This window comes from Frigoribacterium sp. CFBP9029 (assembly GCF_034045305.1).
Classification (GTDB): Bacteria; Actinomycetota; Actinomycetes; order Actinomycetales; family Microbacteriaceae; genus Frigoribacterium.
In genome coordinates, this window is record NZ_JAXCWB010000002.1 from 171,576 (window position 1) to 228,898 (window position 57,323).

53 protein-coding genes and 1 tRNA gene (2 of these 54 cut by a window edge) are annotated in these 57,323 nt (G+C 68.0%); 36 read left to right on the forward strand and 18 right to left on the reverse strand.

Annotated features, from left to right (window positions below):
* The 4 genes from gltB to SOM11_RS03345 all read left to right on the forward strand — a co-directional run.
* Positions 1-1,510: the end of a glutamate synthase large subunit gene (gene gltB / locus SOM11_RS03330; protein WP_192060332.1), read on the forward strand. The gene continues 3,068 nt to the left of window position 1, outside the view; the window shows 1,510 of its 4,578 coding nt (coding positions 3,069-4,578); its start codon lies beyond the left edge, outside the window; it ends in the stop codon at positions 1,508-1,510.
* Positions 1,503-2,960, forward strand: a complete 1,458-nt coding sequence (locus SOM11_RS03335; RefSeq protein WP_243213405.1) for a glutamate synthase subunit beta — start codon at positions 1,503-1,505, stop codon at positions 2,958-2,960. Before gltB ends, SOM11_RS03335 begins: the two co-directional genes overlap by 8 nt.
* A gap of 75 nt (positions 2,961-3,035) precedes the next feature.
* Entirely contained in the window at positions 3,036-4,484 is a 1,449-nt protein-coding gene (pyk, locus tag SOM11_RS03340) for a pyruvate kinase (protein WP_192060334.1), read from the forward strand.
* An 83-nt stretch (positions 4,485-4,567) separates the two neighbouring features.
* The gene (locus SOM11_RS03345; RefSeq protein ID WP_192060335.1) at positions 4,568-5,125 is read left to right on the forward strand and encodes a hypothetical protein; all 558 of its coding nucleotides are present in this window, start codon (positions 4,568-4,570) and stop codon (positions 5,123-5,125) included.
* A 112-nt stretch (positions 5,126-5,237) separates the two neighbouring features.
* On the opposite strand, the gene SOM11_RS03350 is transcribed toward SOM11_RS03345, so the two are convergent.
* Together SOM11_RS03350 and SOM11_RS03355 are read right to left on the reverse strand one after the other, a co-directional pair.
* On the reverse strand, positions 5,238-5,441 hold the full coding sequence (locus SOM11_RS03350; RefSeq protein ID WP_055797427.1) for a cold-shock protein: 204 nt from the start codon (positions 5,439-5,441) through the stop codon (positions 5,238-5,240).
* Positions 5,442-5,686: 245 nt separating this feature from the next.
* Positions 5,687-5,769 (reverse strand) — tRNA-Leu (locus tag SOM11_RS03355).
* 39 nt (positions 5,770-5,808) lie between these two features.
* On the opposite strand from SOM11_RS03355, the gene SOM11_RS03360 reads away from it, so the two are divergent.
* Entirely contained in the window at positions 5,809-6,414 is a 606-nt protein-coding gene (locus SOM11_RS03360; protein ID WP_192060336.1) for an ANTAR domain-containing response regulator, read from the forward strand.
* 81 nt (positions 6,415-6,495) lie between these two features.
* Here the strand turns inward: SOM11_RS03360 and SOM11_RS03365 are convergent, their stop codons facing one another.
* Positions 6,496-6,984: a PaaI family thioesterase gene (locus tag SOM11_RS03365; protein ID WP_192060337.1), complete on the reverse strand. Its 489-nt coding sequence runs from the start codon at positions 6,982-6,984 to the stop codon at positions 6,496-6,498.
* 72 nt (positions 6,985-7,056) lie between these two features.
* Between SOM11_RS03365 and polA the strand changes: the two genes are divergently transcribed.
* The 20 genes from polA to SOM11_RS03465 all read left to right on the forward strand — a co-directional run bounded on the left by polA (position 7,057) and on the right by SOM11_RS03465 (position 31,378).
* Positions 7,057-9,723: a DNA polymerase I gene (gene polA, locus SOM11_RS03370; RefSeq protein WP_320477184.1), complete on the forward strand. Its 2,667-nt coding sequence runs from the start codon at positions 7,057-7,059 to the stop codon at positions 9,721-9,723.
* Positions 9,724-10,022: 299 nt separating this feature from the next.
* Complete coding sequence (locus SOM11_RS03375) at positions 10,023-10,784, forward strand: DeoR/GlpR family DNA-binding transcription regulator (protein ID WP_192060339.1); 762 nt, start codon at positions 10,023-10,025, stop codon at positions 10,782-10,784.
* Between the two features lie 89 nt (positions 10,785-10,873).
* On the forward strand, positions 10,874-12,073 hold the full coding sequence (locus SOM11_RS03380) for a PTS mannitol transporter subunit IICB (protein WP_192060340.1): 1,200 nt from the start codon (positions 10,874-10,876) through the stop codon (positions 12,071-12,073).
* Between the two features lie 61 nt (positions 12,074-12,134).
* Positions 12,135-12,443, forward strand: coding sequence for a PTS lactose transporter subunit IIB (locus SOM11_RS03385; RefSeq protein ID WP_192060341.1), 309 nt, complete (start codon positions 12,135-12,137; stop codon positions 12,441-12,443).
* 2 nt (positions 12,444-12,445) lie between these two features.
* Complete coding sequence (locus tag SOM11_RS03390) at positions 12,446-12,907, forward strand: PTS sugar transporter subunit IIA (RefSeq protein ID WP_320477185.1); 462 nt, start codon at positions 12,446-12,448, stop codon at positions 12,905-12,907.
* Positions 12,908-13,007: 100 nt separating this feature from the next.
* Entirely contained in the window at positions 13,008-13,277 is a 270-nt protein-coding gene (locus tag SOM11_RS03395) for an HPr family phosphocarrier protein (RefSeq protein WP_192060343.1), read from the forward strand.
* Between the two features lie 118 nt (positions 13,278-13,395).
* Complete coding sequence (locus SOM11_RS03400; RefSeq protein WP_192060344.1) at positions 13,396-15,090, forward strand: DUF885 domain-containing protein; 1,695 nt, start codon at positions 13,396-13,398, stop codon at positions 15,088-15,090.
* Positions 15,091-15,270: 180 nt separating this feature from the next.
* The gene (gene rpsA, locus SOM11_RS03405) at positions 15,271-16,719 is read left to right on the forward strand and encodes a 30S ribosomal protein S1 (protein WP_055797456.1); all 1,449 of its coding nucleotides are present in this window, start codon (positions 15,271-15,273) and stop codon (positions 16,717-16,719) included.
* Between the two features lie 141 nt (positions 16,720-16,860).
* The gene (gene coaE, locus SOM11_RS03410; RefSeq protein ID WP_192060345.1) at positions 16,861-17,511 is read left to right on the forward strand and encodes a dephospho-CoA kinase; all 651 of its coding nucleotides are present in this window, start codon (positions 16,861-16,863) and stop codon (positions 17,509-17,511) included.
* A gap of 10 nt (positions 17,512-17,521) precedes the next feature.
* Complete coding sequence (uvrB, locus tag SOM11_RS03415) at positions 17,522-19,588, forward strand: excinuclease ABC subunit UvrB (RefSeq protein WP_192060346.1); 2,067 nt, start codon at positions 17,522-17,524, stop codon at positions 19,586-19,588.
* Positions 19,578-20,480: an SDR family NAD(P)-dependent oxidoreductase gene (locus SOM11_RS03420; protein ID WP_320477186.1), complete on the forward strand. Its 903-nt coding sequence runs from the start codon at positions 19,578-19,580 to the stop codon at positions 20,478-20,480. The genes uvrB and SOM11_RS03420 overlap by 11 nt, the downstream gene beginning before the upstream one ends.
* A 39-nt stretch (positions 20,481-20,519) precedes the next feature.
* A complete protein-coding gene (gene uvrA / locus SOM11_RS03425) occupies positions 20,520-23,474 on the forward strand; it encodes an excinuclease ABC subunit UvrA (RefSeq protein WP_320477187.1) in 2,955 nt (984 codons plus the stop codon).
* Complete coding sequence (gene uvrC, locus SOM11_RS03430) at positions 23,471-25,423, forward strand: excinuclease ABC subunit UvrC (RefSeq protein ID WP_320477188.1); 1,953 nt, start codon at positions 23,471-23,473, stop codon at positions 25,421-25,423. The genes uvrA and uvrC overlap by 4 nt, the downstream gene beginning before the upstream one ends.
* Positions 25,424-25,466: 43 nt before the next feature.
* Positions 25,467-26,348, forward strand: coding sequence for an RNase adapter RapZ (gene rapZ, locus SOM11_RS03435; protein ID WP_243213423.1), 882 nt, complete (start codon positions 25,467-25,469; stop codon positions 26,346-26,348).
* A gap of 58 nt (positions 26,349-26,406) precedes the next feature.
* Entirely contained in the window at positions 26,407-27,387 is a 981-nt protein-coding gene (whiA, locus tag SOM11_RS03440; RefSeq protein WP_192060351.1) for a DNA-binding protein WhiA, read from the forward strand.
* Positions 27,388-27,574: 187 nt separating this feature from the next.
* A complete protein-coding gene (gene gap, locus SOM11_RS03445) occupies positions 27,575-28,579 on the forward strand; it encodes a type I glyceraldehyde-3-phosphate dehydrogenase (RefSeq protein WP_055797479.1) in 1,005 nt (334 codons plus the stop codon).
* Positions 28,580-28,661: 82 nt separating this feature from the next.
* Complete coding sequence (locus SOM11_RS03450; protein ID WP_320477189.1) at positions 28,662-29,873, forward strand: phosphoglycerate kinase; 1,212 nt, start codon at positions 28,662-28,664, stop codon at positions 29,871-29,873.
* Positions 29,867-30,655: a triose-phosphate isomerase gene (gene tpiA / locus SOM11_RS03455; protein WP_192060353.1), complete on the forward strand. Its 789-nt coding sequence runs from the start codon at positions 29,867-29,869 to the stop codon at positions 30,653-30,655. The genes SOM11_RS03450 and tpiA overlap by 7 nt, the downstream gene beginning before the upstream one ends.
* Before the next feature lie 115 nt (positions 30,656-30,770).
* Positions 30,771-31,022: a preprotein translocase subunit SecG gene (secG, locus tag SOM11_RS03460; protein WP_320477190.1), complete on the forward strand. Its 252-nt coding sequence runs from the start codon at positions 30,771-30,773 to the stop codon at positions 31,020-31,022.
* Positions 31,022-31,378: an RNA polymerase-binding protein RbpA gene (locus tag SOM11_RS03465; protein ID WP_055797491.1), complete on the forward strand. Its 357-nt coding sequence runs from the start codon at positions 31,022-31,024 to the stop codon at positions 31,376-31,378. Before secG ends, SOM11_RS03465 begins: the two co-directional genes overlap by 1 nt.
* Before the next feature lie 92 nt (positions 31,379-31,470).
* Here SOM11_RS03465 and pgl read toward each other — a convergent pair whose 3' ends face one another.
* From pgl to tkt, 6 genes are all read right to left on the reverse strand, one after another.
* Positions 31,471-32,241 carry a 6-phosphogluconolactonase gene (pgl, locus tag SOM11_RS03470; RefSeq protein ID WP_192060354.1) on the reverse strand — a complete coding sequence of 257 codons (771 nt, stop codon included), beginning with the start codon at positions 32,239-32,241 and terminating at the stop codon, positions 31,471-31,473.
* A gap of 14 nt (positions 32,242-32,255) precedes the next feature.
* Complete coding sequence (locus tag SOM11_RS03475) at positions 32,256-33,206, reverse strand: glucose-6-phosphate dehydrogenase assembly protein OpcA (protein WP_243213425.1); 951 nt, start codon at positions 33,204-33,206, stop codon at positions 32,256-32,258.
* Positions 33,203-34,738 (reverse strand): glucose-6-phosphate dehydrogenase, encoded by a 1,536-nt coding sequence (gene zwf, locus SOM11_RS03480; RefSeq protein WP_192060356.1) that lies wholly within the window; start codon positions 34,736-34,738, stop codon positions 33,203-33,205. The genes SOM11_RS03475 and zwf overlap by 4 nt, the downstream gene beginning before the upstream one ends.
* 97 nt (positions 34,739-34,835) lie before the next feature.
* On the reverse strand, positions 34,836-36,431 hold the full coding sequence (locus SOM11_RS03485; RefSeq protein WP_320477191.1) for a glucose-6-phosphate isomerase: 1,596 nt from the start codon (positions 36,429-36,431) through the stop codon (positions 34,836-34,838).
* Entirely contained in the window at positions 36,428-37,555 is a 1,128-nt protein-coding gene (gene tal / locus SOM11_RS03490; RefSeq protein WP_192060358.1) for a transaldolase, read from the reverse strand. The genes SOM11_RS03485 and tal overlap by 4 nt, the downstream gene beginning before the upstream one ends.
* A 29-nt stretch (positions 37,556-37,584) precedes the next feature.
* On the reverse strand, positions 37,585-39,678 hold the full coding sequence (gene tkt, locus SOM11_RS03495; protein WP_320477192.1) for a transketolase: 2,094 nt from the start codon (positions 39,676-39,678) through the stop codon (positions 37,585-37,587).
* 297 nt (positions 39,679-39,975) lie between these two features.
* On the opposite strand from tkt, the gene SOM11_RS03500 reads away from it, so the two are divergent.
* Entirely contained in the window at positions 39,976-40,899 is a 924-nt protein-coding gene (locus tag SOM11_RS03500; RefSeq protein ID WP_192060360.1) for a heme o synthase, read from the forward strand.
* A 17-nt stretch (positions 40,900-40,916) separates the two neighbouring features.
* Here the strand turns inward: SOM11_RS03500 and SOM11_RS03505 are convergent, their stop codons facing one another.
* Positions 40,917-41,855, reverse strand: coding sequence for a COX15/CtaA family protein (locus SOM11_RS03505; protein WP_414655446.1), 939 nt, complete (start codon positions 41,853-41,855; stop codon positions 40,917-40,919).
* Positions 41,856-42,230: 375 nt separating this feature from the next.
* On the opposite strand from SOM11_RS03505, the gene sufB reads away from it, so the two are divergent.
* The 5 genes from sufB to SOM11_RS03530 are packed head-to-tail and all read left to right on the forward strand — an operon-like array spanning position 42,231 to position 46,335.
* Complete coding sequence (gene sufB, locus SOM11_RS03510; RefSeq protein WP_192060362.1) at positions 42,231-43,649, forward strand: Fe-S cluster assembly protein SufB; 1,419 nt, start codon at positions 42,231-42,233, stop codon at positions 43,647-43,649.
* Positions 43,650-44,870, forward strand: coding sequence for a Fe-S cluster assembly protein SufD (sufD, locus tag SOM11_RS03515; RefSeq protein ID WP_320477194.1), 1,221 nt, complete (start codon positions 43,650-43,652; stop codon positions 44,868-44,870).
* On the forward strand, positions 44,867-45,205 hold the full coding sequence (locus SOM11_RS03520) for a non-heme iron oxygenase ferredoxin subunit (protein ID WP_192060364.1): 339 nt from the start codon (positions 44,867-44,869) through the stop codon (positions 45,203-45,205). Before sufD ends, SOM11_RS03520 begins: the two co-directional genes overlap by 4 nt.
* A 12-nt stretch (positions 45,206-45,217) precedes the next feature.
* Complete coding sequence (gene sufC, locus SOM11_RS03525; RefSeq protein ID WP_243213432.1) at positions 45,218-46,000, forward strand: Fe-S cluster assembly ATPase SufC; 783 nt, start codon at positions 45,218-45,220, stop codon at positions 45,998-46,000.
* Positions 46,001-46,002: 2 nt separating this feature from the next.
* Entirely contained in the window at positions 46,003-46,335 is a 333-nt protein-coding gene (locus SOM11_RS03530; RefSeq protein WP_192060366.1) for a metal-sulfur cluster assembly factor, read from the forward strand.
* A gap of 115 nt (positions 46,336-46,450) precedes the next feature.
* Here SOM11_RS03530 and SOM11_RS03535 read toward each other — a convergent pair whose 3' ends face one another.
* Complete coding sequence (locus tag SOM11_RS03535; RefSeq protein WP_320477195.1) at positions 46,451-47,056, reverse strand: biotin transporter BioY; 606 nt, start codon at positions 47,054-47,056, stop codon at positions 46,451-46,453.
* A 148-nt stretch (positions 47,057-47,204) separates the two neighbouring features.
* Here SOM11_RS03535 and SOM11_RS03540 point away from each other — a divergent pair, with 148 nt between their 5' ends.
* Positions 47,205-48,803 carry an ABC-F family ATP-binding cassette domain-containing protein gene (locus SOM11_RS03540; protein ID WP_192060368.1) on the forward strand — a complete coding sequence of 533 codons (1,599 nt, stop codon included), beginning with the start codon at positions 47,205-47,207 and terminating at the stop codon, positions 48,801-48,803.
* 31 nt (positions 48,804-48,834) lie between these two features.
* Here SOM11_RS03540 and SOM11_RS03545 read toward each other — a convergent pair whose 3' ends face one another.
* From SOM11_RS03545 to SOM11_RS03555, 3 genes are read right to left on the reverse strand one after another with little or no spacing between them, the layout of a single operon-like run.
* A complete protein-coding gene (locus SOM11_RS03545; RefSeq protein WP_320477196.1) occupies positions 48,835-49,701 on the reverse strand; it encodes an SURF1 family protein in 867 nt (288 codons plus the stop codon).
* Complete coding sequence (locus SOM11_RS03550) at positions 49,698-49,940, reverse strand: hypothetical protein (protein ID WP_243213438.1); 243 nt, start codon at positions 49,938-49,940, stop codon at positions 49,698-49,700. The genes SOM11_RS03545 and SOM11_RS03550 overlap by 4 nt, the downstream gene beginning before the upstream one ends.
* Complete coding sequence (locus tag SOM11_RS03555) at positions 49,940-50,308, reverse strand: DUF3099 domain-containing protein (RefSeq protein WP_308196137.1); 369 nt, start codon at positions 50,306-50,308, stop codon at positions 49,940-49,942. The genes SOM11_RS03550 and SOM11_RS03555 overlap by 1 nt, the downstream gene beginning before the upstream one ends.
* A 130-nt stretch (positions 50,309-50,438) precedes the next feature.
* Here SOM11_RS03555 and fabG point away from each other — a divergent pair, with 130 nt between their 5' ends.
* Entirely contained in the window at positions 50,439-51,149 is a 711-nt protein-coding gene (gene fabG / locus SOM11_RS03560; protein ID WP_192060371.1) for a 3-oxoacyl-ACP reductase FabG, read from the forward strand.
* Between the two features lie 58 nt (positions 51,150-51,207).
* Here fabG and serB read toward each other — a convergent pair whose 3' ends face one another.
* Positions 51,208-51,849 carry a phosphoserine phosphatase SerB gene (serB, locus tag SOM11_RS03565; RefSeq protein ID WP_192060372.1) on the reverse strand — a complete coding sequence of 214 codons (642 nt, stop codon included), beginning with the start codon at positions 51,847-51,849 and terminating at the stop codon, positions 51,208-51,210.
* Positions 51,850-51,886: 37 nt separating this feature from the next.
* Entirely contained in the window at positions 51,887-53,128 is a 1,242-nt protein-coding gene (locus SOM11_RS03570) for a glucose-1-phosphate adenylyltransferase (protein WP_243213442.1), read from the reverse strand.
* A 47-nt stretch (positions 53,129-53,175) separates the two neighbouring features.
* Between SOM11_RS03570 and glgA the strand changes: the two genes are divergently transcribed.
* The 3 genes from glgA to SOM11_RS03585 all read left to right on the forward strand — a co-directional run bounded on the left by glgA (position 53,176) and on the right by SOM11_RS03585 (position 55,537).
* Positions 53,176-54,360 carry a glycogen synthase gene (gene glgA / locus SOM11_RS03575; RefSeq protein WP_320477197.1) on the forward strand — a complete coding sequence of 395 codons (1,185 nt, stop codon included), beginning with the start codon at positions 53,176-53,178 and terminating at the stop codon, positions 54,358-54,360.
* A 9-nt stretch (positions 54,361-54,369) separates the two neighbouring features.
* A complete protein-coding gene (locus SOM11_RS03580) occupies positions 54,370-55,155 on the forward strand; it encodes an ABC transporter ATP-binding protein (RefSeq protein ID WP_243213446.1) in 786 nt (261 codons plus the stop codon).
* Between the two features lie 133 nt (positions 55,156-55,288).
* Positions 55,289-55,537, forward strand: coding sequence for a type B 50S ribosomal protein L31 (locus tag SOM11_RS03585; protein ID WP_192060376.1), 249 nt, complete (start codon positions 55,289-55,291; stop codon positions 55,535-55,537).
* A 135-nt stretch (positions 55,538-55,672) separates the two neighbouring features.
* On the opposite strand, the gene SOM11_RS03590 is transcribed toward SOM11_RS03585, so the two are convergent.
* Together SOM11_RS03590 and treS are read right to left on the reverse strand one after the other, a co-directional pair.
* A complete protein-coding gene (locus tag SOM11_RS03590) occupies positions 55,673-56,383 on the reverse strand; it encodes an exonuclease domain-containing protein (RefSeq protein ID WP_192060591.1) in 711 nt (236 codons plus the stop codon).
* A gap of 99 nt (positions 56,384-56,482) precedes the next feature.
* On the reverse strand, positions 56,483-57,323 hold the final stretch of the coding sequence (gene treS / locus SOM11_RS03595; protein ID WP_192060377.1) for a maltose alpha-D-glucosyltransferase. It continues 899 nt past the right edge of the window; 841 of the gene's 1,740 nt are visible here — the last part of the coding sequence; its start codon lies off the right edge, out of view — the gene reads right to left on this strand; it ends in the stop codon at positions 56,483-56,485.

Consider the following 57,323-nt stretch of genomic DNA (forward strand, 5'->3'; position numbering starts at 1 on the left):
GGTCCACGTGAAGCTCGTCAGCCAGTCGGGCATCGGCGCGGTCGCCGCGGGGGTCACCAAGGCCCTCGCCGACGTCGTCCTCGTCTCGGGGCACGACGGCGGCACGGGTGCGAGCCCGCTGAACTCGCTGAAGCACGCGGGCACCCCCTGGGAGATCGGCCTCGCCGAGACGCAGCAGACGCTCATGCTGAACGGCATGCGCGACCGCGTCGTCGTCCAGGTGGACGGCCAGATGAAGACGGGTCGCGACGTGATGATCGCGGCGCTGCTCGGCGGCGAGGAGTTCGGCTTCGCGACGGCCCCGCTGATCGTCGAGGGCTGCATCATGATGCGCGTCTGCCATCTCGACACCTGCCCGGTGGGCGTCGCGACGCAGAACCCCGAGCTCCGCGCCCGGTTCTCGGGCAAGCCCGAGTTCGTCGTCAACTTCTTCGAGTTCCTGGCCCAGGAGGTGCGCGAGTACCTGGCCGAGCTGGGATTCCGCTCCCTCGACGAGGCGATCGGCCGCACCGACGTGCTCGACGTCGACCGGGCCATCGACCACTGGAAGGCCTCCGGTCTCGACCTCGCGCCGGTGCTCGTCGGTCCGGCGTTCGCCGACGACGAGCCTCGACGCAACCACCGCCCGCAGGAGCACGAGCTCGAGAAGCACTTCGACGTCGGACTCATCGAGCAGAGCATGTCCGTGCTCGAGAACGGCGGGCGGGTCGAACTCCGACTCCCCATCCGCAACACCGAACGCGCGGTCGGCACGATGCTCGGTCACGAGGTCACCGTGCGGTACGGCGAGAACGGACTCCCCGAGGGCAGCATCGACGTCACCCTCACGGGCTCGGCGGGTCAGTCGCTGGGGGCGTTCCTCCCCGCGGGCATCACCCTCCGACTCGAGGGTGACAGCAACGACTACGTCGGGAAGGGTCTCTCCGGCGGCGACATCGTCGTCCGTCCCGACCGCTCGAGCACGTTCACGGCCGAGGCCAACGTGATCGCGGGCAACGTCATCGGCTACGGAGCCACCCGGGGGAGCATGTTCATCCGGGGCATCGTGGGCGAGCGCTTCCTGGTCCGCAACTCGGGTGCCAGCGCCGTCGTCGAGGGCGTCGGCGACCACGCGCTCGAGTACATGACGGGTGGTCTCGCGGTCATCCTCGGCGACACCGGCCGGAACCTCGGTGCGGGCATGTCCGGAGGCACGGCCTACGTGCACCGTCTGCGGACGGAGCGGGTCAACTCCGACGCGCTCGCCTCCGGCGAGCTGCAGCTCCACCCGCTCGGCAGCGCCGACGCCGAGATCCTGACCGATCTGCTCTCTCGGCACCTCGCCGAGACCGGGTCGCCCGTGGCCGAGAGACTCCTCGCCGACCTCGAGACGACCGTCTCGGAGTTCGTCAAGGTCCTCCCGCGGGACTACGCCGCCGTCCTCGCCACCCGGCAGACGGCCGTCGACGAGGGTCTCGACCCCGATGGCGACGAAGCTTGGAAGCGAATCCTGGAGGTGACCGGTGGCTGATCCCAAGGGATTCCTGAAGACGCAGAAGCGTGAGCTCCCGAAGCGGCGTCCCGTGTCGGTGCGGCTCATGGACTGGAAAGAGGTCTACGAGCAGCAGGAGTCGGGCGAGCTCCGCCGGCAGGCCGGCCGCTGCATGGACTGCGGCGTGCCCTTCTGCCATCAGGGCTGCCCGCTCGGCAACCTGATCCCCGAGTGGAACGACCTCATGTGGCGCGGCGAGGGCCGACAGGCCATCGAGCGCCTGCACGCGACCAACAACTTCCCCGAGTTCACCGGTCGCCTCTGCCCCGCCCCCTGCGAATCGTCGTGCGTGCTGGGCATCAACCAGCCGCCCGTGACCATCAAGCAGGTCGAGGTCTCGATCATCGACCAGGCGTTCCAGAACGGCTGGGTCACCCCCCACCCGCCCGAGCGTCTGACCGGCAAGACCGTCGCCGTCGTGGGGTCCGGCCCTGCCGGGCTCGCGGCTGCGCAGCAGCTGACCCGCGCCGGTCACACCGTCGCCGTCTACGAGCGCGACGACCGCATCGGCGGCCTGCTGCGCTACGGCATCCCGGACTTCAAGATGGAGAAGAAGCAGATCGAGCTCCGTCTCGCGCAGATGCAGGCCGAGGGCACCCGCTTCCGAGCGGGCGTCGAGATCGGTCGCGACATCGCCTGGGACGACCTCCGGGCGCGGTACGACGCCGTCGTGGTGGCCACCGGGGCCACGGTGCCCCGCGATCTGCCGATCCCGGGCCGTGATCTGTCGGGCATCCACTTCGCGATGGAGTACCTCGTCCAGCAGAACCGGGTCGGTGCAGGCGACACCGTCGTCGACCAGATCTCCGCTGAGGGCAAGCACGTCGTGGTCCTCGGCGGCGGCGACACCGGCGCGGACTGCATCGGCACGGCGCACCGTCAGGGCGCTCTCTCGGTCACGAACCTCGCCATCGGTCAACAGCCTCCGGAGGAGCGGCCCGAGACCCAGCCGTGGCCCATGTTCCCGACGGTGTTCGAGGTCTCGAGCGCCCACGAGGAGGGTGGCGAGCGGATGTTCCTCGCGTCGACGGTGGAGTTCCTCCGCAACGACGTCGGCGAGGTGCGGGCGATCCGCGTGGCCGAGACCGAGTACCTCGACGGCCGCCGGGTGCCCAAGGCCGGCACCGAGCGGGAGATCCCCGCCGACCTCGTCCTCCTGGCGCTCGGCTTCACGGGTCCCGAGCGGAACGAACTCGAAGAGCAGCTGCGACTGCCCTTCGACGGGCGCGGCGCTCTGGTCCGCGACAAGACCTACGAGACGAGCGAGGCCGGCGTGTTCGTCACCGGCGACGCGGGTCGGGGTCAGTCGCTGATCGTGTGGGCGATCGCCGAGGGGCGGGCGGCCGCATCGTCGGTGGACGCCTATCTCGAGGGTCAGACGACTCTGCCGTTCCCGGTCGCACCCACCGATCGCTCCATTTCGGTCTGATCGTCCGCCCGGGCGGGAATAAGCTAATACGGCGGGCCTGAGTCGTCCGACACCATCCCCAGACGTTAGGAACACATGAGACGCGCAAAGATCGTCGCCACCCTCGGGCCGGCGACATCGAGCTACGACGACATCCGAGCGATCATCGACGCGGGTGTCGACGTGGCCCGGATGAACCTCAGCCACGGCAGCTACGACGTCCACGAGAGCGTGTACAAGAACGTCCGTCAGGCGGCGGACGACGCCGGGCGTCCCGTCGCGGTCCTCGTCGATCTCCAGGGGCCGAAGATCCGGCTCGGCAAGTTCTCCGACGGCCCGCACGATCTCGCCGTGGGCGACGTCTTCAAGATCACGACCGAGGACATCCTCGGCACGAGAGACATCTGCGGGACGACGTTCAAGGGCCTGCCCGCCGACGTCAGCGCCGGCGATCCTCTGCTCATCGACGACGGTCGCGTCAAGCTCCGCGTGCTCGAGTCCGACGGCACGACCGTCACGACCGAGGTCGTCGTCGCCGGCACCGTCTCGAACAACAAGGGGATCAACCTCCCCGGCGTCGCGGTGAACGTGCCCGCGCTGTCCGAGAAGGACGAAGCCGATCTGCGGTGGGGGCTGACCCTGGGTGCCGACCTCATCGCCCTGTCGTTCGTGCGGGATGCGGACGACGTCGACCGCGTGCACGAGATCATGGCGGAGGAGGGCCGGAAGGTCCCGGTCATCGCGAAGATCGAGAAGCCCCAGGCTGTCGACAACCTCGAGGCCATCATCGACGCGTTCGACGGCATCATGGTCGCCCGCGGCGACCTCGGGGTCGAGCTGCCCCTCGAGGCCGTGCCGATCGTGCAGAAGCACGCGGTCGAGCTGTCCCGTCGCATGGCGAAGCCCGTCATCGTCGCCACGCAGATGCTCGAGTCGATGATCTCGAGCCCCATCCCCACGCGAGCCGAGACGTCCGACGTCGCCAACGCCGTCCTCGATGGTACGGACGCCGTGATGCTGAGCGGCGAGACCAGCGTGGGGGAGTACCCCGTCATCACGGTCCAGACCATGGCCCGCATCGTGCAGTCCACCGAAGAGCACGGACTCGAGCGCATCCCGCCCCTCGGTACCAAGCCGCGCACGCAGGGTGGCGCGATCACCCTCGCCGCCGCCGACGTCGCCGACTTCGTCCAGGCGAAGTTCCTCTGCGTGTTCACGGAGTCCGGTGACTCCGTCCGTCGGATGTCGCGCCTCCGCCACTCCATCCCGATCCTCGCCTTCACCCCGAACGAGGCGACCCGTCGCCGGATGGCCCTCAGCTGGGGCGTCCAGTCGCACCTGGTCGAGAACGTCACCCACACCGACGCCATGTTCGCGCAGGTCGACGACATCCTGCTCGGCAAGAAGCTGGCCGACGTCGGCGACAAGGTGATCGTCATCGCCGGCACCCCTCCGGGAATCGCCGGGTCGACGAACGACCTCCGCGTGCACCGGGTCGGCGACGCGCACGGCGAGGCGGCTCCGGCCTACGCCGAGCTCGCCTAGCCGGACACACCAGCACCGCACCGGCGCCGCCGGGTCCTCGACGGACTCGGCGGCGTCGTGTGCTCGGGGCGTACCCTGTGGCCATGTCGGTCGGCCCCTCTCACCCAGCGTGCTTCGTCTTCGACGGACGCCTGTACGTCGTCCCGAGCGGATCCGATCTCAGCGTGTCCGAATCGGCGCGAGCCCTGCGTTCCCGATCCGCCATCGAGCTCTCCGGTCCGACGCCCCCGGGAGGCGCGGCTCACTGGATCGTGACAGGAGCCGTCGGCGGCGGGGTCGCCTTCGCCGTGATCGCCGCCGCGGGCGGCTGGCATGTCACCGCGCTCCTCTCGCTCCTGCTGTGCTTCACGATGGGCGCGCTCGTCGGGGCCCTCCTCGCAGCGGGGACGCATTCGCTCGTCGGGGCGGCGACCGGCGAAGGGCAGGCGGCTCCCCGGGCTTCGCACGCCATCGAGGTCCCGGAGGACGTCGCGTCGTCGGCTCCTGACGACTCGACCGGTGACGAGCTCGTTCTCTGGTCGACGCTCGTGTCGCGGTACCGGCGAGCGGACGCGACGGCCTCGGGAGCAGAGCATCTCGAAGCGGCTCGGGACTACGAGACGGTCGCGCGCCTCCTCGGTCTCCCACCAGGCCGCGAATGAGGCGAGACGTCGGCGACACAGAAGAAAGCCCCGACCCACCGGAGTGGATCGGGGCTTTCTCGTCGATATCGGGCGGACCCGAGATCACCGGCGCCTCGAGGACGCCGCCGAGTCAGATGACGCGGATGTTCTCGGCCTGGAGGCCCTTGTTGCCCTGAGCGGTGTCGAATTCGACCTTCTGGTTCTCCTCCAGGTTGCGGTAGCCGTCGCCGGCGATCGCGGAGAAGTGCGCGAAGACGTCAGTGGATCCGTCGTCGGGGGTGATGAAGCCGAAGCCCTTTTCGGAGTTGAACCACTTAACGGTACCTGTAGCCATTTTTCTTGTTCCTTATATTTTCAGAGTTGTCATTCCCGATTTCGAGAACGCTCGTCGCGGTGCCTTTTTGTCCGCTCCCTCTGAGAACGACGCCACCTGACCCGACTTCCGGAGAAGTCCGACCTGGAACGTCGCGAGATACAAATGCGTAACACAACAACCAGTGATGCAACTGTAGTGCACAAGACCGGCCCGCACGCCACTTCATCGACGGAGATGTCGGAAAAAGTCGCTGGCCGCGTTCGTGCCGGATGTGGGACTCGAACCCACACGCCCTCTCGGACAGAGCATTTTGAGTGCTCCGCGTCTGCCATTCCGCCAATCCGGCTCACGACGACCGAGGCAAGAATACCGTAGGCTCTGCTTCGTGAGTGACCAGGAAGCAACCCCAGCAGCACCCCGTCGTGTCGTCGTGGCCGAAGATGAGTCCCTCATCCGGCTCGACATCGTCGAGATCCTCCGCGACAACGGCTACGAGGTCGTCGGCGAGGCCGGAGACGGCGAGACCGCCGTCGCCCTCGCCACCGAGCTCCGGCCCGATCTCGTCATCATGGATGTCAAGATGCCGAAGCTCGACGGCATCAGCGCGGCCGAGACGCTGAGCAAGAACCACATCGCGCCCGTCGTCCTCCTGACGGCCTTCAGCCAGAAGGAGCTCGTCGAACGGGCGAGCGAGGCCGGAGCCCTGGCCTACGTCGTCAAGCCGTTCACACCGAACGACCTCCTGCCGGCGATCGAGATCGCCTTGTCGCGCTACACGCAGATCATCACGCTCGAGGCCGAGGTCGCCGACCTCGTCGAGCGCTTCGAGACCCGCAAGCTCGTCGACCGGGCCAAGGGCCTGCTCAACGAGAAGATGGGGCTGACCGAGCCCGAGGCCTTCCGCTGGATCCAGAAGGCGTCGATGGATCGCCGACTGACGATGCACGACGTCGCGCAGGCGATCATCGAGCAGCTCAGCGCCAAGAAGTAGACCCGAGTCGCGCGACGAGGCCGTCACCCCACGGGGTGGCGGCCTCGATCCGTCTGTCGCGTCGTCCGCTGCGGTTCGCGATCAGGAGCGCGCGTCCGTGAGGAAGTTCGTGATGCGGACGGTGGAGAGGAGCCGCCCTGCCTCGTCCGTCATCACGATCTGATGCGTCGCCAGCGTCCGGCCCAGATGGATCGCGGTGCAGGTGCCGATGACCCAGCCGGTCGAGATCGAGCCACTGTGACTCGCGTTGAGCTCGATCCCCATGGCCAGCCGCCCCGGGCCAGCGTGGACCGTCGACGCGATGGAGCCGAGGGTCTCCGCGAGGACGACGTGCGCCCCGCCGTGCAGGATGCCGACCGGCTGCGTGTTGCCGGCGACGGGCATCCGCGCCACGGCGCGCTCGGCGCTCATCTCGAGGATCTCGATCCCCATCTTCTCGGCGAGGTCGCCGACTCCACGACGACCGAAGAGCTCGGACGCCGCGTCACTGAGCTCGGGGCGCACGGCACCGGATCCGCCGACCTGATGGGCGGCGCCCTCGGAGGAGGCGGCGGGGGAGTGGGAGGTCATTGCGCTCCGTGGGGCCGTGGTCCGGTGGATCTCCCCGACGGCCGTGTCGGAGGTGCCCGCTAGGCTGACGGGGTGTCGGACGAAGCAAAGCCTACCCTCCTGGTCATCGACGGTCATTCGCTGGCCTTCCGCGCGTTCTACGCCCTACCGGTCGACAGTTTCGTCAACCGCGAGGGCCAGCACACCAACGCGATCCACGGCTTCATCTCGATGCTTCTGAGTCTTCTCAAAGCCGAGAAGCCCACGCACCTGGCCGTCGCGTTCGACATCTCGCGGTTCTCCTTCCGCACCCGCGAGTACCCCGAGTACAAGGGCACGCGCTCCGAGACCCCGCCCGAGTTCGTCGGTCAGATCCCCCTCTTGGAGGAGGCCCTTCACGCGATGGGCATCACGACCATCACCAAAGAGGACTTCGAGGCGGACGACATCCTCGCGACCCTCGCGACGCGCGGTCGAGACGAGGGCTTCCGTGTGCTCGTCGTCTCCGGCGACAGAGACGCCATCCAGATGGTGAACGACGACGTCACCCTCCTCTACCCCTCGGCTCGGGGCGTCAGCGAACTGACCCGCTACGACCGCGACAAGGTGTTCGAGCGCTACGGCATCGAGCCGCATCAGTATCCCGAGGTGGCCGCCCTGGTCGGCGAGACCAGCGACAATCTGATCGGCATCGACAAGGTCGGCGAGAAGACCGCGGTCAAGTGGATCAACCTCTACGGGGGGCTCGACCAGATCATCGAGCGCGCCGACGAGATCAAGGGCGTCGTCGGTCAGAAGCTGCGAGAGCAGAAAGAGAACGCGATCCGCAATCGTCGCCTGAACCGTCTGGTCACCGATGTCGAGCTGCCCGTGGGGCCGGCCGACCTCGAGCGCCGGGGCATCGACGAGGCTGCGGTCCGAGAGCTGTTCGACAAGCTGCAGTTCCGGACGCTGCTCGAGCGCGTCCTCCTCCTGTCCGAGTCCTCGTCGACCGGCGAGGCGTCCGAGCCCGCCGTGACGGCGGCACCGGTCGGCATGCCCGTCGTCCGGACCCTCGTCGACGAAGAGCTCGCCTTCTGGCTCAAGAAGCACGCCTCCGACCCGCAGAGCCCCGTGGGGCTCGTGGTCGAGTACGGCAACGATGGCGTCGTCGGGCTCGGCCTCTCGACGCAGGTCGAATCGGCGTACATCCCGTGGGCCGCCGGGCGCGGCGACTACGTGGCCCTCGAGGCCTGGCTCGACGGAGAGACCCCCAAGGTCGTCCACGACGCCAAGCGCGCCTACAAGGCACTGTCGCGAGTGGGTCTGCATCTCACGGGCGTCGTCGGCGATCCCCGTGTCGCCGCCTGGCTCCTCCGACCGGCCCGCACGTCGTTCGCCCTCTCGGACCTCGTCTACGAGCAGCTCGGCGAGTCGCTCCCCGTCGGCGACCCCAACCAGCTCGTCGCCAGCGAAGACGATTTCAGCGTGGCATCCGAGGCGTGGTTCGTGCTGCGCCTCTCGGACTCCCTGGTCGACGCACTCGATGAAGGGTCGCGGCGCGTCCTGACGGAGATCGAGCTCCCGCTCGTCCCGGTGCTCGGCGACATGGAGCTCACCGGGGTGGCCGCTGATCGCCCGACGCTCCAGGCCCTGTCCGTGCGGTTGGGCGAGTCCGCAGCCGGACTCGCCACCGAGGCGTTCGCGGAGATCGGCCGCGAGGTCAACCTCGGCTCCCCGAAGCAGCTGCAGGAGGTGCTGTTCGAGCAGCTCGAGATGCCGAAGACCCGCGCGACGAAGACGGGCTTCTCCACCGACGCGGCCTCTCTCGCCGACCTGCAGGAGAAGCATCCCCACCCGTTCCTCGATCTCCTCCTCAAGCACCGCGATGCCACCAAGCTGCGGCAGATCATCGAGACGCTCGAGAAGTCGATCGCCGACGACGGACGCATCCACACGACGTACGACCAGACCGGCACGACCACCGGGCGGATCTCATCGGTCGACCCGAACCTCCAGAACATCCCGGTCAAGGCCGCCGTCGGTCGCGAGATCCGAGCCGCGTTCATCCACGGTCCGGAGTACGAGACCCTGCTGACGGCCGACTACTCGCAGATCGAGATGCGGATCATGGCGCATCTCTCGGGTGACGAGGGCCTGATCCAGGCGTTCAACGAGGGTGAGGACCTCCACCGCTTCGTGGGTGCCCGCATCTTCGGGGTCGAACCGGCCGACGTCTCACCCGCCATGCGGACGAAGGTCAAGGCCATGTCGTACGGTCTCGCCTACGGCTTGAGCGCATTCGGCCTGTCGAAGCAGCTCCGGATCGAGAGCTCCGAGGCCAAGCAGCTGATGACGGACTACTTCGCGCGTTTCGGGGCCGTCCGCGAGTACCTGCGGAACGTCGTCGAGCAGGCCCGCGAAGACGGCTACACCGAGACCATCTTCGGTCGCCGTCGACCCTTCGCCGACCTCAAGTCACCCAACCGGGTGCTGCGCGAGAACGCCGAACGTGCAGCGCTGAACGCCCCGATCCAGGGCTCGGCCGCCGACATCATGAAGATCGCCATGCTCGGAGTGCAGTCCGAGATCGGGTCTCGTGAACTCGCGTCGCGTGTCCTCCTGCAGGTGCACGACGAGATGATCGTCGAGGTCGCACCCGGCGAGGTCGACGCCATCCGCGACATCGTCCGTCGCCAGATGAGCGGTGCCGCCGATCTCAGAGTGCCTCTCGACGTCAGCGTGGGTCTCGGCGAGAGCTGGGACGCCGCGGCGCACTGACACCCGCCTGATGCGATCGTCGGTCCGCCGACCCGTCTCGTTGGTCCAGAGCGGCTCGTTCTGCCCGGAGTGGGCACACCCGGGCGCGACCGTGGCAGCCTGCATGCGCCGCAAGCCACGGCGACGACTCGAAGCGGGCGCAAACAAAGCAGAAACGTGATCCCGACTTGACGAACAGACACAAACGGGCTTATATGAAATCTGCTCGGTGAACGTCGGGCAGCAAACGGCTCTTAATTCACTGAACAGCTGATGACTTCCTTCCGGTGAGTCATCCCCGCACGACGACGAGGTCTCGCATGTACGCACCTGAGCGTCATCAGCAGATCCTCGACACGGCATTGAGCAGAGGTCGGGTCGAGGTGGCGGGGCTGGCCCGAGACCTCTCGGTCGCGCCCGAGACCGTGCGTCGGGATCTCACCGAGCTCGAACGGCGTGGCGTCCTCCGACGTGTCCACGGTGGCGCCATCGCCGTCGAGCGCCTCGGCATGGAGCCCCCCGTCGTCGATCGCGAGGGCACCGCGGCGGCAGAGAAGGACCGCATCGCTCGAGCTGCGCTCGACGAGCTGCCCGAAGAAGGGTCGATCATCATCGATGCGGGCACGACGGCCATCCGCTTCGCCGAGCTGCTGCCTGTGGACCGCGTGCTGACGGTCGTCACCCATTCGCTCGCCGTGGCGACCATCCTCATCAGCAGGCCCAACGTCACATTGCACCTCCTCGGTGGACTGATCCGCACCAGGACGTACTCCTCGGTCGGGGACTGGACGCGCAGCCAGCTCGCCGACGTCTTCGCCGACGTGGCCTTCGTCGGGACGAACGGCGTCTCCGTCGAGCGAGGGCTCAGCACGCCCGATCTCGCCGAGGCGCGGGTCAAGCGCGCCCTCCTCGCGTCGTCCAGGCGGACCGTCGTCCTCGCCGACCACACGAAGTTCGGCCGCGAGGACTTCGCGAAGGTCTCCCCGCTCTCCGACGTCGACACGATCGTCACCGACTCCGGGGTCGACGGCGAGCTCGCCGACGACGTCGAGCGTGCCGGCCCCAGGGTCGTGATCGTCTGATGACGACCTCCCCCCACAGCCCCACCCGAAGCACCGTCCCCCTCCCGCACCCCCACGCTCGTCACTGAGTACGAAGGAGTACCGCCCTCATGTCCGAATTCACCCCCACGGTCACCGGGACCGGTGTGCGCGCTCGCGTACAGCGGTTCGGAGGCTTCCTCTCCGGCATGATCATGCCGAACATCGGCGCGTTCATCGCCTGGGGTCTCATCACGGCTCTGTTCATCGAGACCGGGTGGACGCCCGTCCCGCAGCTCGGCGGTTTCGGAACGGACTCCGCCGGCGAGCCCTACGGCGGCATCGTCGGTCCGATCATCACGTACCTGCTGCCGATCCTGATCGCCTACACCGGTGGTCGCATGATCCACGGTCAGCGCGGAGCGGTCATCGCCGCCGTCGCCGTCCTCGGTGTCATCTCGGCGACGGACGTCCCGCAGTTCCTCGGCGCCATGATCGTCGGCCCGCTGGCCGCCTGGGTGCTGAAGCAGTTCGACAAGCTCGTCGAGGGTCGGATCAAGTCCGGGTTCGAGATGCTGGTCAACAACTTCTCGCTCGGCATCATCGGTGCGGCCATGGCCATCGCGGCCTTCTTCGGCCTCGCCCCGATCACGACGTGGCTCACCGACCGGTTCGGCGAGGCCGTCGAGTTCCTGGTCAACCTCGGTCTCCTGCCGCTGGCCTCGATCATCATCGAGCCTGCAAAGGTGCTGTTCCTCAACAACGCCATCAACCAGGGCTTCCTGACCCCGCTCGGCGCCATCCAGTCCGCAGACGCCGGCAAGTCCATCCTGTTCATGCTCGAGTCGAACCCCGGCCCCGGGCTCGGCATCCTCCTCGCGTTCCTCTTCTTCGGCCCGCGTGCCATCCGCCCGTCGGCCCCCGCCGCGATCATCGTGCACTTCTTCGGCGGCATCCACGAGATCTACTTCCCCTACATCCTCATGAAGCCCATCCTGCTCATCGCCGCCGTCGCCGGTGGCGCCACGGGGATCGCCTGGTTCTCGGCCTTCGGGCTCGGGCTCGTCGGGCCGGCTTCGCCGGGCAGCATCATCGCCTACTTCGGCGTCGCCGCGCGGGGGGACTTCCCGCTCATCCTGGTCGGCATCCTGCTGTCCGCTCTCGTGTCGTTCGTCGTCTCATCGCTCCTGATGGGCTTCGGTCGCAAGGAGAACCGCGAGGCTGCGGCCGAGGACGCCGAGGCCCAGCAGCAGGCGCTGGCCGACGCGCAGGCGGCGACCGCCGCCAACAAGGCCACCAGCAAGGGAACCGCTGCTCCCACAGCGTCCTAGTGATTGAATCGGGGGGTGGCTCCGGCCGCCCCCCGATCCACCTCGAAACAAGGAGAACACCATGGCAACCCTCGACGGATCGTCCATCAAGAAGCTCATCGTCGCCTGCGACGCGGGCATGGGCAGCAGCGTCATGCTCGCCTCCACGCTCAAGAAGCAGCTCAAGAAGAGCGGGGTCACCGTCGAGCACTCGCCGGTGTCCGAGATCCCGGCCGACGCCGACGTCGTCGTCACCCAGAACAACCTCGCCGAGCGTGCGCGCGGGGTCGTCCCCGACATCCCCGTCGTGCCCTTCCAGCTGTTCATGGGCGACCCCAACGTGGCCAAGGTCGTCAAGGCCATCCAGGACGGCTCGACGGTCGAGGTCTGACGATGACCGACCAGGCTCCTGAACTGACGGCGCTGCTCGCCGAATCCTCCGTCCGGCTCGACGAGTCCGCCGCCACGCGCGACGAGGCCATCCGGGCGACCGGTCGAGCCCTCGTCGAGGCCGGCGCCATCGACGAGGCGTACATCGACGCGATGTTCGAGCGTGAGAACTCCGTCTCGACGTACGTCGGCGAAGGTGTCGCCATCCCTCACGGCACCCTGGCGGGCAAGGACTCGGTGAAGAACGACGCCCTCGTCGTCCTCCGGTTCCCGCAGCCGATCGACTGGGACGGCAACGAGGTCTCGGTCACCGTGGGCATCGCCGCGAAGGGGAATGGGCACATCGCCATCCTCAGTCAGCTGGCGAGCATCCTGATGGACCCCGACAAGGCCGCAGCCCTCCGGGGTGCGACCACGACTTCGGAGGTCTACGACCTGCTGCAGTCCGACGAAGACGACGACTGACCTCCATGCCCCCTCCGTCCGGCCTCCCGGCCGATCGGATCCGCACCGCCGTCCGACGACGACGGCACCAGACCGCACCGGTCTCGACCAAGGAGTAGAAATGCCCGAACGCACCGTCACCATCGCCTCGAGCGTCGGTCTGCACGCCCGTCCCGCCTCGCTGTTCAGCCAGGCGGCCGGCAAGACCGGTGCAAAGGTGACGCTCACGACCTCGGCCGGCAAGAGCGTCAACGCCGCGAGCATCCTCGGCGTGCTGTCGCTCGGCATCAACCACGGCGACGAGGTCGTCATCGCCACCGACGGGGACAACGCCGAGGCCGCCCTCGACGAGCTCGCCGCCCTGCTCGAGACGGACCTCGACAAGGACTGAGCGCCTCCTGCGGTCCTCGAGGGCACCGGGTCGACGACACGTCGACCCGGTGCCCTTCTCTGTCAGCCACCGAGAATGACCAGCCCGCCGTGTCGGAGGTCGCGTCTAGGCTCGGGGCATGTCAGACGACTCGACCAGCACCTCCAGCCGCGTCCCCACAGCCATCGACGCGATCGCCGAACGCTGGGTCGACACGCTCGTCGATCTCGATCCCTCGGTCGCGACGTGGATCGGGCGTGAAGGGCGCACAGGCGAGTACGGCGACTACTCGCCCGAGGGGCACGACCGGCGCATCGGCGAAGCGCGGGCCGTCATCGCCGCTCTCGACGCGGCCCCCGTCGTCGACGACGTCGACCGCGTGACGCAGACGGATCTGCGCGGCGAGCTGGCGCTCGACGTCGAGTTCCACGAGGCGCGGCTGCATCTCCGCGACCTGAACGTCATCGCTTCGCCCGCGCAGGGGATCCGCGAGGTGTTCGATCTGATGCCGACGGGCTCGCTGTCGGACTGGTCCGACATCGCCTCCCGTCTGGCGGCCGTCCCGTCCGCTCTCGAGGGCTACGAGGCGTCCCTCCGCGCCGGTGCCGCCGAGGGCGTCGTCCCGGCTCGCCGGCAGATCGAGAAGGTCGCCGTCCAGTGCGCACGGATCGGACGACGAGACGGATTCTTCGCCGATCTCGTCGGCGGGGCCCGTCCTGAAGACGGCACCGCGCCTCCTGCCTCCCTCGATCGCGATCTCGCACGGGGAGCCGAGGCGGCCGCGTCGGCCTACCTCCGGTTCGAGAGATTCCTGGTCGACGAGATGCTCCCGTCCGGGGGCGCCCACGACGGAGTGGGGCGCGAGGCGTACGCGCTGCACTCCCGTCGATTCCTCGGGGCGGCGATCGACCTCGACGAGACCTACGAGTGGGGCCTCGACGAGCTCGCGCGGATGACCGCCGAGCAGGAGGCGGTGGCCGGCCGGATCGAAGAGGGCGCGAGCGTGCAACGCGCGGTCGAGGTGCTCGACGCAGACCCCTCACGGCGTCTCGACGGGACGGAAGCCCTGCAGCACTGGATGCAGGAGCTGAGCGACCGGGCCGTCGACGAGCTCGGTCGGACCCACTTCGACATCCCCGACGAGCTGCGTCGCCTCGAATGCCGCATCGCCCCGACCCGTGACGGCGGCATCTACTACACGGGTCCGAGCGACGACTTCTCGCGGCCCGGCCGGATGTGGTGGTCGGTGCCCGAGGGGGTCACTCGCTTCGACACCTGGCGCGAGACGACGACCGTCTACCACGAAGGCGTCCCGGGTCACCACCTGCAGCTCGGCCAGGCCGTCCACAACCGCACGAATCTGAACACCTGGAGGCGGCAGCTGGCGGGTACCTCGGGTCACGCCGAGGGCTGGGCCCTGTACGCGGAGCGCCTGATGGACGAACTCGGCTACCTCGACGATCCAGGTGACCGGCTCGGCATGCTCGACGGCCAGCGGATGCGCGCGGCCCGTGTCGTCCTCGACATCGGAGTGCATCTCGGGAAGCCCTTCCCGGGCGACGGCGGACGACGCTGGGATGCCGAGAACGCCCTGGACTTCATGCGCCGGAACGTGAACATGGACGACGAGTTCGTCGTCTTCGAGGTCGACCGTTACCTCGGCTGGCCGGGTCAGGCCCCCTCGTACAAGGTGGGCCAGCGCATCTGGGAGGACCTTCGCGCGGAACGCACCCGACGAGACGGCGCGGCCTTCGACGTGCGCCGCTTCCATCGTGACGCGCTCCGACTCGGCGGGGTCGGCCTCGACACGCTGAGGCGCGAGCTCCTCCGCTGACGGGGCCCGATCGACGAGTGCCGACACGGAGTCGGAGTCCGTTGCCGCGGCCGGGACACGAGGCTATGATGTCCATGCGCTATCCGCGTCACTCTGCCCGCACGCTGCGGTCGATCACCCCGAGAACACGTTCACGGACGACCACGGCCCGATTCATGCTTTCACTGGAGCACTAACTACATGACAACCGTAACGACCAAGGCACCCAAGCAGGTCGCCATCAACGACATCGGATCCGCTGATGACTTCCTGGCCGCGGTCGAAAAGACTCTGAAGTTCTTCAACGACGGCGACCTCATCGAAGGCACCGTCGTGAAGATCGACCGCGACGAGGTCCTCCTCGACGTCGGCTACAAGACCGAGGGCGTCATCCCCTCGCGCGAACTCTCGATCAAGCACGACGTCGACCCCACCGAGGTCGTCGAGGTCGGCGACACGGTCGAGGCCCTGGTCCTCCAGAAGGAGGACAAGGAAGGCCGTCTGATCCTGTCCAAGAAGCGCGCTCAGTACGAGCGTGCCTGGGGCGACGTGGAGAAGATCAAGGACGCCGACGGCGTCGTCACCGGTACCGTCATCGAGGTCGTCAAGGGCGGCCTCATCGTCGACATCGGACTCCGTGGCTTCCTCCCGGCCTCGCTCATCGAGCTCCGCCGTGTGCGCGACCTCACGCCGTACCTCGGCCAGGAGATCGAGGCCAAGATCCTCGAGCTCGACAAGAACCGCAACAACGTGGTCCTGTCGCGTCGCGCGCTCCTCGAGCAGACTCAGTCCGAGAGCCGCACCACCTTCCTCAACAACCTCCACAAGGGCCAGGTCCGCAAGGGCATCGTGTCGTCGATCGTCAACTTCGGTGCGTTCGTCGACCTCGGCGGAGTCGACGGTCTCGTCCACGTCTCCGAACTGAGCTGGAAGCACATCGAGCACGCCAGCGAGGTCGTGGAGGTCGGCCAGGAGGTCACCGTCGAGATCCTCGAGGTCGACCTCGACCGTGAGCGCGTCTCGCTCTCGCTCAAGGCGACGCAGGAAGACCCGTGGCAGGTGTTCGCTCGGACGCACGCCATCGGTCAGGTCGCGCCCGGCAAGGTCACGAAGCTCGTCCCGTTCGGTGCGTTCGTGCGCGTCGCAGACGGCATCGAGGGCCTCGTGCACATCTCGGAGCTGTCGGCCAAGCACGTCGAGCTCGCCGAGCAGGTCGTCGCCGTCGGCGACGAGGTGTTCGTCAAGGTCATCGACATCGACCTCGACCGCCGTCGCATCTCGCTGAGCCTCAAGCAGGCCAACGAGGGCGTCGACCCCGAGGGCACCGAGTTCGACCCGGCGCTGTACGGCATGCTCACCGAGTACGACGACCAGGGCAACTACAAGTACCCCGAGGGCTTCGACCCGGAGACCAACGAGTGGCGCGAGGGCTTCGACTCGCAGCGCGAGAAGTGGGAGCAGGACTACGCTGCAGCCCAGTCGCGCTGGGAGGCCCACAAGAAGCAGGTCGCCGCTTCGCTGGCCGAAGAGACGACGTTCGACGTGCCCACCGGCTCCTCGTTCTCGAACGAGACCCCCTCGGGCGCCGGCACCCTCGCCGACGACGAGTCGCTCGCCGCACTGCGCGAGAAGCTCTCCAGCAGCAACTGATCACGGCGCCTCGGCGCTCACGATCGCACTGACAGGCGGTTCCCCCTCGGGGGAGCCGCCTGTCGGCGTCTGCGGCCCGATGCGGGGGAGTCTGCGCTCAGCGGCCTGACCCGGCCCGGCCCGGCCGAGTATCATCGCGGCATGTTCATCTGCGGCCTCACGGGCGGGATCGCCGCCGGCAAGAGCACCGTCTCACTGCGTCTGGCCGAGAGGGGTGCGGCCGTCATCGATGCGGATCAGCTCTCCCGCGAGGTCGTCGACGTCGGGACTCCGGGATTCGAGGCGGTCGTCGAGCGCTTCGGCACCGGTGTCGTCTCACCTTCCGGCGGGCTCGACCGCAAGGCACTGGGTGCCCTCGTCTTCGGTGACTCGGCCGCTCGGCTCGACCTCGAGTCGATCATCCATCCCGCGGTCAGAGCCCTCTCGGCGCAGCGCATGGCCGAGGCCGTCCGCGACGACCCCAGACGAGTCGTGGTCTACGACGTGCCCCTCCTGGTCGAGTCTCGCGGTGCAGGCGAGTTCGACGTCATCGTCGTCGTCCACGCTCCTCGCGAGCAGCGCCTCCGTCGTCTGATCGAGTTGCGGGGCATGTCGCGCACCGAGGCCGAACGGCGACTCGACGCCCAGGCGTCGGACGAGGAGCGTCTCGAGGCGGCGGACATCGTCGTCGACGCCACCGGCAGCCTGGAGGACACGAAGAGGCGCGCGGACGATCTCCACGAGCGGCTGCGTTCGCTGTCAGCACGGAAGGCGGACGCCCCCGAGGCGCCCAGTGTCGGTGGTCCCTCGTAAACTCGGAAGCATGGAACCAACCCGTAGCGTCCGCCCGTTCGAAGTCGTCAGCGAGTACGAACCGAGCGGCGACCAGCCGGCCGCCATCGCCGAGCTCGCGGGTCGGATCAACGCGGGCGAGACCGATGTCGTCCTCCTGGGTGCGACCGGAACAGGCAAGTCGGCGACGACCGCCTGGCTCGTCGAACAGGTGCAGCGCCCGACGCTCGTGCTGGCGCACAACAAGACCCTCGCCGCGCAGCTCGCGAACGAGTTCCGTGAGATGTTCCCGCACAACGCCGTCGAGTACTTCGTCTCGTACTACGACTACTACCAGCCCGAGGCGTACGTGCCCCAAACCGACACGTTCATCGAGAAGGACAGCTCGATCAACGCCGAGGTCGAGCGGCTGAGGCACTCGACCACGAACTCGCTGCTGAGTCGCCGCGACGTCATCGTCGTCTCGACGGTGTCGTGCATCTACGGGCTCGGCACGCCCGAGGGCTACCTCGAGGCCATGATCGCGCTGCAGGTGGGTCAGCGCATCGACCGCGAGACCCTGATCAGACGGTTCGTCTCGATGCAGTACCAGCGCAACGACATCGACTTCTCCCGCGGCAACTTCCGCGTGCGTGGCGACACCATCGAGATCATCCCCATGTACGAGGAGCTCGCCATCCGCATCGAGATGTTCGGCGACGAGGTCGAGGCTCTGTACGCCCTGCACCCCCTCACCGGCGACGTCGTCAAGACCCTCGACGCCGTGTCCGTGTTCCCCGGGTCCCACTACGTGGCCGGCACGGACGTCATGCATCGCGCCATCGGCACCATCAAAGACGAGTTGGCCGATCGACTCGGAGAGCTCGACAAGCAGGGCAAGCTGCTCGAGTCCCAGCGCCTCCGCATGCGCACGACCTTCGACCTCGAGATGATGGAGCAGATCGGGTTCTGCAACGGCATCGAGAACTACTCCTCCCACATCGACGGCCGTTCGCCGGGCGAAGCGCCTCACTGCCTCCTCGACTACTTCCCCGACGACCTGCTGGTCGTGATCGACGAGTCGCACGTGACGGTGCCGCAGATCGGCGCCATGTACGAGGGCGACGCCTCCCGCAAGCGCACCCTGGTCGATCACGGTTTCCGACTGCCCAGTGCGCTCGACAACCGACCCCTCAAATTCGAGGAGTTCCTGAACCGCGTCGGGCAGAAGGTGTACCTGTCGGCGACCCCGGGCAAGTACGAGCTCGGCATCACGGACAGCGTGGTCGAGCAGATCATCCGACCGACCGGACTCATCGACCCCGAGATCGTCGTCAAGCCGTCCGAGGGGCAGATCGACGACCTCCTCGAGGAGATCCGCCTCCGTACGGATCGCGACGAGCGGGTTCTGGTCACGACGCTGACGAAGAAGATGGCGGAGGAGCTCACCGACTTCCTCACCGAGGCCGGTGTCCGTGTCCGTTACCTCCACTCCGATGTCGACACCCTCCGACGTGTGGAGCTGTTGACCGAGCTGCGTCAAGGCGTCTACGACGTCCTGGTCGGCATCAACCTGCTCCGCGAGGGCCTCGACCTCCCCGAGGTGTCGCTCGTCGCCATCCTCGACGCCGACAAGGAGGGCTTCCTCCGGTCGTCGACGTCTCTGATCCAGACCATCGGTCGTGCGGCCCGCAACGTGTCCGGTCAGGTGCACATGTACGCCGACAAGATGACGGACTCCATGAAGCAGGCGCTGGAGGAGACCGACCGGCGTCGGGACAAGCAGATCGCGTACAACCTCGAACGGGGCATCGATCCGCAGCCGCTGCGGAAGAAGATCGCCGACATCACCGAGGCGCTCGCTCGTGAGGGGGCCGACACGGCCGAACTCCTCGCCGGCCGCGACGGCAAGAAACGCGCACCCACGCCGAATCTCAAACGGCAGGGTCTGGCGGCCGGTGCCGCCAACGGCCTCGAGTCGATCATCGCCGACCTCAACGAGCAGATGCTGCAGGCGGCGGCCGAGCTCAAGTTCGAGTTGGCCGGGCGCCTCCGCGACGAGGTCGCCGACCTCAAGAAGGATCTGCGACAGATGGAGGCGGCAGGGCATGTCCGCTGACCCGAAGAGGGTCGTCGTCACCGGGGCGACGGCGGGCCTCGGTTTCTTCGCGGCGGAGCGGTTGGCGGCGCAGGGCCACAAGGTGGTGCTGGCCGCTCGCGACGGCGAGCGGGCCAGCCGGGCAGTCGATGCCATCCGAGACCGCGTCGCGAGCGCCGACCTCGAGACGGTCGAGCTCGATCTCGCCGACCTGACCTCTGTACGGACGGGCGCCTCGGCGATCACCGCCGGAGGGGCGGTCGACGTGCTGCTCGCGAACGCCGGCGTGGTCGGCTCGCGCCGGCGACAGACGACCGCGAACGGCTTCGAGCTCCAGTTCGGGACGAACCATCTCGGCCATTTCGCCCTCGTCTCGCACCTCCTGCCCGGTCTTCAGGCGGCGCCGGCCGGTCGCATCATCCACCTCGGCAGCATCAGCCACCGGTGGGTCCGGCTCGACCTCGACGATCCGATGATGCTCTCCAGCTACTCGAGCTACGTCGCCTACGCCCGGTCCAAGCTCGCCGTCATGACGTTCGGGTTCGATCTCGACCGACGCCTCAGAGCGTCCGGCTCGTCGGTGTCGAGTGTCGTCGCGCATCCGGGCTTCTCGTGGGAGTCGCTGAGCGACCCTCGGCCTCCCGTCGTCGAGCCCCGGCGCCCGCCGGCCGTCCTGACCTCGATGATGCACACCTTCTCGCAGGGCAAGGAGATCGGTGCCGAACCGCTCGTCCACGCCGCCGTGGCAGAAGGCGTCGACGGCGGGGAATACTGGGGCCCGGCCGGCTGGTTCCAGCTCACCGGCGAACCAGCCCTCGTCAGAGCGTCCCGTCATGCGCACGACGCCGACGCCGCCCAGCGACTCTGGTCGGAGTCGGCCCGACTCACTTCAACCCAACCCACCCTCGATTGAGCGAGCGACCCCGGTCTCTTCCCCGGCGGTCTTCGTAGAATGGCAAGAGTGTCAATCTCTCCCGTAGACGGTGTCCCGAAACTCAGTGTTCGAGGCGCCCGAGTCCACAATCTCCACAACGTCGACCTCGAAATCCCTCGCGACTCCCTCGTGGTCTTCACGGGACTCTCCGGCTCCGGCAAGTCCTCGCTGGCCTTCGACACGATCTTCGCCGAAGGTCAGCGCCGCTACGTCGAGTCGCTCTCGGCGTATGCGCGTCAGTTCCTCGGTCAGGTCGATCGACCCGACGTCGACTTCATCGAAGGGCTCAGCCCTGCCGTGTCGATCGACCAGAAGTCGACCAACCGGAACCCCCGATCCACCGTCGGCACCATCACCGAGATCTACGACTACATGCGCCTGCTCTGGGCCCGCATCGGAATCGCGCACTGCGCGGTGTGCGGGGAGAAGATCAGCAGGCAGACCGTGCAGCAGATCGCCGATCAGCTGATGACGCTCGAGGAGGGCACGCGGTACCAGGTGCTCAGCCCGGTCGTGTCTCAGAAGAAGGGCGAGTTCGTCGATCTCTTCGCCGAGCTGGCGTCCTCCGGCTACTCGCGGGCCATCGTCGACGGGGAGCCCATCCAGCTGAGCGCGCCCCCCAAGCTCAAGAAGCAGATCAAGCACGACATCTCCGTCGTGGTCGACCGTCTCGTCGCGTCCCCGTCCGGCCTCACCCGCCTGACCGACTCGCTCGAGACCGCGCTCCGTCTGACCGACGGTCTCGTGACCGTCGACTTCGTCGACACGGACGCGGGCGCGGCCGGCAAGTACCGGACCTTCTCCGAGAAGCTCTCCTGCCCCAACGGCCACCCCGTCCAGCTGACCGAGATCGAACCGCGGACCTTCTCCTTCAACGCCCCGTTCGGTGCGTGCCCCGAGTGCTCCGGGCTCGGTACCCGCATGTCCGTCGACACCGACCTGGTCCTGGGCGACCCCGAGCTCAGTCTCGTCGAGGGCGTCATCCTCCCCTGGACGAACTCGGGCAAGGGCCTCTACAACTACTTCCAGAAGCTCCTCGAGGGTCTTGCCGTCGACCTCGACTTCAGCCTCAAGACCCCGTGGGGCCAGCTTCCCGAGCGCATCCAGCAGGCCGTTCTGCACGGCAACGACTTCGAGGTCACCGTCAAGTGGAAGAACCGCTTCGGTCGCGAGATGAAGTACTCGACCGGGTTCGAGGGGGTCATGCCCTACATCGAGCGGAAGTACGCGGAGGCCGAGAGCGACAGCCAGCGTCAGCGCTACTCGGAGTACCTGCGCGAGATCCCCTGCTCCGTCTGCCGGGGCAAGCGGCTCAAGCCCGAGGTCCTGGCCGTGACGGTGGCCGACCGCAACATCGCCGACGTGGCTGAGCTCAGTCTCGCCGACGCCTTCCGGTTCATGAACGGTCTGACTCTCACCGCCCGCGAGGCACGGATCGCGGCGCAGGTCCTGCGCGAGATCCGAGTCCGACTCGAGTTCCTCCTCGAGGTGGGTCTGACCTACCTCTCGCTGGGTCGCTCGGCGGGCTCGTTGTCCGGTGGCGAGGCGCAGCGCATCCGACTCGCCACGCAGATCGGCTCCGGCCTGACCGGTGTCCTCTACGTGCTCGACGAACCGAGCATCGGCCTGCACCAGCGAGACAACCGCCGTCTCATCGACACGCTCGTGAAGCTCAAGAACCTCGGCAACACCCTCATCGTGGTCGAGCACGACGAGGACACCATCAAGACCGCGGACTGGATCGTCGACATCGGTCCGGGTGCGGGGGTGAACGGGGGCACCGTCGTCCACTCCGGCAACTACGAGGATCTGGTCGCCAACACCGAGTCGTACACGGGCGACTACCTGTCGGGTCGCCGATCGATCGAGACGCCGAAGAAGCGACGCCCCATCGACAAGAAGCGGATGCTGAGCGTCGTCGGCGCTAAAGCCAACAACCTCCGAGACGTGACGGTCGACTTCCCGCTCGGCGCGTTCGTCGCCGTCACGGGCGTCAGCGGCTCGGGCAAGTCCTCGCTGGTCAACGACATCCTCTACAAGGTGCTCGCGAACAAGCTCAACGGGGCGCGTCAGATCCCGGGCAAGCACCTCCGGGTGACGGGGTTGGACAACCTCGACAAGGTCGTCCACGTCGACCAGGCCCCCATCGGTCGGACGCCCCGATCGAACCCCGCCACGTACACGGGCGTGTTCGACAAGATCCGCAACCTCTTCGCCGAGACCACCGATGCGAAGGCGCGCGGCTACCTGCCCGGCCGATTCAGCTTCAACGTCAAGGGCGGTCGCTGCGAGAACTGCGCCGGCGACGGGACCATCAAGATCGAGATGAACTTCCTGCCCGACGTGTACGTCGCCTGCGAGGTCTGCGGCGGCGCGCGGTACAACCGCGAGACCCTCGCCGTGCTCTACAAGGGCAAGAACATCTCCGAGGTGCTCGACATGCCGATCAGCGAGGCGGCCGAGTTCTTCGAGGCCATCTCGTCGATCTCGCGATTCATGAAGACCCTGGTCGACGTCGGTCTCGGGTACGTCCGACTGGGTCAGAGCGCCACCACCCTCTCCGGCGGTGAGGCCCAGCGGGTCAAGCTGGCCACCGAGCTGCAGAAGCGCTCCAACGGGCGCAGCATCTACGTGCTCGACGAGCCGACGACGGGTCTGCACTTCGAAGACGTTCGGAAGCTCCTCATCGTCCTCAACGGTCTGGTCGACAAGGGCAACACGGTCATCACCATCGAGCACAACCTCGACGTCATCAAGTCGGCGGACTGGCTGATCGACATGGGCCCCGAAGGCGGCGCCGGCGGCGGTTCCGTGATCGCGGCCGGCACACCGGAGTTCCTCGCGAAGGTGCCCGACAGCCACACGGGGGTCTTCCTGGCCGAGATCCTCGAATCCGGACACACCTCGACAGCCGGACGCACCTCCTCGAAGGCTCCTGCGCGACGCCGTCGGGAGGCGATGGAGGCGCGATGAGCAACACGGTCTCCTGGCGACCCAAGGCGGGTGAGATCCCGACGGACCCCGGTGTCTACCGGTGGCTCGACGAACGGGGTCGGGTCCTCTACGTCGGCAAGGCGAAGAACCTCCGGGCTCGACTGAGCAACTACTTCGCTCCTCTTCCGACGCTGCACGAGCGGACGAGGCGCATGGTGCTCAGTGCGAGCTCGGTGACGTGGACGGTCGTCGGCAGCGACATCGAGGCGCTGCAGCTCGAGTACACCTGGATCAAAGAGTTCGATCCGCCGTTCAACGTCAAGTTCCGTGACGACAAGACCTACCCGTTCATGGCTGTGACCCTCGGCGACGAGGCGCCCCGGGTTATGGTCACCCGGAACCCCAAGATCCGGGGGGCGAAGTACTTCGGTCCGTATCCGAAGATCTGGGCCGTCCACGACACCATCGACCTCATGATCAAGGTGTTCCCCATCCGCACCTGCTCGGACAGCAGCTACAAGAAGGCCATGCAGACCGGCAAGCCCTGCTTCCCCGGTCAGATCGGCCGGTGCGGCGGGCCGTGCTCGGGCAAGGTGACGATCGAGGAGCACAGACGGATCGTCGACGAGTTCGTGCGATTCATGAAGAGCTACGACAAGAAGGTCATCGCGGGTCTCCAGAAGGAGATGAAGACGGCTGCGATCGAGCAGCGTTACGAGGAGGCCGCCCGCTACCGCGATCAGGTGCAGGCCCTCGAGGCCGTGCTCGACAAGTCGGCCGTGGTGCTCCGGGACTCCGTGGATCTCGACCTCTTCGCACTGGCGGAAGACGAACTAGCCGCCGCGGTCCAGCTCTTCACGGTGCGTGGCGGACGCATCCGCGGATCCCGGGGATGGGTGGTCGACAAGGAGATCGACGTCAGCACCGGCGAGCTCGTGGAGCAGATCCTGCAAGACACCTACTCCGCCGGGGCGGAGCTGCCGCGGGAGATCGTGGTGACCGCCACACCGGACGACAACGACGCGCTCGAGAGCGTGCTGGGTGGCCTGCGGGGGAGGGGCAAGGTGCAGATCCACACCGCTCAACGGGGCGACAAGGCCGCGTTGATGCAGACGGCCACACTGAACGCGCAGCAGGCCCTGATGCTCTACAAGACCCGTCGCAGTGCCGACTTCGCGACGCGCTCGACTGCTCTCGCGGACATCCAGGAGGCTCTCGGCATGTCCGATGCGCCCCTGCGGATGGAGTGCTACGACGTCTCGCACCTCTCGGGGACGAACATCGTGGCGTCCATGGTCGTCTTCGAAGACGGACTGCCCCGAAAAGACCAGTACCGCCGTTTCAGCATCCCGCAGTCGACCGACGACACCGAGTCGATCTATCAGACCCTGAGCCGGCGCCTCGCACGCCTGGACGACGAGCTGGCCCCCGTCGAGGAGGTCGGCGAGCAGCGGAAGCGCTTCGCGTATCGCCCCAACCTCCTGATCGTCGACGGAGGGCAGCCCCAGGTCGCGGCCGCGCGGCGTGCCCTGGACGACGCGGGCGTCACGGACATCGCTCTCTGCGGCATCGCGAAGCGGCTGGAGGAGATCTGGCTCCCGGACGACGATTTCCCGGTCATCCTGCCGCGCAACTCCGACGCGCTGTTCCTCATCCAGCGCATCCGCGACGAGGCGCACCGGTTCGCCATCACCTTCCAGCGGCAGCGCCGGCGCCGCGACATCGCGTCGCAACTCGCGGAGATCCCGGGGCTCGGCCCCTCGCGGGTGGCGCGCCTGCTCAAGCACTTCGGGTCGGTGAAGCGTCTGAAGGAGGCGGGGCTCGACGAGATCGCATCGATCAAGGGGATCGGTCCGACCCTGGCCGCGGCCGTGGCCGACCGGCTCGGCGGCGAGCCGGAGGCGGCGGGCGGCGACGACGTCGACCAGCCCGACGACCGAGAGGGGGAGGGGGTCGACGTTCCGGGTGACACCTCGGTACCCGCCTAGAATCGTCCCACCGCCTGACAGCCTCGACCGAAGGTCACCACACATGAGCGACGCAAGCGAACAGCAAGAGGTCCTGATCGTCACGGGGATGTCAGGCGCCGGGCGATCAACCGTCGGGAACGCCCTCGAAGACCTGGGCTGGTACGTCGTCGACAATCTGCCCGCGCAGATGCTCCGTCCTCTCCTCGACCTCGCCGAGCGGGCGGGTGACTCGCTGCCGAAGATCGCGGCGGTCATCGACGTCCGAGGCGGACGGCTGTTCTCCGAGGCTCAGGAGGCGGTGCGCACGCTCCGGATGAGCATGCCCAGCAAGGTGCGGGTGCTGTTCCTGGACGCCACCGACGCCGTCCTCGTCCGTCGCTTCGAACAGGTGCGTCGGCCTCATCCGCTGCAGGGTGACGGCACGCTCCTCGACGGCATCCTCGCGGAGCGGGCCCGGATGGAGGAGCTCCGCGAGACGAGCGATGTGGTCATCGACACGTCCGAGCTGAACATCCACCAGCTCGCCACGGCCATCACCGAGACCTTCGCGGAGTCGGAGGATCCCGGCGTCCAGGTGACCGTCCTCAGCTTCGGCTTCAAGTACGGACTTCCCACGGACGCCGACATGGTGGGCGATGCCCGGTTCCTGCCGAACCCGTTCTGGGTCCCCGAGCTGAGGGCTCAGAGCGGCCTCGACGAGCCCGTGACGTCGTACGTGATGGCGCAGCAGGGGGCTCGCCGTTTCATCGAGGCGTTCGGCGCCGCCATCGAGCCCGTGCTCGAGGGCTATCAGCGTGAGAACAAGAGACACGCTACGATCGCCATTGGCTGCACGGGCGGCAAGCATCGATCGGTCACCCTCGTCGGTGAACTGGCAGCGCATCTGCGCGAGCTCCGTGGTGTGGCCGTCAGCGTGAAGCATCGCGACCTCGGCAGGGAATGACCGTGCCGATCGGCCGACATTCGCGTGCGCCGATCGAACCGAGAGAAGGAACCCAGGTTTGGCTCAGACTGCCGACGTCAAAGAAGAACTCGCTCAGGTCGAGGTGAGCCGGACGACCGTCCGGGCCGCCGAGGTCGCGACGATCCTGCGCTTCGCAGGCGGGCTCCACGTGATCTCGGGGCGGATCGCCGTCGAGGCCGAGCTCGACAGTCCGGTCATCGCCCGCCGTGTCCGCAAAGACCTGGCCGAGCTCTACGGTGCCCGCAGCGACGTGTCGGTGATCGCGGCCTCGGGTGTCCGTCGGACCAACCACTACCTCGTGCGCGTCCACGAGGCGGGCGAGACGCTGGCGCGGCAGACGGGTCTGATGGATCAACGTCGCCGACCCATCCGCGGGCTCCCCAACAGGTTGACGACCGGTTCGCGCGACGACCTCGCAGCCATCTGGCGCGGCGCGTTCCTCGCGCAGGGGACGCTCACCGACCCGGGTCGTTCAGCGTCGCTCGAGGTCATCTGCCCCGGCAACGAGGCGGCCATGGCGCTCGTCGGCGCCGCGGGTCGGCTCGGCATCCCGGCGAAGGCCCGGGAGGTGCGAGGGGTTCACCGGGTCCTCATCCGAGACGGCGAGGCCATCAGCTCGATGCTGAAGACCATGGGCGCCCTCCGATCCGTCGACGAGTGGGAGGAGATGCGACAGCGTCGCGAGGTCCGTGCCACGGCGAACCGTCTGGTCAACTTCGACGATGCGAATCTCCGTCGATCCGCAGAGGCGGCGGTCGCGGCCTGCGCGCGGGTCGAGCGGGCGATGGAGCTGCTCGGCGACGACATCCCCGATCACCTGAAGTACGCCGGCGATCTCCGGCTCGCGCACCGGGACGCCAGCCTCGACGAACTCGGTCAGCATGCCGACCCGCCGATGACGAAGGACGCCGTCGCCGGGCGGATCCGTCGTCTGCTCGCCATGGCCGACAAGAAGGCCACCGACCTCGGTCTCCCGGGCACCGACTCGGGTCTCCCCGCCGACCTCGACCTCCGCTGACACCCGCCGCCCCGATGCTCACCGGGGTGGCCCCGGGCATCGTCGGGGCTGGGGTAACACGGGGCCTCGCCTGGTAGTGTCGCGTACGGCTGCGCATCCTCTGCCCCTCCGGTGTCGGGTGCGTTCTCGGGTCTGGTCGCCCACCCCCTCCACGCGTCCCCACGACGCCTGAGCAACAGGAGTTTCATTGACCGTCAAGATCGGCATCAACGGCTTCGGTCGTATCGGCCGCAATTACTTCCGCGCCGCGCTGGCCAAGGGCACCGACATCGAGATCGTCGCCGTCAACGACCTCACGGACAACGCCGCGCTGGCGCACCTCCTCAAGTTCGACTCGATCACGGGTCGCCTCGACGCGACCGTCGAACTCGACGGCGACTCGATCGTCGTCGACGGCAAGCCCATCAAGGTCCTCGCCGAGCGCGACCCTGCCAACCTGCCCTGGGGCGAGTTGGGCGTCGACATCGTCATCGAGTCGACCGGCTTCTTCACCAAGGCGGAAGACGCCCGCAAGCACATCACGGCCGGTGCCAAGAAGGTCCTGATCTCGGCACCCGCGACCGGCGACGACGCCACGATCGTCCTGGGCGTCAACGAGGGCATCTACGACCCCGCCAAGCACGACATCATCTCGAACGCCTCGTGCACCACGAACAGCCTCGCCCCCCTCATGAAGGTGTTCCTCGACAACTTCGGCGTCGAGCGCGGCCTGATGACGACGGTGCACGCCTACACGGCCGACCAGAACCTCCAGGACGGCCCGCACAAGGACCCGCGCCGTGCCCGCGCCGCGGCCGTCAACATCGTGCCGACCTCGACGGGTGCAGCCAAGGCCATCGGTCTCGTCATCCCCGAGCTGGCCGGCAAGCTCGACGGCTACGCCCTGCGCGTCCCGGTCCCGACCGGCTCGATCACCGATGTGACGCTCGAGACGTCGACCCCGGTCACCGTCGAGCAGATCAACGCGGCCTACAAGGCCGCCGCCGAGGGTGAGCTCAAGGGCATCCTGGCCTACTCCGAAGACCCGCTGGTGTCGTCCGACATCACGACGGACCCGCACTCCTCGATCTACGACTCGGGCCTCACGAAGGTCATCGGCAACATGGTCAAGATCACCTCCTGGTACGACAACGAGTGGGGTTACTCCAACCGTCTCGTCGACCTGACCAAGTACGTGGCCGACCGCCTGTAACACCGGCGTCATCCATCGATCCGAACCACCGAAGGCGGCTGGGCCCCGTGCCCGGCCGCCTTCGTCGAATGAAGAGAAGGTCATGACCCTGCGAACCCTCGAGTCCTTGGGCTCCCTCTCCGGCCGGCGGGTAATCGTCCGCTGCGACCTCAACGTCCCCTTGAAAGACGGACGCATCACGGACGACGGTCGTGTCCGCGCCTCCGTGTCCACTCTCGACACGCTCATCAACCAGGGTGCTCGCGTCGTCGTCATCAGCCACCTCGGCCGGCCGGATGGCCAGATCGCTCCCGAGTACAGCCTCCGTCCCGTCGCCCAGCGACTCAGCGAACTGCTCGGGAAGAGCGTCGGTTTCGTGTCGGAGACCGTGGGCGACGAAGCCAGCGCCGCGGTCGCCGCCCTCCAGGACGGACAGATCACCGTGCTGGAGAATCTCCGGTTCACGGCGGCCGAGACCTCCAAGGTCGCCGAAGAGCGCGAAGCCTTCGCGCGCAGTCTCGCCGAGCTCGGCGACGTGTTCGTCTCCGACGGCTTCGGTGTCGTCCACCGTGAGCAGGCGAGCGTCTACGAGCTGCCCAAGCTGCTGCCGAGCGCCGCCGGCTCGCTCATCGCCGCGGAGCTCGCCGTGCTCGAGAAGCTGACGGTCGAGCCCGAGCGCCCCTACACGGTCGTGCTCGGCGGGTCGAAGGTCTCGGACAAGCTCGGCGTCATCGAGCATCTCCTGCCCCGTGTCGACAACCTCCTCGTGGGCGGCGGCATGCTGTTCACGTTCCTCGCCGCGCAGGGTCACCCGGTCGGCAAGAGCCTGCTCGAGTCCGATCAGATCGAACGCGTCCAGGGGTATCTCGACGACGCCGAGAGGCGGGGCGTCCGCATCGTCCTGCCCGTCGACGTCGAGGTGGCCTCGGCGTTCTCGGCCGACGCGGACCACGAGACCGTCCAGATCGACGGCATCGAGTCGTCGGCGTTCGGCTCCGACGCCATCGGCCTGGACATCGGCCCGGAGACCGCGGCTCGCTTCGCCGAGATCGTCCTCGGATCGAAGACCGTGTTCTGGAACGGCCCCATGGGCGTCTTCGAGTTCGACGCCTTCGCCCACGGCACCAAGACCGTGGCCGAGGCTCTGACGAACGTCGACGGCCTCGCGGTCGTCGGCGGCGGCGACAGCGCCGCAGCCGTCCGAGCACTCGGATTCTCGGACGACCAGTTCGGCCACATCTCCACCGGTGGTGGAGCCAGCCTCGAGTTCCTCGAGGGCAAACGTCTTCCCGGACTGGAGGTCCTCGGATGGTGACCACACGCACGCCCCTCATCGCAGGCAACTGGAAGATGAACCTCGACCACCTGCAGTCCATCGCCTTCGTGCAGAAGCTCGCCTGGAGCCTGAAGGACGCGAAGCACGACTACTCGACCGTCGAGGCCGTCGTCTTCCCGCCGTTCACCGACCTCCGATCGGTCCAGACGCTCCTCGACGCAGACAAGCTGCACCTCGGCCTCGGGGCGCAAGATCTGTCAGCGCATGACTCCGGCGCACACACCGGTGAGATCTCCGGTGCCTTCCTGTCCAAGCTCGACATCCGCTACGTCATCGTGGGGCATTCGGAGCGGCGCACGATGCACGGGGAGACCGACGCGGTCGTCGCCGCCAAGGTCCTCGCCGCCCACCGGAACGGGCTCGTCCCGGTCCTGTGCGTGGGGGAGACCGCAGCCGATCTCGAAGAGCACGGTCCGAGCGCGGTCCCGGTGGCGCAACTCCGGGCGGCCGTCGCCGACCTCCCGGCCGACGCCGAGATAGTCGTCGCCTACGAGCCGGTCTGGGCGATCGGATCCGGCAAGGCCGCCACGGCCGAGCAGGCCGAACAGGTCTGCGCAGCCCTGCGTGAGGCCCTCGCCGACGTCCTCGGCTCCGACTCGGCTGCGGCGACGCGGATCCTCTACGGCGGGTCGGTGAAGTCCTCCAACATCGCGTCGTTCATGCGGGAGCCCAACGTCGACGGCGCCCTCGTCGGCGGTGCCAGCCTCGACGTCGATGAGTTCGCCAGCATCGTCAGGTTCCCCTCGCACGTCGGCGTCTGAGGGTCCGGCGTCCTCGCAGACGGTGTCACCGCCGGGTGGTTCCGCGAGGGAGGACGCCGGAGACCAAGCCGCCGGTTATACTCGTTAGCGGTCTCACCGCATCGAAAGGTCCCACGTGGAAATTCTTCAGGTCGTCCTGCAGGTGTTGCTCGGCATCACGAGCCTCCTGCTGACCTTGCTCATCCTGCTCCACCGAGGTCGGGGTGGCGGTCTCTCCGACATGTTCGGGGGCGGTGTCACGAGCAACCTCGGCGCGTCCGGCGTCGCCGAGCGGAACCTGAACCGCATCACGGTCTTCCTCGGCTTGGTGTGGATCACCTGCATCGTCGTGCTCGGCCTCATCACCAAGTTCTCGGCGGTGGCCTGATGGCATCGGGCGGTAGCGCCATCCGGGGTTCGCGTGTCGGTGCAGGTCCGATGGGCGAGCAGGATCGCGGCTACCACGCCGAGCGGATCACCATCTCCTACTGGGACGCCCTGGGCAACGAGGTCGTGCGGCACTTCGCCGCGAACGTCCCTGAAGACGAGATCCCCGAGACCGTCGACTCGCCGTCGAGCGGTCTCCCGGCCGGTCGTGACAAGGCGAACCCGCCGAGCGTCGCCAAGCTCGAGCCGTACAAGACGCATCTGGCCTACGTCAAAGAACGTCGGTCCGAAGAAGAGGCCGCGCAGTTGCTGGAAGAGGCTCTGCAGCAGCTGCGAGTCCGCCGCGGCAAGGCCTGACCCGGTCGTCCTGTCCGGCACCACCGGGGTCATGCACCGGTGACGACGACGAAGCCCCGCAGCGATGCTGCGGGGCTTCGTCGTGCACGGACTCAGTAGGTGGAGGCGATGAGCTTCTCGGGAACCTCGGCGGCAGCGGCGTCGTCGACGAAGAAGACGGTTCGCTTGCGACCCTTGACCCCGGCGACGGGCACCTGGTCGGCACCCGCCCCGGCGAGAGCGAGACCCAGCGACGACGCCTTCTCGGCACCCGCGAGGATCATCCAGACGCGCTGCGAGTTGTTGATCGCCGGCAGGCTCAGAGTCAGGCGGACCGGCGGCGGCTTGGGGGAGTCGTCGATGGTCAGCACCGTCGAATCAGTCGCGCGGATCTGCTCCTTGTCGGGGAACAACGACGCGATGTGCCCGTCGGGACCGACCCCCAGGAGGGTGATGTCGAAGCGGGGCGAGGTGTCGTCGCCCTGGGCGTGCTCGAGGAGCTCGGCCCGATACGAGGCGGCCGCATCCTCGACGTCCTCGAAGTCTCCGACGGCACCGAAGCGGTGCACGTTCGCCGGATCGACGCCGATGTGGTCGAGCAGATCGATTCCGGCCTGGTGGTCGTTGCGGTCGGCGTGGCCGGCCTCCACCCAACGCTCGTCGGCCCACCAGAACGAGACCTTCGACCAGTCGACGCTGTCGCGTGCCGGCGACGCGTTGATGGCCGCCAGCACGAGTGTGCTGACCGAGCCACCGCTCACGACGACCGAGGCGTAGTTCTGCTCCTCGATCACGTCGATGATCTTGGTGATGAACCGGGCGGCGACGGACGCCCCCAGCGATTCCTTGGTGGAGTGCACGAGCACCCGGCGTTCGTTTGTCACGGTTATCGTCTGCCCTAGCTGTCCTGGACGGGTTCGCTCAGTTGGCGAACCCCATGTTCGACGACATCACCGAAGAGGTCGTCGGGGTCGAGTCTACGGAGTTCCTCGGCGAGGCAGTCGCGGAGCGAACGGCGTGGCAACGCGAGGTCGTGCGTCGGCTGACCCGGCTGCCGCAGCGTCGCGACGTTGTCCTGCTCGCGCTCGAGCTCGATGGCTCCGGAGGCGCGCAGCAGTCGCACTCCCTGGATGCCGCTCGAGCCGGTGGCGCGTGTCGTCAGCTCGTTGTCCACCGTCACCTGGAGCTGCAACCGCAGCCACGCCGCGAGCAGGAGGGTGGAGGGCGAGTCCGGCGCGCCGCTGACCTCGACCGCGGTGACGGGCTCGTACGGAGGCTGATCGAGAACAGCCGCGAGCTGAGTCCGCCAGAGCGTCAGCCGGGTCCAGGCGAAGTCGGTGTCACCCGGGGCGTAGGTCTCGGCGAGGTCGACGATCGTCTGTCGCGGGTTGTCCTGGCTGGCAGCGTCGGTGATGCGGCGTTGGGCGATGCGTCCGAGTGGGGACTCCGACACGACGGCCGGCGCCTTGCCCGGCCACCAGGCGACGACCGGGGCGTCGGGGAGGAGCAGCCCGGTGACGAGACCCTCCTCGTCGCTGGCGGTGTCGCCGTAGGCACGGAGCACGATGACCTCGCTGGCTCCCGCGTCTCCGCCGACACGGATCTGCGCGTCCAGGCGGGCGTCCGCGTCGGACCCCTCGCCGCGTGACGTGGAGATCACGATGACCCGCATGGGGTGCTCGCGCGAGGCCTCGTTCGCCGCCTCGATGGCCTCCTCCTCCTCGCCGAGAGAGGTGGAGATGATCAGGGTGAGCACCCGACCGAGAGCGACCGCGCCTCCTTCCTCTCGGATGGAGACGAGCGACTTCTGCACTCGGGAGATGGTGCTGTCGGGCAGATCGACGATCATGGTCGCCTCCAGGTGCGGCCGTCGCGGGCCATGAGTTCGTCGGCGGACTTCGGACCCCAGGTGCCTGGGCGGTACTGCTCGGGCTGGCCTCGGCCGGCCCAGAACTCCTCGATGGGGTCGAGGATCTTCCAGGACAGCTCGACCTCCTCGTGTCGGGGGAAGAGCGGCGGATCACCGAGGAGGACGTCGAGGATGAGCCTCTCGTATGCCTCGGGGCTCGCTTCGGTGAACGCGTGTCCGTAGCCGAAGTCCATCGTGACGTCACGCACCTGGGTGCCGATGCCGGGAACCTTCGAACCGAAGCGGAGGGTCACGCCCTCGTCGGGCTGGACCCGGACGACCAGGGCGTTCTGCCCCAGTGATGTCTGAGAGCCGAAGATGTTCTCCGGGACCTGCTTGAAGACGATCGCGATCTCGGTGACCCGGCGTCCGAGGCGCTTGCCTGCCCGGAGATAGAACGGGACTCCGGCCCACCGGCGCGTCGCGATCTCGAGCTTGATCGCGGCGAAGGTCTCGGTGACGCTCTCGGGGTTCATGCCCTCCTCATCGAGGAACCCGAGGACCTTCTCACCGCCCTGCCAGCCGCCGGAGTACTGACCGCGTGCCGTGCCCGTCGCGAGGTCCTCCGGCAGACGGACTGCCGAGAGGACCTTCTCCTTCTCGGCGCGGAGGTCCTTCGCGGTGAATGACACCGGTTCTTCCATGGCGGTGAGGGCGAGGAGCTGGAGGAGGTGGTTCTGGATGACGTCCCGAGCGGCGCCGATCCCGTCGTAGTAGCCGGCGCGACCCCCGACGCCGATGTCCTCGGCCATGGTGATCTGGACGTGGTCGACGTAGTTGGAATTCCAGAGGGGTTCGTACATCTGGTTCGCGAACCGGAGCGTGAGGAGGTTCTGGACGGTCTCCTTGCCGAGGTAGTGGTCGATCCGGAAGACGGAGTCGGGTTCGAAGACGGTCTCGACCACCGCGTTCAGTTCACGTGCGGTCTTCAGGTCGCTGCCGAAGGGCTTCTCGATGACGACACGACGCCAGGCGCCGTCTCGTTCTTCGGCGAGTCCGGAGTTGCGGAGCTGCTCGGTGACGATCGGGAACGCCTTCGGCGGGATCGACAGGTAGAACGCGTGGTTGCCCATCGTCCCCCGCTCGCGGTCGAGCTCCTCGATGGTGTCTTTCAGACGGGTGAACGCGTCGGCGTCGTCGAAGACGCCCTGGACGAAGCGGAAGCCCTCTTTGAGCTGGCGCCAGACGTCCTCGTCGAAGGGCGTGCGGGCGTGCTCCTTCACCGCCTCGTAGACCACCTGCTCGAAGTCCTGCCCCTCCCATTCGCGTCGGGCGAAGCCCACGAGGGCGAAGCCGGGTGGCAGCAGACCGCGGTTCGCGAGGTCGTACACCGCCGGCATGAGCTTCTTGCGCGACAGGTCACCGGTCACGCCGAAGATGATCAGGCCGCTGGGCCCGGCGATGCGATTGAGACGACGGTCGGAGGGGAGTCGCAGGGGATTCGATTCGGGAGTGATCTCGACCGGTGACATGCGTGGTGGTTTCTTTCGGGTCGTGATTGTCCGGCGGGGTCTCGCACACCCCGACCGGGAGGCGGGTCGGCGTCGCGGACGACGCCGACCCGCTCGGTCAACGGAGCGAGGCGAGCAGCGCGGGGAGCGCCGCGGCCACGTCGGTGACGGTCAGGGTGAGCACCGGACGGCCGTGCTCGGCGAGCACCTTCGCGTCGCCGGCGGCCTGCGCCTGGACCAGCTGTCCGAAGGTGAACGGGCTCTCCGGGATCTCGAGGTCGCGCTCGGCGACCTGCGTGATCTGGAGGAACACGCCGTTGGCGGGACCGCCCTTGTGGTACTGACCCGTCGAGTGCAGGAACCGAGGTCCCCAGCCGAACGTCACGGGGCGCTTCGTGCGCGCCGCGAGAGCGTCGCGCAGCGTCTCGAGCTCCGGGTTCGCGACCCGATCGATGTACGCCTGGATCGACACGTAGCCGTCGTCGTCGAGATGCGACAGCAGCGCCGTCACAGCGCTGTCGAGCGACTCCCCGACCTCGAGGCCGCCGACCTGACGCACCTCGACGCCCTCGGCCGTGAAGGCCGGGGGAGTCGGAGCGGGTCGGTCGTCCAGGAGAGCCCGCGTCGCGATCTTCGCGGACTCGACGTCGGGCTGGTCGAACGGGTTGATGTCGAGCAGTCGACCGGCGACGGCGACCGCGTACTCCCAGACCATGATCTGACCGCCGAGCGAGCCGGAGATCTCCACCTCGCCGGGGGCGACCTCACGGGTCTCCGCTGCGTTGGCGACGAGGCGCACCACCTGCACGTCGTGCAGGTCGAGCGAGATCTCCGGTCCGTCGGTGCCGAGGACGACGGGCAGGAGCCCACGCCCCTGCTTGCCGGTGGACTCGGCGATCAGCTGCTCCGCCCAGTCGGGGAACCCGATGATGTGCGTGCCGTCGGCGACGATGGCGATCTTGTCGCGCAGCGGCTGAGTGCCGGCGATGACGGCGCCGAGCACGAGCCCCGGGTTGTCGACGGAGTCCTGCGCGAGCTCGACGGTGACGGCGTCGGCCTCACTGAGCAGCTCGCGGATGTCGGCACCGGCCAGACCGGACGGCACGAGACCGAAGGCGGACAGCGCCGAGTAACGACCGCCGATGTTGGGGTCGGCGTTGAAGACGCGGTAACCGGCTTCCCGGGCGGAGGCGTCCAGGGGCGAACCCGGATCGGTCACGACCACGATGCGGTCCACGGGATCGATGCCGGCGTCACGGAAGGCCTTCTCGAAGGTCTTGCGCTGGCTGGCGGTCTCGACGGTCGAGCCCGACTTCGACGACACGACGAGCACGGTGCGCTCGAGGCGGTCGGCGAGGGCCGTCAGGACCTGACCGGGCTCCGTGGCGTCGAGCACCGTCAGCTCGACGCCGTAGGTGCGTGTGATGACCTCGGGAGCCAGCGACGAACCGCCCATGCCCGCGAGCACGACGTGGTCGACGCCCTTGCCCGCGAGCTCCTCGCGGAGCTCGGCGATCTGGTCGATCAGCGGGGTCGAGACGACGACCGCCTCCGTCCAGCCGAGTCGCTTGGCCGACTCGTCCTCCGCGTCAGGACCCCAGAGAGTGGGGTTCTGAGCGGTGATGCCGGAGGCGATCAGGTCGTCGACCAGCTGCGGGACGACCTTCTCGATGGCTTCCGCGGCGGCGCCGCTCGCTGCGATCGTGATGGTCACTTGGCGGCCTCGGCGGGCTTCGACGCCTCGAGCGCGGCGGTGACGGTGTCGAGCAGTTCGTTCCAGGAGACGATGAACTTCTCCACGCCCTCCTTCTCGAGCAGCTCGGTGACCTCGTCGTACGAGACGCCCTGGGCGGCGATGGCGTCCATGACCTCGTTGGCGGAGGCGTAGGAGGAGCTGATCGAGTCGCCGCGGATGTCACCGTGGTCGAAGGTCGCCTCGAGCGTCTTCTCGGGCATCGTGTTGACGACGTCGGCCGCGACGAGCTCGACGACGTACGTCGTGTCGAGCACGTTCGGGTCCTTCACACCGGTGGAGGCCCAGAGCGGACGCTGCTTGTTGGCACCGGCGGCCAGCAGGCCCTTGGCGCGCTCGGTGTCGAAGGCCTGCGTGTAGACCTCGTAGGCGAGCTGGGCGTTCGCGACGCCGGCCTTGCCCTTGAGGGCCTTCGCCTCGTCGGTTCCGACGGCGTCCAGGCGCTTGTCGATCTCGGTGTCGACGCGCGACACGAAGAACGAGGCGACCGAGTGGATCGTCGTGATGTCGATGCCGGCGGCCTTGGCCTGCTCGAGACCGGTCAGGTAGGCGTTGATGACGGCGCGGTAGCGCTCGAGGCTGAAGATCAACGTGACGTTGACGCTGATGCCCTGGGCGATCACCGCGGTGATGGCCTCGAGGCCCTCGACCGTCGCGGGGATCTTGATGAGCGCGTTGGGACGACCGACCTTCGCGGCCAGCTTGATCGCCTGGTCGATGGTGCCCTGGGCGTCGTGGGCCAGACCGGGCTCGACCTCGATCGACACACGGCCGTCGAATCCCTTCGAGCTGTCGTAGATCTCGCGGAAGATGTCGCTGGCACGCGTCACGTCGTCCGTCGTGATCTCGAAGACGGCGTCGGTGACGCTCACGCCGCTCTTCGCGAGGAGCGCGACCTGGTCGTCGTACGCCTCGCCCTTGGCCAGAGCCGAGGCGAAGATCGTGGGGTTCGTGGTGACCCCCACGACGTTGCGCTCGGCGATGAGCTTCTGGAGCCCGCCCGCGTTGATGCGCTCACGCGACAGGTCGTCGAGCCAGATGCTGACGCCGGCGGCGGACAGCTGTGCGGTGTTTGATTCGGTCATTTCTCTTCTTCTCTCTTCTTCGCGGGCGCTCAGAGAGCGGCCAGCGAGTCCTTGACGGCTGCGACGGCGGCTTCGGTCGTGATGCCGAACTCGCGGTAGAGCGTCTTGTAGTCGGCGGAGGCACCGAAGTGCTCGATCGAGATGCTGCGGCCGGCGTCGCCGACGATCGCACGCCACGGCATCGCGATGCCGGCCTCGATGGACACGCGCGCCTTGACGGCGGCGGGCAGGACGGATTCCTTGTACTCGGCGCTCTGCTCGGCGAACCACTCGAGGCTGGGAGCCGAGACGACCCGGGCGTTGATGCCCTCGCTCTTGAGCACCTCGCGGGCCTCGACGGCGATCTGCACTTCGGAGCCGGTGGCGATCAGGATGACGTCCGCCGTGCCTCCCGGAGCCTCGGCGAGGACGTAGGCGCCCTTCGCGACGTTCTTCGCCGAGGCGAAGGTGTCGCCGCTGGCGTCGCCCTCTCCGCGTTCGAAGACGGGGAGGTTCTGGCGGCTGAGCGCCAGACCGGCGGGGCCGCTGTGTCGCTCGAGGATGGTCTTCCAGGCCCAGGCGGTCTCGTTGGCGTCGGCCGGACGGACGACGTCGAAGTCGGGGATGGCGCGCAGCGCGGCCAGCTGCTCGACCGGCTGGTGGGTGGGGCCGTCCTCGCCGAGGGCGACGGAGTCGTGCGTCCACACGTAGGTGACGGGCGACTTCATGAGAGCCGCGAGACGCACTGCAGGACGCATGTAGTCGCTGAAGATCAGGAAGGTCCCGCCGAACACGCGCGTGTTGCCGTGCAGTGCGATGCCGTTCATGATCGAGCCCATGGCGTGCTCGCGGATGCCGAAGTGGAGGACGCGCCCGTAGGGGTTGCCCTGCCATTCGTGCGTCGACCACTCGGTCGGGACGAACGAGCCACCGCCCGCGATCGTGGTCAGGTTCGACTCGGCCAGGTCGGCGGAGCCACCCCAGAACTCGGGGACGACCTCGGCGATGGCGTTGATGACCTTGCCCGAGGCGGCACGGGTGGAAACCTCTTTGTCGGTCGGGAAGACGGGCAGAGCCGCGTCGAGGCCCTCGGGCAGCTCGCCCTTGAGGACGCGGTCGAGCAGCGTCTTCTTGTCGGGGTTGGCGGTGGCCCACTCGTCGAACGACGTGGTCCACTCGGCGTGCTGCGCCTGACCGCGCTCGACGGCCTTGCGGGTGTGCTCGAGCACCTCGGGGTCGACGTCGAAGGTCTTCTCCGGGTCGAAGCCGAGGACCTCCTTGAGGCCGGCGAGCTCTTCGGCGCCGAGTGCGGAGCCGTGGATCTTGCCGCTGTTCTGCTTCTTGGGCGAGGGCCAGCCGATGATCGTCTTGAGGATGATCAGCGACGGCTTGCCGGTCTCGGCCTTGGCGGCCTCGATGGCGTCGTTCAGGGCGCGGACGTCTTCGACGTACTCGCCCGTCTTCTTCCAGTCGACGACCTGGACGTGCCAGTCGTAGGACTCGTAGCGCTTGTGGACGTCTTCGGTGAAGGCGATGTTCGTGTCGTCTTCGATCGAGATCTGGTTGGAGTCGTAGATGACGACGAGGTTGCCGAGCTGCTGGTGGCCGGCGAGCGAGGAGGCCTCGCTGGTGACGCCCTCCTGCAGGTCGCCGTCGCCGGCGATCACGTAGACGTGGTGATCGAACGGCGAGGTGCCGACGGCCGCCTCGGGGTCGAAGAGCCCACGCTCGAAGCGGGCGGCGTAGGCCATGCCCACGGCGGAGGCCAGACCCTGACCCAGAGGTCCGGTCGTGATCTCGACGCCGTCGGTGTGTCCGTACTCGGGGTGACCCGGCGTCTTCGAACCCCAGGTGCGGAGGGCCTTGAGGTCGTCGAGCTCGAGGCCGTAGCCACCGAGATAGAACTGGACGTACTGCGTCAGCGAGCTGTGACCGACCGAGAGGATGAAGCGGTCGCGACCGATCCACTCGCTGTCGCTCGGGTCACGGCGCATGACCTTCTGGAAGAGGAGGTAGGCGGCGGGCGCCAGGCTCATCGCCGTGCCGGGGTGGCCGTTTCCGACCTTCTCGACCGAGTCGGCCGCGAGAACGCGGACGGTGTCGACTGCCTTGTTGTCAATGGATTCCCATTGCAGATCTGCCACTGGAAGTTGACCCTTCTTGATGCGGATTGCGCGGGGTCGATTCGCTCCCGCGCTGACATGCGCCTGCCGAGACGTCGTCGGCTTCGGTCGAACGCACACCGCAGGGTGGGATCAAGACGGGGAAATGGGTTCCGATGTCGGAGATTCCAGCGCCGAACGGGCGTGCGACTGGCAAGCACCTGTCAGTATAGGGACGAACATGCCGGTCCTGCCCGCATGTGACTCCCAGAGAACCGTCACCGCCGACGATCATCGCCTAGACTTTTCGAGCAATCCGCTCATCTCGTTAGAGGACTCATGACCGCAGCCGTAGACACCCGCCCCGACACCGAACCCCGGGGCATCCGTCGCAAGGCTCGGGCCTACGTCGCCCTCACGAAACCCCGCGTGATGGAGCTCCTGCTCGTCACCACGGCGCCGACCATGTTCCTGGCGCAGGGCGGGGTGCCGAATCTGTGGCTCGTCGCCGCCACGCTGATCGGTGGCGCCTTGAGCGCGGGCTCGGCCTCTGCCTTCAACTGCTACATCGATCGCGACATCGATCGGATCATGAAGCGGACGCAGGGTCGCCCGCTCGTGACCGGCGAGGTGTCCGATCGCGAGGCGCTCGTGTTCTCGTACGTGGTGGGTGTCGCGTCGATCGCGTGGCTCGCGCTGACGGTCAATCTGCTGTCCGCCGCTCTGTCGCTCGGCGCCATCCTCTTCTACGTCGTCGTATACACGCTCTGGCTGAAGCGTCGCACGCCTCAGAACATCGTCTGGGGCGGCATCGCCGGGTGCATGCCCGTACTGATCGGCTGGGCGGCGGTGACGAACTCGCTCACCTGGGCGCCGGTCATCCTCTTCATGGTGATCTTCCTCTGGACGCCGCCCCACTACTGGCCGCTGTCGATGAAGTACCGCGACGACTACGCGGCCGCCGAGGTGCCCATGCTCTCCGTGGTGCGCGGTCGATCGATCGTCGGGCTGCAGGTCATCCTCTACGCCTGGGCCACGGTCGTCTGCTCGCTGCTGCTCATCCCCGTCGCCGGCATGGGCGTCCTCTACACGGTCGTGGCCGTCGCCAGCGGACTCTGGTTCATCTGGGAGTCCCACCGGCTGTACAGCCGCGCGATCCAGCAGGTGGCCGAGGTCCGACCCATGCGGGTCTTCCACAGCTCGATCACGTACCTCACGCTGCTCTTCCTGGCGGTCGGCATCGACCCGCTCCTGGCCTTCTGAGCCGGTCCGAGAGCAGATCAGATCCGCGCGACGTCCCGTTCCATCGGAGCGTCGATCTCGTCGGGCGCCTGGTCGTTCTTGAGAGACAGGACGACCGCGGTCATGGCGGCCACGAGCAGCGCCGACAGCACCATGTGGCTTCCGACCAGCACGGGCGGAAGACCGGTGCGGGCCTGGGTGATGCCGACGGCGATCTGGACGAGTTCGACGCCCAGCAGGAGGACGGGGAACCGCCGGGGGAGACCGGCCCTGATGGTCCACACGACGATCGCGATGGTCAGGGCGAGCGTGGCGTAGGCCGGCCAGCTGTGGACGTGATCCATGACGGCCGGGTCGAGTCCGTTGCGAGGTGTGGCGGCGTCGCCGGCATGCGGACCGGATCCCGTGGTGAGGATGCCGACGATCACCGTGACGCCGACGACGGCCGCCGCGACGTGCACGAGTCGGGCGTAGCCGCTCGACGTCGCCGCGTACGCCCCGCGTGGTCCCTTGAAGACGCGCCAGAGGAGCACGGTCGTCAGCGCGACGAGGAAGATCGACACGACGAAGTGCGCACCCACGATGTAGGGGTTGAGACCCGTCAGCACCGTGACGCCGCCCAGAGCCGCCTGGAACGGGATGCCGAGACCCTGGATGAGCGTCAGGACGAAGAGGTCGCGTCGGACGGCGCGCATCCGGATGACGGCCAGGAACGCGAGTATCACGACGATCGTGAGCACGAAGGTGAGCAGACGGTTGCCGAACTCGATGACGCCGTGGATCCCCATCTCGGGGGTGCTGACGAACGACTCGGGCGTGCACCGCGGCCACGTGGGGCAGCCGAGACCCGACCCGGTGAGCCTGACCGCGCCTCCTGTGCCGATCAGGAGGACCTGGCAGGCGAACGACGCCCAGGCGATGATGCGGACCCGTCGGTCGACCGTCGTCGGCAGCCACGACCTGACGCGCGACAGCATTCCGACCGGACCCACCTGTGTGTTGCTCACGAACTGCTGCCTTTCGTCGCTTTCGGCGCTTCGACCTGTAGAATCAACGGGTTCAGGAACACAACCCGGTATGGCGTCGACGTCGACGCACATGGTCTGCTCGGACCGATGTGAGTACGGCGGCTTGGCCGCCCTACGAAGAACGAGTCTAGGCAACGCGCACCTGTCATCCGACCGTGAATAAGGTCGTAGAGGTGCGGGTGACGGCCGCCGGTGTGGTCGCCTCGCGTCGCGAGTGGCTGAGCCACAACAAGAGCGGATCCCGACGGGGCCCGCTCGCAGGAAGGGCGTGGGAATGGTCATCCGTCTCCCCGTGTTCGCTCCGGCAGAAGGAAGAGGTTAGAGATGTCAGACGTGTTGATCGATCGACCAGAGCTCGCAGGCCTGGGCCAGTACGAGTTCGGCTGGGCCGACTCCGACGCGGCGGGCGCCTCGGCGCGGCGCGGCGTGTCACCCGAGGTCGTCTCGGACATCTCGGCGCTCAAGAACGAGCCCGAGTGGATGCTCAAGAACCGCCTCAAGGGGCTCGCCCTCTTCGAGAAGAAGCCGATGCCGACCTGGGGAGCAGACCTCTCCGGCATCGACTTCGACAACATCAAGTACTTCGTCCGCTCCACCGAGAAGCAGGCGACCACCTGGGACGACCTCCCGGACGACATCAAGAACACCTACGAGAAGCTCGGGATCCCCGAAGCGGAACGCAACCGTCTCGTGGCCGGTGTCGCCGCGCAGTACGAGTCCGAGGTGGTCTACCACCAGATCCGCGAGGACCTCGAGCAGCAGGGTGTCATCTTCATGGACACCGACACGGCCCTGCGCGAGCACCCCGAGCTCTTCCAGGAGTACTTCGGGACCGTGATCCCGGCCGGCGACAACAAGTTCGCGGCGCTCAACACCTCCGTCTGGTCGGGTGGATCCTTCGTCTACGTCCCCAAGGGCGTCCACGTCGAGATCCCCCTGCAGGCCTACTTCCGTATCAACACGGAGAACATGGGTCAGTTCGAGCGCACGCTGATCATCGCCGACGAGGACAGCTACGTGCACTACATCGAGGGCTGCACGGCTCCCATCTACAAGTCCGACTCGCTGCACTCGGCGGTCGTCGAGATCGTCGTCAAGAAGAACGCCCGCGTCCGCTACACGACGATCCAGAACTGGTCGAACAACGTGTACAACCTGGTCACCAAGCGCGCCATCGCTCACGAGGGAGCGACGATGGAGTGGATCGACGGCAACATCGGGTCCAAGGTCACGATGAAGTACCCGTCCATCTACCTGGTGGGCGAGCACGCCAAGGGCGAGACCCTCTCCGTCGCCTTCGCGGGCCCCGGCCAGCACCAGGACGCCGGCGCGAAGATGGTCCACATGGCGCCGTACACGACGTCCTCCATCGTGTCGAAGTCCATCGCCCGTGGAGGCGGCCGCGCAGGCTACCGCGGCGAGATCCGCGTTGACCCGTCCGCGCACCACTCGGCGAACACCGTCCGCTGCGACGCTCTGCTGGTCGACACGATCTCCCGATCCGACACGTACCCTGCCATCGACATCCGCGTCGACGACGTCCAGCTCGGTCACGAGGCGACCGTGTCGCGGGTCAGCGAAGAGCAGCTCTTCTACCTGATGTCGCGCGGCATGGCCGAAGACGAGGCCATGGCGATGATCGTGCGCGGCTTCATCGAGCCCATCGCCCGAGAGCTGCCCATGGAGTACGCGCTCGAACTCAACAAGCTCATCGAGATGAGCATGGAAGGATCCGTCGGCTAGATGTCTGCCGCAGCACCCACCACCACAGACAGCAGCACCTCCGAACGCGTCCAGCACGGCGCCGGAGCCCACACCGACGGCGGATGGGGTCTCGTACCGGTCCAGACCCGGTCAGGTCGCTTCTCGTCGACCGATCCCGCGGCCTTCCCCGACGTGACCGGTCGCGAGGTCGACTGGAAGCTCAGTCCGGTCGCGCGCCTCCGTCCCCTCATCGACGGTCCTCTCGACGGTTCCCCTTACGCCTATCTCGCCCGCGAGACGGGCGGGGCGACGGTCGACTGGGTCGACGCGTCCCATGCACGGGTCGGCACCGCCGGAACTCCCGAAGACAAGGCCTCGGCGAACGCCTGGGCGAGCGTCGAGAAGGTCCTCCTCGTCGAACTGGCCGGCGAGGAGCCCTCCACGGTGACCATCGGTCGCTCGGGGCTCGACCGCGAACCGCGCGCCGGTCACACCGTCATCCACGCCGCCGCCCACACGACCTCTCTCGTCGTTCTGCGGAACACGGGCTCGGCGCGACTCGTCGAGAACGTCGAGATCGTGGTCGACGACGGCGCCCACCTCACCGTGGTGACGCTCCAGGAGTGGGACGACGACGCGGAGCACCTCGCCAGTCACTTCGCCACGATCGGGCGCGACGCGCAGTTGAAGCACTTCGTCGTCAGCCTCGGCGGGTCCATCGTGCGGGTCAACCCGTCGGCGCATCTCGCCGGCCAGGGCGCCGACACCGAGCTCTACGGTGTCTACTTCGCCGACGCGGGCCAGCACCTCGAGCAGCAGGTGTACGTGAACCACGACGCGCCGAACTCGCGGAGCCGGGTAAACTACAAGGGCGCGCTCCAGGGCGAGGGCGCTCGGACGGTCTGGATCGGCGACGTCCTGATCGGGCGCACCGCACCGGGCACCGACAGCTACGAGCAGAACCGCAACCTGGTGCTCAGCGAGGGCACGCGGGCCGACTCGATCCCCAACCTCGAGATCGAGACCGGTGACATCCAGGGCGCGGGTCACGCCAGCGCCACGGGTCGCTTCGACGACGAGCACCTGTTCTACCTGCAGTCGCGCGGCATCTCCGAAGACGAGGCACGTCGCCTCGTGGTCCTCGGGTTCCTCAGCGAGGTCGTCCAGAAGATCGGCGAGCCCGAGCTCCAGGATCGTCTGATCGCGGCTCTCGAGGTCGAGCTCACCTCGGCTCCCGGAACCGGGGCGGTCACCCGATGAGCGTCAAGATCTGCGGAGTCGACGACGTCACGCCGTCACAAGCGCTCCGCGTCGTCGTCGACGGGGTCGCCATCGCCGTCGTGAAGGACAGCGCCGGCACGATCCACGCGATCGGCGACACCTGCACCCACGGAGACATCTCCTTGGCAGAGGGCTTCGTCGAGGACGACACCCTCGAGTGCTGGGCCCACGGCTCCAAGTTCGAGCTCACGACCGGCAAGCCGCTCACCCTCCCCGCCTACGAACCCGTCCCGGTCTTCGCCGTCTCCGTCGTCGACGGCGACGTCTACGTCGACACCAGTGCCACGCCCTCGCCGGCGGGCGTCGCACAGTAAGGAAAACGCATCATGTCCACACTCGAGATCCGAGACCTCAAGGTCAGCATCGACACCGATCAGGGCGTCAAGCCCATCCTCAAGGGCGTCGACCTGACGATCAACGAGGGAGAGATCCACGCCGTCATGGGGCCCAACGGCTCCGGCAAGTCCACACTCGCCTACACGATCGCCGGTCACCCGCGCTACAACGTCGACGGCGGCTCCATCCTCCTCGACGGCCGTGAGGTCCTCGACATGACCGTCGACGAGCGCGCCAAGGCCGGTCTGTTCCTCGCGATGCAGTACCCCGTCGAGATCCCCGGCGTCACGGTCGCGAACTTCCTCCGCACGGCCAAGACCGCCCTGGACGGCGAAGCGCCTGCAATCCGGAGCTGGGTCAAGGACCTGCGGACGCACATGTCGGACCTCAAGATGGACCCGTCGTTCGCCGAGCGCAACGTCAACGAGGGGTTCTCCGGCGGCGAGAAGAAGCGTCACGAGATCATGCAGCTCGAGCTTCTCAAGCCCAAGTTCGCGGTACTCGACGAGACGGACTCCGGTCTCGACGTCGACGCTCTGAAGATCGTCTCCGAGGGTGTCAACCGGGCCAAGGCCAACACGGGTCTCGGGCTGCTGATGATCACGCACTACACGCGCATCCTCCGCTACATCAAGCCCGACTTCGTGCACGTCTTCGTCGACGGTCACGTCGCCGAGCAGGGCGGGCCCGAGCTCGCCGACCGTCTCGAGGACGAGGGCTACGACCGTTACGTCACCGCAGCCGCCGCCGAGGCCGCTGCGGCGGTGAACTGACCATGGCCGTCGCACTGGCACCCGAGAAGTTCGACGAGGTCGCCGAGGCGCTGAAAGAGGTCGTGGACCCCGAGCTGGGTGTCAACATCGTCGACCTCGGTCTGATCTACGACCTCGCCATGGACGAAGAGCACGAGAACGCGCTCATCATCAGCATGACGCTGACATCCGCCGGATGCCCCCTCACCGACGTCATCGAGGGCGACACGGCGAACGCCCTCGACGGCGTCGTGGACGCGTTCCGCATCAACTGGGTGTGGATGCCGCCGTGGGGCCCCGACCGGATCACCGACGACGGTCGCGACATGATGCGCTCGATCGGCTTCTCGATCTGATCCACGACGACGACGAAGAACCCCTGACCACTGTGGTGGTCAGGGGTTCTTCGTCGTCCGGGGAGAACCCGACGTGCCTCCGAGGAGGCGCGGGTCGCGCCCCGCAGGACGCCTCCTAGCGGTCGCGTCGTCCGAGCACCCGCCACGCCACCGGCAGCGCTGCGGCGGCGATGAGCCACTTGGCCACGCCGCCGACGATGAACGGGTAGAGGCCCGCGGCCAGCACGCTCTGCAGGTCGGCGGGGAATCCGAGCTGACCGAGAACGACGGCCAGGTAGGGGAGTCCGACGACGAAGGGGACGAGGCTCGCGGCGAAGAACGCGGCCGCCGAACGGAACCACTTCTTGTCCCAGTCGCGCTCGGACAGCCAGCCGATGAGGCCGGCGGCGAGCACGAAGCCGATGATGAAGCCGAAGCTCGGCTTCAGGACGCTGAGCGGACCGCCGGAGAACTCGGCGAAGATCGGCAGCCCCGCCACACCCAGCACGAGGTAGGTGAGCAGCGAGAGCGCGCCGCGGCGGGCGCCGAGGCTCGCACCGACGAGCATGACCCCGAGCGTCTGACCGGTGACGGGCACGGGCCAGACGGGGACCTGGACCTGAGCGAGCACCGAGACGACGGCGACGCCACCGAGCACGAGAGCCGCATCGGTCGCTCGGCTGGAGGTCACGAACCGGTCGGCGAGCACCGGTCGTGAGGTCGATGCGGTGGCGTTCGTCATGCAGTCTCCTAGAATGGGTAGGTTGATCGGCCTGAGGGCGGGTCGACGCCCATGCGCACGGCCCCTCACGACACGATGTGATCATTTTAGGGGCGACCCAACGGCGGGCGGCGTTGTGGACATCTCCCCAATCGATTGGACTTCTGCTGTGCTTTCCGTGCACGACCTCGAGATTCGCGTCGGCGCGCGCCTGCTGATGGAAGATGTGACGTTCCGCGTCGACAAGGGCGACAAGATCGGCCTGGTCGGTCGCAACGGCGCCGGCAAGACGACCATGACCAAGACGCTGGCCGGCGAGACCCTCCCGACGGGGGGCTCCATCGAGAAGACCGGCGAGATCGGCTACCTCCCTCAAGACCCTCGCAGCGGCAACCCGGAGGACCTCGCCCGCACGCGCATCCTCGACGCCCGCGGCCTCGGCCAGATCCTCCTGGGCATCCAGGAGGCCTCGATGGAGATGGGCAGCGACGACCCGGCGGTCGCGGCCCGCGCCATGAAGCGCTACGGCGATCTCGACGATCGCTTCAACGCGCTCGGCGGATACGCGGCCGAGGCGGAGGCCGCATCGATCGCCAGCAACCTCAGCCTGCCCGACCGCATCCTCGAGCAGCCGCTGTCGACCCTCTCGGGCGGTCAGCGTCGACGCATCGAGCTGGCGCGCATCCTCTTCTCCGCGGCCGACACGATGATCCTCGACGAGCCGACGAACCACCTCGACGCCGACTCCGTCGTCTGGCTCCGCGAGTACCTCAAGACGTACCAGGGCGGCGTGATCGTGATCAGTCACGACATCGAGCTCGTGGAAGAGGTCGTCAACCGCGTGTTCTACCTCGACGCCAACCGCCAGGCGATCGACATCTACAACATGGGTTGGCGCAACTACCAGCGCCAGCGCGCCGCCGACGAGGAGCGCCGCAAGAAGGAGCGCTCGAACGCCGAGAAGCAGGCGAGCGCGCTGCAGAAGCAGGCGGCTCGATTCGGCGCGAAGGCGTCGAAGGCCGCCGCGGCCCACCAGATGGTCGCCCGTGCCGAGAAGCTGCTCGCGGGCCTCGACGAGGTCCGCGCGGTCGACCGTGTGGCGAAGCTGCGGTTCCCGACACCGGTCGCCTGCGGCAAGACCCCGCTGATGGCCTCGAACCTCTCGAAGAGCTACGGCTCGCTCGAGATCTTCACCGCCGTCGATCTCGCGATCGACCGGGGCTCGAAGGTGGTCATCCTCGGGTTGAACGGTGCGGGCAAGACCACGCTGCTGCGCATCCTCGCGGGTGTCGACGAACCCGACACCGGGCAGCTGGAGCCGGGTCACGGTCTCCGTGTCGGCTATTACGCCCAGGAGCACGAGACGATCGACGTCAAGCGCAGCGTCCTCGAGAACATGGTCTCGTCCTCGCCGAACATCACCGAGATGGAGGCGCGGCGCGTGCTCGGTTCGTTCCTCTTCACGGGAGACGACTCGGCGAAACCGGCCGGGGTGCTCTCGGGCGGAGAGAAGACCCGACTCGCCCTCGCGATGATCGTCGTCTCCGGCGCCAACGTCCTGCTGCTCGACGAGCCCACGAACAACCTCGACCCCGCCAGCCGACTCGAGATCCTCGACGCCCTGGCCAACTACGAGGGCGCCGTGGTGCTGGTCAGTCACGACGAGGGCGCCGTCGAGGCGCTGAATCCCGAACGCGTGCTCATCATGCCCGAGGGCACCGAAGACCACTGGACGCCCGACTACAGCGAGCTCATCAACCTGGCCTGATCCGCAGCGTCGCGACGGGGGAGGGCGAGCGTCAGCGACCGACGGCGTCGAGGATCTCGTCTTCGACGTCGTCGTCGTGGCGCGGCCGGGCCGCGCGACGTCGGCGTCGTTCGTCGGCTCGCTCGTCGTCGCCGTCCTCCAGCGCCTCCTCGGCGTCGGCCCGGTTGTTCCGCTGCTCCTGGCGGATCACGTAGAAGAGGAACAGGAACGCCCCTGCGGCGAACATGATCCACTGCACGAAGTACGACAGGTTGAGACCGGTGTCGATCTCGGGTTCGGCGTACTTGACGGGAGCCGTCGCCGGCGTCGGGCTCTCAGCCATGAGCTGGCCGTACGCGGCCGAGTAGATGGCCCCGTCGACCTGCTTCTGCACCTCGCTGAGCTGGATGGTGGCGATCTGGTTCGTGCCTGCGACCGCGGTGCGATCGCCGACGGCCGGCTCGCCGGGCTTGAGCCGCGCCGTCACGGTCACCTCGCCCGACGGCGGCGCGGGGATCTCGTCGGGGGCGTCCTGGTCGTTGCCGGTGGGCACCCAGCCGCGGTCGACGACGAAGACGTCGCCGCCGTCGATGCGGAACGGCACGAGGACGGCGAACCCCGGCTGGCCGTTGTACGGCCGGTTGCGGACGAGCAGGGTCTCGTCGACCAGGTAGCGACCCGTCATCTCGACGGGCTGCCACTCGTCGGCCGCATCGTACGAGTCGAGCGACGGCAGAGCCTCCGCCACGGACACGGGCGCCGCGTCGTAGCGCTGCTCGAGCTGATGGACGACCGCCATCTTCTCCTCGTGCCGGTTCCACTGCCAGTTGGCGAGCATGGCGCAGATCAGGGCGAAGGCCACGACCACACCGAGGTATCCGAGCCACTTCTTCGAGAGGACCGCGCGCCAACCGGTCACGTCGCGGCTCCGACCGAGTCGACGGTCACACCCGCTGCCGTGACGACGACGGGGAAGTCGCGCGCCAGGAGGAAGTCGCTGAGATAGTCGACGTGCTCGTCGCAGGCCGACCAGACCTTGACGCGTTCGAGACCGTGGATCTTGGGGTTCCGCCAGTTGACCGACCGGGTCGCCACCGCGGTGCAGCCGGCACGCGAGCACTGGACGCGATCGGGCCCGACATCACCGAGACCGAGCATCAGGCCGTGCCTCCGCGGCCCCGCCGCTCGGATCCGTCGTCGCTGCTCGGCTCGTGCCAGCTGGGTGTCGCGGTGGGAGGTGCCCACGGCTGCTCGGGCTGACGGTACGTCTCGATTGCGCCGGGCCGCTCGACGTTCTGACCGGGGTCGTGGCCCACGTTCACGAGCACCACGGCGAAGTAGGGGATGAGCACGGCTCCCGCGACGGGGAGCAGCGTCCACCAGCTGAGGGGGATCACGAAGCACAGCGCGATGCAGACGATGCGGATGCCCATGGCCACCAGGTAGCGGATCATGCGGGCATGGCGATCGTCGGCCGGCGACGGCGGTAGCGAGGTGATCGGTTGCGATGTCTTCAATTCACTCACGGACTCTGTGTGCGTCTCGGGCGGGCGCCTCGAGCGATCTTAAGCCCTGTAGCCGACAGTAGGCTGGTGGGCGGTCCGGGCATCATCGGCCTGCGGACCACCCCCTTCAGCTCGCCCCGAGGAGACTCCCATGACCACGCCCCGTACCGTCCTCGTCACGGGAGGCAACCGCGGCATCGGCTACACGATCGCCGAGGAGTTCGTCGCCGCCGGGCACCGCGTGGCCGTCACCGCCCGCAGCGGGTCCGGCCCCGAGGGCTCCCTCACCGTCGTCGCCGACGTGACCGACCCCGAATCGGTCGACGCGGCGTTCACGACCGTCGAGGCCGCGCTCGGCCCGGTCGAGGTCGTCGTCGCGAACGCGGGAATCACGAGGGACGTCCTGTTGATGCGCATGACGGAAGAGGACTTCTCGTCGGTCGTCGACACGAACCTCGGCGGGGCCTTCCGCGTCGTCAAGCGCGCGTCGAAGAACATGCTCAAGGCGCGCTTCGGCCGCATCGTGCTCGTCTCGAGCGTCGTCGGTCTCTACGGCGGCGCCGGTCAGGCGAACTACGCCGCGTCGAAGAGCGCGCTCGTCGGCTTCGCGCGCTCGCTCACCCGCGAGGTCGGCGCCCGGGGCATCACGGCCAACGTCGTCGCCCCCGGCTTCGTCGAGACCGACATGACGGCCGTCCTGGCGCCCGAGAAGCAGGCCGAGTACAAGAAGTCGATCCCCGCCGGGCGTTACGGGACGGCGACCGAGGTCGCCCGCACGATCACCTGGCTGGCCGGCGACGACGCCGCGTACATCTCCGGTGCGGTCATCCCGGTCGACGGCGGTCTCGGCATGGGTCACTGACCGGAGCGGAGACCGAGGAGGCGCGGCTCGGATACCGGCACCGCGCCTCCTCGGCTGGTCAGCGGCCCGACAGGCCCATGACCGCGAGCACCTGCGAGAGCTCCGGGTCGGCCACCACGAGGTCGGCCTGCGCCCGCACCCGGGGCTTGGCGTTGAACGCGATCGAGAGCCCCGCGGCGCGCATCATCTCGAGGTCGTTGGCCCCGTCGCCGACGGCGATCGTCTGACCGAGGGGGATGCCGAACTCGGTCGCCCAGGCCGTCAGGCACTCCGCCTTGACCGCGGCGTCGACGATCGGCCCGGTCGTCTCGCCGGTGAGCCGCCCGGAGGCGACGTCGAGTCGGTTCGCGCGCCACCGGTCGAGACCGAGCGACTCGGCCAGCGGGTCGAGGGTCTCGTGGAACCCGCCGGACACCACGGCCACACGACTGCCGTGCCGGTGCAACCCGGCCACGAGCTCCGCCGCGCCCGGAGTCGGACGCACACGGGCGACGACGTCGTCGACGACCGAGACCGGCAGCCCCTCGAGCGTCTTGACGCGGGCGGCGAGGCTCTCGGCGAAGTCGAGCTCGCCCGCCATCGCGCTCTCGGTGATGCGGGCGACCTCGTCTCGCGAGCCGGCCGCCTCGGCGAGGAGGTCGATGACCTCGTCGCGGATCAGCGTGGAGTCGACGTCGAGGACGGTCAGGAAGCGCGGCACCCGCTCAGCCTAGGGGTGCCGCCAGCGTGCTCGTCGCCTACTGGTCGACCCGCACGCCCTTGCCGACGACGGTGATGCCGGACGGGGTCACCGTGAAGCCGCGGGCCCGGTCGGCCTCGTGGTCGACGCCGACCGACGCGCCCTCTGCGATGACGACGTCCTTGTCGAGGATCGCGCGGTTCACCGTCGCGTTCGGCCCGATGTGGGCCCTCTCGAACACGACCGAGTCGATGACCTTCGAGCCGGAGTCGAGCGTGCTCCACGGCCCGAGCACGCTGCGTTCGACGTGCGCGCCGGAGAGGAGCGAGCCGAGCGAGACGATGGAGTCGATGGTCGTGCCGAGGTTGCCGTGCCCGTCGCGCACGAACTTCGCCGGAGGCGAGTTCAGCTGCTGACTGAAGATGGGCCAGTCGGTGTTGTAGAGGTTGAAGATCGGCAACGCCGAGATCAGGTCGCGGTGCGCGTCGTAGAACGAGTCGATCGTACCGACGTCGCGCCAGTAGTAGCGGTCGCGCTCCGTCGAGCCGGGGACCTCGTTGCGGTTCAGGTCGTAGACGGCCGCGTCGCCCCGCGAGACGAAGTCGGGGACGATGTCGCCGCCCATGTCGTGGTCGGAGTCGGCGTTCTCGCCGTCGCGCAGCACCGCGTCGATCAGGACGTCGGCGTCGAACACGTAGTTGCCCATCGACGCGAGGATCTCGTCGGGGGAGTCGGGCAGACCGACCGCGTCCTTCGGCTTCTCGAGGAAGCGCCCGATGCGCGTCGGGTCGTCGGAGTCGACCTCGATGACGCCGAACTGGTCGGCGAGGGAGATGGGCTGGCGGATCGCCGCCACCGTGACGCCGGCACCCGAGGCGATGTGCGCCTCGATCATCTGGGAGAAGTCCATGCGGTAGACGTGATCCGCCCCGACGACGACGACGATGTCGGGCTTCTCGTCGCGGAGGAGGTTCAGGCTCTGCAGGATGGCGTCGGCGCTGCCGGCGAACCACCGCTTGCCGAGACGCTGCTGGGCGGGGACGGAGGCGACGTACGCCCCGAGGAGCCCCTCGATGGACCAGGTCTGCGAGACATGCCGGTCGAGGCTGTGCGATTTGTACTGCGTCAGCACGACGATCTGACGGAGACCCGAGTTGATCAGATTCGACAGGGCGAAGTCCACCAGACGGTAGTTGCCGCCGAACGGCACGGCGGGCTTCGCCCGGTCGGCCGTCAGGGGCATGAGTCGCTTGCCTTCGCCGCCGGCGAGGACGATGCCGAAGATCTTCTTTGATGCCATGAGGTCAGAATGGCACGTTTCGTCGCGGCACGACTACGGTGACTCTCGTGCGAGTCGATGTCATCACCAAGGAATATCCGCCGAACGTCTACGGAGGCGCCGGCGTCCACGTCGTCGAGCTCGTCAAGGCCCTGCGCGAGTCGATAGACGTGCGTGTGCGCGCCCTCGGCGACGTCGACGACGAGCCGGGCACGACGGGCTACCCCGAGATCCCCGCCCTCGCGTCGGCGAATCCCACTCTGCGGACCCTCGGCAGCGACCTCCTCGCCGCCCAGGACGTCGCCGGTGCCGACGTCGTGCACAGCCACACCTGGTACGCCAACGCGGCCGGCCAGCTGGCGCAGATGCTGCACGACGTGCCGCACGTGCTGACTGCTCACAGCCTCGAGCCCCTCCGCCCCTGGAAGGCCGAGCAGCTCGGCGGCGGCTACCGTGTGTCGAGCTGGATCGAGCGTCAGGCCTACGAGACCGCCGATGCGGTCATCGCGGTGAGCGAGGGCATGCGCCGCGACATCCTGCGGTCGTACCCCACCATCGACGAGGGCAAGGTCAGCGTCGTCTACAACGGGATCGACCTCGACGCCTGGCGCCCCGTCACCGACGACGACGTCGTCCGGTCGCTCGGCATCGACCCCGACCGCCCGTCCGTGGTCTTCGTCGGTCGCATCACGCGGCAGAAGGGTCTGCCGTACCTGCTCCGCGCCGCGCGCCTCCTGCCTCCCGAGGTCCAGCTCGTCCTCTGCGCCGGAGCCCCCGACACCCCCGAGATCATGGCCGAGGTCACGGCCCTCGTGCACGAGCTGCAGGAGGCGCGGACCGGCGTCGTCTGGATCGATCGCGTGCTCCCGCGGCACGAGCTCAGCGCCGTGCTCACCTCGGCGACGACCTTCGTCTGCCCCTCGATCTACGAGCCGCTCGGCATCGTGAACCTCGAGGCCATGGCCTGCGGCGTGCCCGTCGTCGGCTCGGGCACCGGCGGCATCCCCGAGGTCGTCGCCGACGGACTCACCGGGCGCGTCGTCCCCCTCGACCAGGCGCAGGACGGCACGGGGACGCCCACCGACCCCGATCGCTTCGTCCGGGACCTCGCCGGGATCCTCATCGACGTCGTGTCAGACCCGGGCCTCGCGAAGCTGATGGGTCGAGCCGGCCGGATGCGCGCCGAGGCGGAGTTCTCGTGGTCGCGGATCGCCGAGCGGACCCTCGGGGTCTACGCCGGACTCCGTCGATAGGCTGGGGTCATGCCTACCGTCCTGAAGCTGTCCGATGTCTCGATCGTCCGGGGCGGCAAAGCCGTCGTCGACACCGTCAGCTGGAGTGTCGAGTCCGACGAACGCTGGGTCGTGCTCGGCCCCAACGGCGCCGGCAAGAGCTCGCTGCTGCAGGTCGCCGCGGCGCAGTCGCACCCGTCCTCCGGCACCGCCGAGGTGCTCGGCGGAGACCTCGGCTCCGTCGACCTCTTCGACCTCCGCCCCCGCATCGGGTTCGCGTCGACGACGATCGCCCGTCGGATCCCGCCGAAGGAGAAGGTCGTCGACGTCGTCCTGACCGCCGCCTACTCGGTGACCGGCCGCTGGAACGAGGAGTACGAGAACGTCGACGTGCGCCGTGCCCATCGCGTCCTCGACGAATGGAACCTCGATCACCTGGCGGATCGCACCTTCGGCGAGCTGAGCGACGGCGAGCAGAAGCGGGTGCAGATCGCCCGGGCCGTGATGACCGACCCCGAGCTCCTCCTGCTCGACGAACCCGCCGCGAGCCTCGACCTCGGCGCCCGTGAGGAGCTTCTCCAGATGCTCTCCGGGTACGCGCAGTCGCACGACGCGCCTGCCATCGTCATGGTGACGCACCACGTCGAGGAGGTGCCCCGCGGTTTCACCCACGCGCTCCTCCTCGATCACGGCTCGGTCGTCGCGGCCGGGCCGCTCGCCGAGGTCCTCACGGCCGAGACGCTCGGTGCGACGTTCGGCGTCTCGCTCGAGGTCGAGGTGCGCGACGGGCGATACTCGGCGCGCGCGGCCGGTTGACCCGCGCCTCCTGCGTTCCCGGCCTCTCGTCTGGTATCGTTCATAGCTGGTCCGAGACTCAGGTCTCGTGGCCGCCGACGGAAACGTCCCCAGACATCCACTCCATCACTCGTTCGCTAGACCTAGGACAATCATGAAGACCGACACCCACCCCGAGTACAAGCCGATCGTCTTCCGCGACCTCGCATCGGGCGCCACGTTCCTGACGCGCTCGACGACGACGAGCGACAAGACCATCGAGCTCGACGGTGAGACCTACCCGGTCATCGACGTCGAGATCTCGTCCGAGTCGCACCCGTTCTACACGGGCAAGCAGCGCATCCTCGACTCGGCCGGTCGCGTCGAGAAGTTCAACTCGCGCTACAAGAACTTCGGCAAGTAGACCTCGATCTCTTCCGCCTGACGGGGCGGTCCACTTCGGTGGGCCGCCCCGTTTCGCGCGCCTGGGGACGGCCTTCTGCGGATGCGGCCGCTTGTGCAGGTCGCGGCGCCCGCAGTCGGAGTGTCGGCGGCGGACTCAGCCGCTGATCGGCCGCTGCGGCCAGTCGCCCCAGGCGACGAACGTCGGGTCTTTGCTGCGACGCATGTACTGCTGGAAGCTCTCGGCCTGGGTCTGGCACCAGTCGATCTGGAGATCGTGCAGCCGGGTCGACGGGACCGCCAGCTGGTCGGGGAACTTCTCGGCCATGGCCTGGGCCACCCGGCCGGCTGCGATGGCATCCGCCCCGGCATCGTGAGCGTCGTCGAGGGTGACGCCGTACACGCCGGCGGCGGCCTCGAGCGTGCGCTTCCCCTTGCGGTACCGGTCGACGGCCTTGTCGATGACGAGCGGGTCGACGACGCACCCGATGGTGCTGACGTCGCCCAGCGGCTCGATGCCGTGCCGACGCGCCTCACGGTCGAGGAGGGTCAGGTCGTACGGCGCGTTGTAGACGACCAGCGGGACACCACGGGCGAACACCGCACGGACCGCGGCGACGACCTCGGCGACGACCTCGGCCGCGGGGCGCCCCTCGGCACGGGCCTGCTCGGTGGAGATGCCGTGCACCGCGCTCGCCTGCTCGGGGATCTCGACACCCGGGTCGGCGAGCCAGGCGCCGTGCGCGATGCTCGTGCCGTCGGCGTCGATCAGGCCGACGTGAGCCGTCACGATGCGAGCCGTCTCGACGTCGATTCCGGTCGTCTCGAGGTCGAAGACCCCGAGCGCCTTCCACCACTCGGACGGCACCGGCCCGGCCGCGAACCCGCCGCCAGCGGATCCGTCGCCGGAGACCGCCTCGTCAGACGGTGCGTTCGGGGAGAGGTCGGTGTCGGTCACGCCTCGAGTTTACGAGGCACCACCGACGACGCCCTGACCGGTGTTCGGCACGTCACCGACGTGGAGCCAGAAGAACGCCTGCGTGCCGAGGGTGAGCGTCACGCGACCCTCGTCGTCGAACGAGGGGAACTGGGCTCCGCCGAAGAGGTCGTAGAGCGTCCGACCCGCGAACTGCGGGGCGTGGATCGTGACCGACGTCGGGTTGTGAGCGAACGAGAAGACGCACAGGATGTCTTCGGCCGAGTCGCCGAACTGCGTCTCGGACCCCTCGTACGAGCGGACGAACGAGAGCACCGACTCGTGGTCGGTGTCGAGCACCGACAGGGTCCCCATGCCGAAGGTGGGGTGCGCCTTCCGCACGTGGATCACGTTGCGGATCCAGTGGAGCAGCGAGCGCGACTGCGCCAGCTGGCTCTCGACGTTGACCAGGTTGTAGTTGAAGACGAGCGACTGCACGACGGGCAGGAACAGCTTGCCCGGGTCGGCGGTCGAGAAGCCGGCGTTGCGGTCGGGCGTCCACTGCATGGGCGTGCGCGACGAGTCGCGGTCGGGCAGCCAGATGTTGTCGCCCATGCCGATCTCGTCGCCGTAGTACAGGAACGGGCTGCCCGGCAGCGCGAACAGGAGGGCGTGCACGAGCTCGAGCTCCGCGCGCGAGTTGTCGAGCAGCGGCGCGAGGCGACGACGGATGCCGATGTTCGAGCGCATGCGAGGGTCGTAGGCGTACCAGCCGTACATCGCCTGCCGGTACTCCTCGCTGACCATCTCGAGGGTGAGCTCGTCGTGGTTGCGGAGGAACACCGCCCAGGCGGCGCCCGGGGGCACCTCGGTGGTCTCGGCGAGAATCCGC

Bases quoted from the DNA above. Each gene is read 5' to 3' on its own strand.
- pyk (WP_192060334.1), top strand. From the start codon at position 3,036: ATGAGACGCGCAAAGATCGTCGCCACCCTCGGGCCGGCGACATCGAGC.
- SOM11_RS03345 (WP_192060335.1), top strand. From the start codon at position 4,568: ATGTCGGTCGGCCCCTCTCACCCAGCGTGCTTCGTCTTCGACGGACGC.
- SOM11_RS03350 (WP_055797427.1), bottom strand. From the start codon at position 5,441: ATGGCTACAGGTACCGTTAAGTGGTTCAACTCCGAAAAGGGCTTCGGC.
- SOM11_RS03365 (WP_192060337.1), bottom strand. From the start codon at position 6,984: ATGACCTCCCACTCCCCCGCCGCCTCCTCCGAGGGCGCCGCCCATCAG.
- SOM11_RS03375 (WP_192060339.1), top strand. From the start codon at position 10,023: ATGTACGCACCTGAGCGTCATCAGCAGATCCTCGACACGGCATTGAGC.
- SOM11_RS03380 (WP_192060340.1), top strand. From the start codon at position 10,874: ATGTCCGAATTCACCCCCACGGTCACCGGGACCGGTGTGCGCGCTCGC.
- SOM11_RS03385 (WP_192060341.1), top strand. From the start codon at position 12,135: ATGGCAACCCTCGACGGATCGTCCATCAAGAAGCTCATCGTCGCCTGC.
- SOM11_RS03390 (WP_320477185.1), top strand. From the start codon at position 12,446: ATGACCGACCAGGCTCCTGAACTGACGGCGCTGCTCGCCGAATCCTCC.
- SOM11_RS03395 (WP_192060343.1), top strand. From the start codon at position 13,008: ATGCCCGAACGCACCGTCACCATCGCCTCGAGCGTCGGTCTGCACGCC.
- SOM11_RS03400 (WP_192060344.1), top strand. From the start codon at position 13,396: ATGTCAGACGACTCGACCAGCACCTCCAGCCGCGTCCCCACAGCCATC.
- rpsA (WP_055797456.1), top strand. From the start codon at position 15,271: ATGACAACCGTAACGACCAAGGCACCCAAGCAGGTCGCCATCAACGAC.
- coaE (WP_192060345.1), top strand. From the start codon at position 16,861: ATGTTCATCTGCGGCCTCACGGGCGGGATCGCCGCCGGCAAGAGCACC.
- uvrB (WP_192060346.1), top strand. From the start codon at position 17,522: ATGGAACCAACCCGTAGCGTCCGCCCGTTCGAAGTCGTCAGCGAGTAC.
- SOM11_RS03420 (WP_320477186.1), top strand. From the start codon at position 19,578: ATGTCCGCTGACCCGAAGAGGGTCGTCGTCACCGGGGCGACGGCGGGC.
- uvrA (WP_320477187.1), top strand. From the start codon at position 20,520: ATGGCAAGAGTGTCAATCTCTCCCGTAGACGGTGTCCCGAAACTCAGT.
- uvrC (WP_320477188.1), top strand. From the start codon at position 23,471: ATGAGCAACACGGTCTCCTGGCGACCCAAGGCGGGTGAGATCCCGACG.
- rapZ (WP_243213423.1), top strand. From the start codon at position 25,467: ATGAGCGACGCAAGCGAACAGCAAGAGGTCCTGATCGTCACGGGGATG.
- SOM11_RS03450 (WP_320477189.1), top strand. From the start codon at position 28,662: ATGACCCTGCGAACCCTCGAGTCCTTGGGCTCCCTCTCCGGCCGGCGG.
- tpiA (WP_192060353.1), top strand. From the start codon at position 29,867: ATGGTGACCACACGCACGCCCCTCATCGCAGGCAACTGGAAGATGAAC.
- SOM11_RS03465 (WP_055797491.1), top strand. From the start codon at position 31,022: ATGGCATCGGGCGGTAGCGCCATCCGGGGTTCGCGTGTCGGTGCAGGT.
- SOM11_RS03475 (WP_243213425.1), bottom strand. From the start codon at position 33,206: ATGATCGTCGATCTGCCCGACAGCACCATCTCCCGAGTGCAGAAGTCG.
- zwf (WP_192060356.1), bottom strand. From the start codon at position 34,738: ATGTCACCGGTCGAGATCACTCCCGAATCGAATCCCCTGCGACTCCCC.
- tal (WP_192060358.1), bottom strand. From the start codon at position 37,555: ATGACCGAATCAAACACCGCACAGCTGTCCGCCGCCGGCGTCAGCATC.
- SOM11_RS03500 (WP_192060360.1), top strand. From the start codon at position 39,976: ATGACCGCAGCCGTAGACACCCGCCCCGACACCGAACCCCGGGGCATC.
- SOM11_RS03505 (WP_414655446.1), bottom strand. From the start codon at position 41,855: ATGCTGTCGCGCGTCAGGTCGTGGCTGCCGACGACGGTCGACCGACGG.
- sufB (WP_192060362.1), top strand. From the start codon at position 42,231: ATGTCAGACGTGTTGATCGATCGACCAGAGCTCGCAGGCCTGGGCCAG.
- sufD (WP_320477194.1), top strand. From the start codon at position 43,650: ATGTCTGCCGCAGCACCCACCACCACAGACAGCAGCACCTCCGAACGC.
- SOM11_RS03520 (WP_192060364.1), top strand. From the start codon at position 44,867: ATGAGCGTCAAGATCTGCGGAGTCGACGACGTCACGCCGTCACAAGCG.
- sufC (WP_243213432.1), top strand. From the start codon at position 45,218: ATGTCCACACTCGAGATCCGAGACCTCAAGGTCAGCATCGACACCGAT.
- SOM11_RS03530 (WP_192060366.1), top strand. From the start codon at position 46,003: ATGGCCGTCGCACTGGCACCCGAGAAGTTCGACGAGGTCGCCGAGGCG.
- SOM11_RS03535 (WP_320477195.1), bottom strand. From the start codon at position 47,056: ATGACGAACGCCACCGCATCGACCTCACGACCGGTGCTCGCCGACCGG.
- SOM11_RS03550 (WP_243213438.1), bottom strand. From the start codon at position 49,940: ATGCTCGGTCTCGGTGATGTCGGGCCCGATCGCGTCCAGTGCTCGCGT.
- fabG (WP_192060371.1), top strand. From the start codon at position 50,439: ATGACCACGCCCCGTACCGTCCTCGTCACGGGAGGCAACCGCGGCATC.
- SOM11_RS03570 (WP_243213442.1), bottom strand. From the start codon at position 53,128: ATGGCATCAAAGAAGATCTTCGGCATCGTCCTCGCCGGCGGCGAAGGC.
- SOM11_RS03580 (WP_243213446.1), top strand. From the start codon at position 54,370: ATGCCTACCGTCCTGAAGCTGTCCGATGTCTCGATCGTCCGGGGCGGC.
- SOM11_RS03585 (WP_192060376.1), top strand. From the start codon at position 55,289: ATGAAGACCGACACCCACCCCGAGTACAAGCCGATCGTCTTCCGCGAC.